This is a genomic window from Brevundimonas sp. (assembly GCF_041919755.1).
In the GTDB taxonomy this organism is placed as follows: domain Bacteria; phylum Pseudomonadota; class Alphaproteobacteria; order Caulobacterales; family Caulobacteraceae; genus Brevundimonas.
Window position 1 is genome coordinate 1 of record NZ_JAYRTD010000006.1, and the last position, 52,135, is coordinate 52,135.

Annotated in this window: 66 protein-coding genes, 1 tRNA gene and 1 pseudogene (1 of these 68 cut by a window edge); 42 read left to right on the forward strand and 26 right to left on the reverse strand. The window is 65.7% G+C overall.

All coding sequences use genetic code 11. The features are described 5' to 3' along the window. Positions 1-208: 208 nt before the first annotated feature. Positions 209-508: a 50S ribosomal protein L28 gene (gene rpmB, locus ACE3TH_RS08930; RefSeq protein ID WP_296167295.1), complete on the reverse strand. Its 300-nt coding sequence runs from the start codon at positions 506-508 to the stop codon at positions 209-211. A 204-nt stretch (positions 509-712) separates the two neighbouring features. On the opposite strand from rpmB, the gene ACE3TH_RS08935 reads away from it, so the two are divergent. Then, positions 713-1,213, forward strand: a complete 501-nt coding sequence (locus ACE3TH_RS08935; RefSeq protein WP_374599351.1) for a DUF3617 domain-containing protein — start codon at positions 713-715, stop codon at positions 1,211-1,213. A 77-nt stretch (positions 1,214-1,290) separates the two neighbouring features. Beyond that, a complete protein-coding gene (locus ACE3TH_RS08940; protein WP_374599353.1) occupies positions 1,291-1,617 on the forward strand; it encodes a hypothetical protein in 327 nt (108 codons plus the stop codon). Here the strand turns inward: ACE3TH_RS08940 and lepB are convergent. The 5 genes from lepB to fdxA all read right to left on the reverse strand — a co-directional run bounded on the left by lepB (position 1,614) and on the right by fdxA (position 5,414). Next, complete coding sequence (gene lepB / locus ACE3TH_RS08945) at positions 1,614-2,363, reverse strand: signal peptidase I (protein ID WP_374599355.1); 750 nt, start codon at positions 2,361-2,363, stop codon at positions 1,614-1,616. The two genes, ACE3TH_RS08940 and lepB, sit on opposite strands and share 4 nt — an antisense overlap. Before the next feature lie 88 nt (positions 2,364-2,451). Beyond that, a complete protein-coding gene (locus ACE3TH_RS08950; RefSeq protein WP_374599357.1) occupies positions 2,452-2,910 on the reverse strand; it encodes a response regulator in 459 nt (152 codons plus the stop codon). A gap of 1 nt (position 2,911) precedes the next feature. After that, positions 2,912-4,006 carry a PAS domain-containing protein gene (locus ACE3TH_RS08955; RefSeq protein ID WP_374599359.1) on the reverse strand — a complete coding sequence of 365 codons (1,095 nt, stop codon included), beginning with the start codon at positions 4,004-4,006 and terminating at the stop codon, positions 2,912-2,914. Between the two features lie 201 nt (positions 4,007-4,207). Then, on the reverse strand, positions 4,208-4,771 hold the full coding sequence (locus ACE3TH_RS08960; protein ID WP_374599361.1) for a CarD family transcriptional regulator: 564 nt from the start codon (positions 4,769-4,771) through the stop codon (positions 4,208-4,210). 301 nt (positions 4,772-5,072) lie between these two features. Continuing rightward, positions 5,073-5,414, reverse strand: a complete 342-nt coding sequence (gene fdxA, locus ACE3TH_RS08965) for a ferredoxin FdxA (RefSeq protein WP_292170967.1) — start codon at positions 5,412-5,414, stop codon at positions 5,073-5,075. A gap of 183 nt (positions 5,415-5,597) precedes the next feature. Between fdxA and ACE3TH_RS08970 the strand changes: the two genes are divergently transcribed. Beyond that, positions 5,598-6,224 carry a YceI family protein gene (locus ACE3TH_RS08970; protein WP_374599363.1) on the forward strand — a complete coding sequence of 209 codons (627 nt, stop codon included), beginning with the start codon at positions 5,598-5,600 and terminating at the stop codon, positions 6,222-6,224. Positions 6,225-6,228: 4 nt separating this feature from the next. Here the strand turns inward: ACE3TH_RS08970 and ACE3TH_RS08975 are convergent, their stop codons facing one another. From ACE3TH_RS08975 to ACE3TH_RS08985, 3 genes are read right to left on the reverse strand one after another with little or no spacing between them, the layout of a single operon-like run. Continuing rightward, the gene (locus tag ACE3TH_RS08975) at positions 6,229-6,507 is read right to left on the reverse strand and encodes an RNA-binding S4 domain-containing protein (RefSeq protein ID WP_374599588.1); all 279 of its coding nucleotides are present in this window, start codon (positions 6,505-6,507) and stop codon (positions 6,229-6,231) included. 12 nt (positions 6,508-6,519) lie between these two features. Further along, positions 6,520-9,009, reverse strand: coding sequence for a helicase-related protein (locus ACE3TH_RS08980; RefSeq protein ID WP_374599365.1), 2,490 nt, complete (start codon positions 9,007-9,009; stop codon positions 6,520-6,522). Between the two features lie 34 nt (positions 9,010-9,043). Further along, positions 9,044-9,481, reverse strand: a complete 438-nt coding sequence (locus ACE3TH_RS08985; RefSeq protein ID WP_374599367.1) for an ABA4-like family protein — start codon at positions 9,479-9,481, stop codon at positions 9,044-9,046. A 255-nt stretch (positions 9,482-9,736) separates the two neighbouring features. Here ACE3TH_RS08985 and ACE3TH_RS08990 point away from each other — a divergent pair. Further along, positions 9,737-9,813, forward strand: a tRNA-Arg gene (locus ACE3TH_RS08990). A gap of 255 nt (positions 9,814-10,068) precedes the next feature. Here ACE3TH_RS08990 and ACE3TH_RS08995 read toward each other — a convergent pair. Next, positions 10,069-10,650: an ATP-binding cassette domain-containing protein gene (locus ACE3TH_RS08995; RefSeq protein ID WP_374599589.1), complete on the reverse strand. Its 582-nt coding sequence runs from the start codon at positions 10,648-10,650 to the stop codon at positions 10,069-10,071. 37 nt (positions 10,651-10,687) lie between these two features. Here ACE3TH_RS08995 and ACE3TH_RS09000 point away from each other — a divergent pair. The 7 genes and pseudogenes from ACE3TH_RS09000 to ACE3TH_RS09030 all read left to right on the forward strand — a co-directional run. Continuing rightward, positions 10,688-11,074, forward strand: a pseudogene (locus ACE3TH_RS09000) (CheB methylesterase domain-containing protein); the annotation flags it as partial. Beyond that, entirely contained in the window at positions 11,074-11,463 is a 390-nt protein-coding gene (locus ACE3TH_RS09005) for a response regulator (protein ID WP_374599369.1), read from the forward strand. The pseudogene ACE3TH_RS09000 and the gene ACE3TH_RS09005, both read left to right, overlap by 1 nt. Continuing rightward, a complete protein-coding gene (locus ACE3TH_RS09010; RefSeq protein ID WP_374599371.1) occupies positions 11,460-12,002 on the forward strand; it encodes a chemotaxis protein CheD in 543 nt (180 codons plus the stop codon). The genes ACE3TH_RS09005 and ACE3TH_RS09010 overlap by 4 nt, the downstream gene beginning before the upstream one ends. After that, positions 12,002-12,352: a hypothetical protein gene (locus ACE3TH_RS09015; RefSeq protein ID WP_374599373.1), complete on the forward strand. Its 351-nt coding sequence runs from the start codon at positions 12,002-12,004 to the stop codon at positions 12,350-12,352. Before ACE3TH_RS09010 ends, ACE3TH_RS09015 begins: the two co-directional genes overlap by 1 nt. Then, positions 12,346-12,957 (forward strand): PleD family two-component system response regulator, encoded by a 612-nt coding sequence (locus ACE3TH_RS09020; protein WP_374599375.1) that lies wholly within the window; start codon positions 12,346-12,348, stop codon positions 12,955-12,957. Before ACE3TH_RS09015 ends, ACE3TH_RS09020 begins: the two co-directional genes overlap by 7 nt. Beyond that, positions 12,954-13,451, forward strand: a complete 498-nt coding sequence (locus tag ACE3TH_RS09025) for a hypothetical protein (RefSeq protein WP_374599377.1) — start codon at positions 12,954-12,956, stop codon at positions 13,449-13,451. The genes ACE3TH_RS09020 and ACE3TH_RS09025 overlap by 4 nt, the downstream gene beginning before the upstream one ends. Positions 13,452-13,528: 77 nt before the next feature. Further along, complete coding sequence (locus ACE3TH_RS09030; protein WP_374599379.1) at positions 13,529-14,044, forward strand: MarR family winged helix-turn-helix transcriptional regulator; 516 nt, start codon at positions 13,529-13,531, stop codon at positions 14,042-14,044. On the opposite strand, the gene ACE3TH_RS09035 is transcribed toward ACE3TH_RS09030, so the two are convergent. Genes ACE3TH_RS09035 through ACE3TH_RS09045 form a run of 3 tightly spaced genes read right to left on the reverse strand, consistent with a single transcriptional unit; the run spans position 14,019 to position 15,135 of the window. Beyond that, the gene (locus tag ACE3TH_RS09035; protein WP_374599381.1) at positions 14,019-14,339 is read right to left on the reverse strand and encodes a deoxyribodipyrimidine photo-lyase; all 321 of its coding nucleotides are present in this window, start codon (positions 14,337-14,339) and stop codon (positions 14,019-14,021) included. The genes ACE3TH_RS09030 and ACE3TH_RS09035 overlap by 26 nt on opposite strands. After that, positions 14,294-14,701: a DUF983 domain-containing protein gene (locus ACE3TH_RS09040; protein WP_374599383.1), complete on the reverse strand. Its 408-nt coding sequence runs from the start codon at positions 14,699-14,701 to the stop codon at positions 14,294-14,296. The genes ACE3TH_RS09035 and ACE3TH_RS09040 overlap by 46 nt, the downstream gene beginning before the upstream one ends. A gap of 59 nt (positions 14,702-14,760) precedes the next feature. Beyond that, entirely contained in the window at positions 14,761-15,135 is a 375-nt protein-coding gene (locus tag ACE3TH_RS09045; RefSeq protein ID WP_374599385.1) for a hypothetical protein, read from the reverse strand. 117 nt (positions 15,136-15,252) lie between these two features. On the opposite strand from ACE3TH_RS09045, the gene ACE3TH_RS09050 reads away from it, so the two are divergent. Beyond that, positions 15,253-18,144: a hypothetical protein gene (locus tag ACE3TH_RS09050; RefSeq protein ID WP_374599387.1), complete on the forward strand. Its 2,892-nt coding sequence runs from the start codon at positions 15,253-15,255 to the stop codon at positions 18,142-18,144. A gap of 3 nt (positions 18,145-18,147) precedes the next feature. Here the strand turns inward: ACE3TH_RS09050 and ACE3TH_RS09055 are convergent, their stop codons facing one another. The 3 genes from ACE3TH_RS09055 to ACE3TH_RS09065 all read right to left on the reverse strand — a co-directional run bounded on the left by ACE3TH_RS09055 (position 18,148) and on the right by ACE3TH_RS09065 (position 19,629). Continuing rightward, on the reverse strand, positions 18,148-18,426 hold the full coding sequence (locus tag ACE3TH_RS09055) for an HU family DNA-binding protein (RefSeq protein ID WP_292170926.1): 279 nt from the start codon (positions 18,424-18,426) through the stop codon (positions 18,148-18,150). Positions 18,427-18,544: 118 nt separating this feature from the next. Continuing rightward, the gene (fliP, locus tag ACE3TH_RS09060) at positions 18,545-19,273 is read right to left on the reverse strand and encodes a flagellar type III secretion system pore protein FliP (RefSeq protein WP_292171026.1); all 729 of its coding nucleotides are present in this window, start codon (positions 19,271-19,273) and stop codon (positions 18,545-18,547) included. A gap of 83 nt (positions 19,274-19,356) precedes the next feature. Beyond that, complete coding sequence (locus ACE3TH_RS09065) at positions 19,357-19,629, reverse strand: FliO/MopB family protein (protein WP_374599388.1); 273 nt, start codon at positions 19,627-19,629, stop codon at positions 19,357-19,359. A gap of 147 nt (positions 19,630-19,776) precedes the next feature. Between ACE3TH_RS09065 and flgB the strand changes: the two genes are divergently transcribed. Genes flgB through ACE3TH_RS09080 form a run of 3 tightly spaced genes read left to right on the forward strand, consistent with a single transcriptional unit; the run spans position 19,777 to position 20,931 of the window. Next, entirely contained in the window at positions 19,777-20,184 is a 408-nt protein-coding gene (gene flgB, locus ACE3TH_RS09070) for a flagellar basal body rod protein FlgB (protein ID WP_374599390.1), read from the forward strand. Positions 20,185-20,234: 50 nt separating this feature from the next. Beyond that, positions 20,235-20,621, forward strand: a complete 387-nt coding sequence (gene flgC / locus ACE3TH_RS09075; RefSeq protein ID WP_374599590.1) for a flagellar basal body rod protein FlgC — start codon at positions 20,235-20,237, stop codon at positions 20,619-20,621. 10 nt (positions 20,622-20,631) lie between these two features. Then, entirely contained in the window at positions 20,632-20,931 is a 300-nt protein-coding gene (locus ACE3TH_RS09080; RefSeq protein ID WP_374599392.1) for a flagellar hook-basal body complex protein FliE, read from the forward strand. Positions 20,932-20,935: 4 nt separating this feature from the next. Here ACE3TH_RS09080 and ACE3TH_RS09085 read toward each other — a convergent pair whose 3' ends face one another. After that, positions 20,936-21,694 (reverse strand): prolyl hydroxylase family protein, encoded by a 759-nt coding sequence (locus tag ACE3TH_RS09085; protein ID WP_374599394.1) that lies wholly within the window; start codon positions 21,692-21,694, stop codon positions 20,936-20,938. Positions 21,695-21,825: 131 nt separating this feature from the next. Next, positions 21,826-22,974, reverse strand: coding sequence for an acyltransferase family protein (locus ACE3TH_RS09090; RefSeq protein ID WP_374599396.1), 1,149 nt, complete (start codon positions 22,972-22,974; stop codon positions 21,826-21,828). A 98-nt stretch (positions 22,975-23,072) separates the two neighbouring features. Between ACE3TH_RS09090 and ACE3TH_RS09095 the strand changes: the two genes are divergently transcribed. From ACE3TH_RS09095 to ACE3TH_RS09170, 16 genes are all read left to right on the forward strand, one after another. Then, a complete protein-coding gene (locus ACE3TH_RS09095) occupies positions 23,073-23,126 on the forward strand; it encodes a hypothetical protein (RefSeq protein WP_366465554.1) in 54 nt (17 codons plus the stop codon). Then, a complete protein-coding gene (gene fliQ, locus ACE3TH_RS09100) occupies positions 23,123-23,386 on the forward strand; it encodes a flagellar biosynthesis protein FliQ (RefSeq protein ID WP_292170759.1) in 264 nt (87 codons plus the stop codon). Before ACE3TH_RS09095 ends, fliQ begins: the two co-directional genes overlap by 4 nt. After that, positions 23,386-24,156 (forward strand): flagellar biosynthetic protein FliR, encoded by a 771-nt coding sequence (gene fliR / locus ACE3TH_RS09105; RefSeq protein WP_374599398.1) that lies wholly within the window; start codon positions 23,386-23,388, stop codon positions 24,154-24,156. Before fliQ ends, fliR begins: the two co-directional genes overlap by 1 nt. Beyond that, positions 24,149-25,219, forward strand: coding sequence for a flagellar biosynthesis protein FlhB (gene flhB, locus ACE3TH_RS09110; RefSeq protein ID WP_374599400.1), 1,071 nt, complete (start codon positions 24,149-24,151; stop codon positions 25,217-25,219). The genes fliR and flhB overlap by 8 nt, the downstream gene beginning before the upstream one ends. Positions 25,220-25,326: 107 nt before the next feature. After that, entirely contained in the window at positions 25,327-26,964 is a 1,638-nt protein-coding gene (fliF, locus tag ACE3TH_RS09115) for a flagellar basal-body MS-ring/collar protein FliF (protein WP_374599402.1), read from the forward strand. After that, complete coding sequence (fliG, locus tag ACE3TH_RS09120; RefSeq protein ID WP_374599404.1) at positions 26,964-28,001, forward strand: flagellar motor switch protein FliG; 1,038 nt, start codon at positions 26,964-26,966, stop codon at positions 27,999-28,001. The genes fliF and fliG overlap by 1 nt, the downstream gene beginning before the upstream one ends. A gap of 1 nt (position 28,002) precedes the next feature. Further along, the gene (locus ACE3TH_RS09125) at positions 28,003-28,671 is read left to right on the forward strand and encodes a flagellar assembly protein FlbE (RefSeq protein WP_374599406.1); all 669 of its coding nucleotides are present in this window, start codon (positions 28,003-28,005) and stop codon (positions 28,669-28,671) included. Continuing rightward, entirely contained in the window at positions 28,672-29,004 is a 333-nt protein-coding gene (fliN, locus tag ACE3TH_RS09130) for a flagellar motor switch protein FliN (RefSeq protein ID WP_296167242.1), read from the forward strand. Positions 29,005-29,065: 61 nt separating this feature from the next. Further along, positions 29,066-30,460, forward strand: coding sequence for a sigma 54-interacting transcriptional regulator (locus ACE3TH_RS09135; RefSeq protein ID WP_374599408.1), 1,395 nt, complete (start codon positions 29,066-29,068; stop codon positions 30,458-30,460). A gap of 16 nt (positions 30,461-30,476) precedes the next feature. Continuing rightward, a complete protein-coding gene (gene bla, locus ACE3TH_RS09140) occupies positions 30,477-31,388 on the forward strand; it encodes a class A beta-lactamase (RefSeq protein WP_374599410.1) in 912 nt (303 codons plus the stop codon). Beyond that, positions 31,385-33,505: a flagellar biosynthesis protein FlhA gene (gene flhA / locus ACE3TH_RS09145; protein WP_374599412.1), complete on the forward strand. Its 2,121-nt coding sequence runs from the start codon at positions 31,385-31,387 to the stop codon at positions 33,503-33,505. The genes bla and flhA overlap by 4 nt, the downstream gene beginning before the upstream one ends. Positions 33,506-33,574: 69 nt before the next feature. Then, entirely contained in the window at positions 33,575-35,104 is a 1,530-nt protein-coding gene (locus tag ACE3TH_RS09150) for a CHASE3 domain-containing protein (RefSeq protein WP_374599414.1), read from the forward strand. After that, positions 35,101-35,526 carry a response regulator gene (locus ACE3TH_RS09155; RefSeq protein ID WP_374599416.1) on the forward strand — a complete coding sequence of 142 codons (426 nt, stop codon included), beginning with the start codon at positions 35,101-35,103 and terminating at the stop codon, positions 35,524-35,526. Before ACE3TH_RS09150 ends, ACE3TH_RS09155 begins: the two co-directional genes overlap by 4 nt. A gap of 8 nt (positions 35,527-35,534) precedes the next feature. After that, positions 35,535-36,578, forward strand: coding sequence for a sensor histidine kinase (locus tag ACE3TH_RS09160; RefSeq protein WP_374599418.1), 1,044 nt, complete (start codon positions 35,535-35,537; stop codon positions 36,576-36,578). Positions 36,579-36,580: 2 nt separating this feature from the next. Continuing rightward, a complete protein-coding gene (locus tag ACE3TH_RS09165) occupies positions 36,581-37,033 on the forward strand; it encodes an NUDIX domain-containing protein (RefSeq protein WP_374599420.1) in 453 nt (150 codons plus the stop codon). Between the two features lie 107 nt (positions 37,034-37,140). Further along, positions 37,141-37,314, forward strand: a complete 174-nt coding sequence (locus tag ACE3TH_RS09170) for a CsbD family protein (protein WP_292170729.1) — start codon at positions 37,141-37,143, stop codon at positions 37,312-37,314. Positions 37,315-37,379: 65 nt separating this feature from the next. Here the strand turns inward: ACE3TH_RS09170 and ACE3TH_RS09175 are convergent, their stop codons facing one another. From ACE3TH_RS09175 to ACE3TH_RS09185, 3 genes are read right to left on the reverse strand one after another with little or no spacing between them, the layout of a single operon-like run. Further along, complete coding sequence (locus ACE3TH_RS09175) at positions 37,380-37,895, reverse strand: hypothetical protein (RefSeq protein WP_374599422.1); 516 nt, start codon at positions 37,893-37,895, stop codon at positions 37,380-37,382. Positions 37,896-37,952: 57 nt separating this feature from the next. Beyond that, a complete protein-coding gene (locus tag ACE3TH_RS09180; protein WP_374599424.1) occupies positions 37,953-39,131 on the reverse strand; it encodes a VWA domain-containing protein in 1,179 nt (392 codons plus the stop codon). A gap of 20 nt (positions 39,132-39,151) precedes the next feature. Further along, positions 39,152-39,682 (reverse strand): N-acetyltransferase family protein, encoded by a 531-nt coding sequence (locus ACE3TH_RS09185; protein WP_374599426.1) that lies wholly within the window; start codon positions 39,680-39,682, stop codon positions 39,152-39,154. A gap of 64 nt (positions 39,683-39,746) precedes the next feature. On the opposite strand from ACE3TH_RS09185, the gene ACE3TH_RS09190 reads away from it, so the two are divergent. The 6 genes from ACE3TH_RS09190 to dxs all read left to right on the forward strand — a co-directional run bounded on the left by ACE3TH_RS09190 (position 39,747) and on the right by dxs (position 44,891). Then, positions 39,747-40,667, forward strand: coding sequence for a histone deacetylase family protein (locus tag ACE3TH_RS09190; protein WP_374599428.1), 921 nt, complete (start codon positions 39,747-39,749; stop codon positions 40,665-40,667). A 36-nt stretch (positions 40,668-40,703) separates the two neighbouring features. Then, positions 40,704-41,336, forward strand: a complete 633-nt coding sequence (locus ACE3TH_RS09195; RefSeq protein WP_374599430.1) for a histidine phosphatase family protein — start codon at positions 40,704-40,706, stop codon at positions 41,334-41,336. Positions 41,337-41,399: 63 nt separating this feature from the next. Then, complete coding sequence (locus ACE3TH_RS09200) at positions 41,400-41,648, forward strand: exodeoxyribonuclease VII small subunit (RefSeq protein ID WP_374599432.1); 249 nt, start codon at positions 41,400-41,402, stop codon at positions 41,646-41,648. Beyond that, entirely contained in the window at positions 41,648-41,998 is a 351-nt protein-coding gene (locus tag ACE3TH_RS09205; RefSeq protein ID WP_374599434.1) for a tRNA-binding protein, read from the forward strand. The genes ACE3TH_RS09200 and ACE3TH_RS09205 overlap by 1 nt, the downstream gene beginning before the upstream one ends. Further along, complete coding sequence (locus tag ACE3TH_RS09210; RefSeq protein ID WP_374599436.1) at positions 41,998-42,918, forward strand: polyprenyl synthetase family protein; 921 nt, start codon at positions 41,998-42,000, stop codon at positions 42,916-42,918. The genes ACE3TH_RS09205 and ACE3TH_RS09210 overlap by 1 nt, the downstream gene beginning before the upstream one ends. A gap of 59 nt (positions 42,919-42,977) precedes the next feature. Beyond that, positions 42,978-44,891, forward strand: a complete 1,914-nt coding sequence (gene dxs, locus ACE3TH_RS09215) for a 1-deoxy-D-xylulose-5-phosphate synthase (RefSeq protein WP_374599438.1) — start codon at positions 42,978-42,980, stop codon at positions 44,889-44,891. Here dxs and ACE3TH_RS09220 read toward each other — a convergent pair. Continuing rightward, a complete protein-coding gene (locus ACE3TH_RS09220; protein WP_374599440.1) occupies positions 44,881-45,501 on the reverse strand; it encodes a hypothetical protein in 621 nt (206 codons plus the stop codon). The genes dxs and ACE3TH_RS09220 overlap by 11 nt on opposite strands. 312 nt (positions 45,502-45,813) lie before the next feature. Between ACE3TH_RS09220 and ACE3TH_RS09225 the strand changes: the two genes are divergently transcribed. From ACE3TH_RS09225 to ACE3TH_RS09245, 5 genes are all read left to right on the forward strand, one after another. Next, complete coding sequence (locus ACE3TH_RS09225) at positions 45,814-46,176, forward strand: AtpZ/AtpI family protein (RefSeq protein WP_296167537.1); 363 nt, start codon at positions 45,814-45,816, stop codon at positions 46,174-46,176. Between the two features lie 3 nt (positions 46,177-46,179). Then, the gene (locus ACE3TH_RS09230) at positions 46,180-46,971 is read left to right on the forward strand and encodes a F0F1 ATP synthase subunit A (RefSeq protein ID WP_374599442.1); all 792 of its coding nucleotides are present in this window, start codon (positions 46,180-46,182) and stop codon (positions 46,969-46,971) included. Between the two features lie 59 nt (positions 46,972-47,030). Then, positions 47,031-47,255: a F0F1 ATP synthase subunit C gene (locus ACE3TH_RS09235; RefSeq protein WP_292170694.1), complete on the forward strand. Its 225-nt coding sequence runs from the start codon at positions 47,031-47,033 to the stop codon at positions 47,253-47,255. An 84-nt stretch (positions 47,256-47,339) separates the two neighbouring features. Then, positions 47,340-47,903, forward strand: coding sequence for a hypothetical protein (locus ACE3TH_RS09240; protein ID WP_374599444.1), 564 nt, complete (start codon positions 47,340-47,342; stop codon positions 47,901-47,903). Between the two features lies 1 nt (position 47,904). Beyond that, entirely contained in the window at positions 47,905-48,420 is a 516-nt protein-coding gene (locus ACE3TH_RS09245) for a F0F1 ATP synthase subunit B (RefSeq protein WP_374599446.1), read from the forward strand. A 60-nt stretch (positions 48,421-48,480) separates the two neighbouring features. Here ACE3TH_RS09245 and ACE3TH_RS09250 read toward each other — a convergent pair whose 3' ends face one another. From ACE3TH_RS09250 to gcvPA, 4 genes are all read right to left on the reverse strand, one after another. Next, on the reverse strand, positions 48,481-48,948 hold the full coding sequence (locus ACE3TH_RS09250) for a DUF6789 family protein (RefSeq protein ID WP_374599448.1): 468 nt from the start codon (positions 48,946-48,948) through the stop codon (positions 48,481-48,483). A gap of 107 nt (positions 48,949-49,055) precedes the next feature. Then, the gene (locus ACE3TH_RS09255) at positions 49,056-49,991 is read right to left on the reverse strand and encodes an SDR family oxidoreductase (protein ID WP_374599450.1); all 936 of its coding nucleotides are present in this window, start codon (positions 49,989-49,991) and stop codon (positions 49,056-49,058) included. A gap of 46 nt (positions 49,992-50,037) precedes the next feature. Beyond that, positions 50,038-51,609 carry an aminomethyl-transferring glycine dehydrogenase subunit GcvPB gene (gene gcvPB / locus ACE3TH_RS09260; protein WP_374599452.1) on the reverse strand — a complete coding sequence of 524 codons (1,572 nt, stop codon included), beginning with the start codon at positions 51,607-51,609 and terminating at the stop codon, positions 50,038-50,040. Positions 51,610-51,612: 3 nt separating this feature from the next. Beyond that, a protein-coding gene (gene gcvPA / locus ACE3TH_RS09265) for an aminomethyl-transferring glycine dehydrogenase subunit GcvPA (protein WP_374599454.1) crosses the window boundary here: on the reverse strand, positions 51,613-52,135 show its final stretch. It continues 836 nt past the right edge of the window; 523 of the gene's 1,359 nt are visible here — the last part of the coding sequence; its start codon lies beyond the right edge, outside the window — the gene reads right to left on this strand; its stop codon occupies positions 51,613-51,615.

The window sequence follows — 52,135 nt, forward strand, 5'->3', positions numbered from 1 at the left end:
CGGCCTCGTTCTCCCGCAGGATCCCGATGATCTGCTCTTCCGTGAATCTCGCTCGTTTCATTCCGTCCGTCCTTTCAAGGGCCGGACTCTAGCTCCACGTGGAGGAAATTCTCAGGGGCACGTCACCAGCAACTCCCGTTCCCCATCCGCCCAAAGAAAAAGGCCGGTGTGTCCACCGGCCTTCTTCAAATCTCGATGTCGTCGCCGATCAGGCGGCGGTGGCTTGTTCGGCCAGCTTGGCCTTGACCTGGCGCTTGATGCGCTGGGCGGCCATCGACAGTTGCTCGTCGCGGGCCTTGACGATGTAGGCGTCCAGGCCACCCTTGTAGTCCAGGGTGCGCAGGGCGGCGTTGGAGATGCGCAGGGAGAAGGTCTGGCCCAGGGCTTCCGAGGCGACCTTGACCGTCTTCAGCGACGGCAGGAAGCGGCGCTTGGTCTTGACGTTCGAGTGGCTCACGCTGTGGCCGACCATGGGGCCGATACCGGTGAGTTCGCAGCGACGCGACATGGGACTATCCTTGGGCAGAGGCGTCCACGAAACGAGCGAACGCATGAAATGATTGCGCGCAGGAACGAGGCTCCTGCGCGAGAGGGGGCCGTATAGAGGAGAGCGCCCCGCCGCGTCAAGGGTTTGAAGCCCGTTCAGGCGTCGTTCAATTGCCACCCTATATCCGCTCTAATGATGAAACGCCCCTCTGTCGAAAGACCCGCCATGTTTCCGAAGCCCAGCCGTGTCTTCAGCCGCGTCCTGGCCACCGCCGCGCCCGTGATCGCCGGGGCCCTGTTCCTGGCCGCACCGGCCGCCGCGCCGATGGCCGGGCCGTCCTATCAGGCCGCCAGTGCGACGCCGCCGGTCCTGCCCGGCTACTGGGAATACACCACCAGCGCTCTGGGTCAGCGGGATACCGAAACGAAGTGCGTGCGCCCCAGCGAGATCAACCGGTTCTTTGGCGGCCTGTCGACGCGGCATTATCAGTGCACCTACCCGGTGCGTCAGGTCGGCAACGGCAATGCCCGGTTCGAGGGCAACTGCGTCTCGCGCAGCGGACGCCAGGCCCGGGTGCGCCTGAACGGGACCTATCAGGCCGAGCAGTTCAGCTTCCGCGGCGGGGCCTCGGTGAAGGCGGCGGGCATCTGGAGCCCCTTCATCCCCGCGACCATCACCGCCCGGCGACTGGCGGCGCAGTGCCCGGCCAATGCCGAGTATTTCTGATCGCATGACGCAAGTTTCACTGGCGGTCGGGCGCTAAAGGCGGCTTCATCCCGGGGCTTGCCAACCGGATGCCTGCCATGACCCGCCCGTCGTCGCCCAAGAAGAGCGAAACCCTGGAAATCCGCCTGCCGTTCTCGACCAAGGAACGGTTCATGGCGCGGTGCCGCGACGACGGTCGATCGGCCAGCGAGGCGGTGCGCGGCTTCATCGAGGATCAGATCGAAGGTCGGACCCGGTCGATGCGTTCGCGGGCCTGGCAGTTTGCCGTGGCGGCCGCTGCCGGTTTGGCGCTGGGGGCCGTGGCGGCCCCGTCCCTAGCCAAGGCGTCGGGCCAGACGGCGTTCGAACAGTTGGATGCCAATGGCGACGGGGTGCTGACGCCGGCGGAGTATGGGCGGCGTTAGTTCACCCGCCTGAAGAAGCGGTCCGTCTGCAGCCTGACCCAGGTCCACGGCTTGAACAGGCTGGCCCCCGGTTCCCATGACGCCGCCACGATCTCGGCGCGGCCCAGGATGTTTTCTTCCGGCAGCAGGCCGACGCCCACATCCGCCGGCCAGCGGCTGTCCAGCGAGTTGTCGCGGTTGTCGCCCATCATGAAATACTGGCCTGCCGGCACGACATAGGCGCCGGTGTCGTCGCCGGGCTGTCCGGGGCCACCGTCATAGGTCAGGTGCTTCTTCTGACCCGTGGTTTCGCGCACCAGGACGACGGTGCGCTCAGGCATGTCGTGGTCCTGGATCAGGCCGAGCGGCGTCTGGCGCATGGGCTGGCCGTTGACGAAGACCGTGCCGCCCGTGACCTGCACCGTGTCGCCGGGCAGGCCGATCAGTCGCTTGATCCAGACCTCGTTCGGGGCACTGGGTCGCCGGAAGACGACGACGTCGCCGCGTTGCGGATCGCGTCCGAACAGCCGCCCGTCCGGCAGTGGCGGATTGAAGGGTAGGGACGCCCGGCTCCAGCCATAGGCGTATTTGGACACCACGATATAGTCGCCGGTCACCAGCCCGGGCTCCATCGAGGACGAGGGGATGGTGAAGGGCTGAAACAGCACGGTCTGGAAGGCCGTGGCGGCGACGAGGGCGACGGCCACGGTCTTGATCAGCTCAAGGGTTTCGTGAAGCGGGCGTTTGGGGGCAGAGGCTTGGGTCATGGCCCCAGCACAGCGGATCGGAGGTGCGGAGCAAGTCAATGTGTGTCCGGACAACTGAAAACCGTGTCCGGACAGCACTCAGGGACTGTCAGGCGGCGGTCGGTGCCGACCAGTCCCGAGCTACGCGCGGAGAGGGAATGAAGCTGGGCGGCGCATCGATGGTCGGCGGGGGATCGAGGATGCCCTCTTCCAGAAACCGCATGGCGGACAGCAGCCCGGCCCTTGAAAAAGGTTTGGGAATGACGCCGAAGGCCCCCAGGAAGTCGTCGGGCAGCATTTTCGGATTGGCCGTGACGAAGACCACGGCCGTCCGGGGCCAGTGCTCGCCCAGATACCGACAGACGTCCAGACCGCTGCTGCCCTGCGCCAGTTGGACGTCGACGAAGGCGAGGTCCGGTGCGCGCTCGAACGTCATCTCCGTGACCTCCTGATAGGAGGCGGCGTCGCCGATCACGTCATGGCCCAGATCCTCGACCATGGCTTCGATGTCCATCACCAGGATGGCCTCGTCCTCCACGATGAGCACGCTGAGGGTACCGCCGGACATTTCAGTCCGGGGTCTGGAAGGTGAGGGTGACGCGCGTGCCGGGATGGGCGGGCTCCCAGGTCACCTTGCCCCCGACCTGTTTGGACAGGCGCGCGATCAAGGTGCGGCCCAGGCCGGAGACGGCATCGGGTGCCAGACCATGGCCGTCGTCCTCGATGACAATCTGCGCCGTGTTGCCGTCCTGCGATGCCGTGACCTTCAGGACGCCGGCGCGGTTGTCGGCAAAGCCGTGCTTGATGGCATTGGTGATCGCCTCGTTCAGGATCAGCCCCAGCGCCGAGCCCTGACCCGAAGGAACGAGGATGGACGTGACGTCCAGATCCAGCCGGATGTTGTCGCGACCCGAGGCCCCGAGCACATCCCGCGACATGGTCTCGACCAAAGCCCCCACGTCGAAACGGGTGATGTCATCGGACTGATAGAGGCGCCGATGCACGGTCGCCAGGGCATCCACCCGCTCCAGCATGGAGGTCAGAGTCTCGACCAGGGCCGGATCTTGAAGCGCCTTGGACTGCAGCCTCAGCAGTGAACCGATCATGGTGAGGTTGTTCTTCACGCGGTGGTCGACTTCGTGCAGCAGCAGGGTCTTGGTTTCCAGCGTGGCCTGGAGGTCGGCGGTGCGCAGCGCGACTTCACGCTCGACGATGGCCTTCTGCTTTTCGACGACCGCCTTGGCCTCGACCCGCTCGGTCACGTCCAGCTGGGAGGCGAAGAAGAATTCGATTTCGCCCTTGTCGTTGCGCACGGGGCTGAGGAAGAGTGCGTTCCAGAACTGAGAGCCGTCCTTGCGATAGTTCAGGATGTCGATCTGGATGTCTGTGCCGGCGCGGATGGCCTCGCCGATCTGACGCACGGCATCGGGCGAGGTGTCCGGGCCCTGCAGGAAGCGACAGTTCCGGCCGATGATCTCGCTGCGCTCATAGCCCGTCAGCGCTTGGAAGGCGGCGTTGACGAAGACGATGGGATTGTCATCCAGGCGAGGGTCGGTGATGACCATCGGCATGCGGGTGCCGCGAATGGCGGCCGCGAACGGGTCGCCGCGCCCCTGCTCGTGTTCGACAATCTCGGTAAGGTGCCAGTCGTCCTGCTGCTTCATGGGTCCCAAGGCGTGTGAATGGATGTGACGCGTCGCGTGCTGCGCGTCACGGGGTGGCCCTGTGACTCTTGCCTGCCGGCAAGATACGTGTGCGGGAGGGTTTGGTTTCAGGGTTTCCGGTGACGGCGTGGCCCTGGGGTCGAAAAAGGCCCGGTGTCACCACCGGGCCTTCCCATAGTCAGTCGATCAGATGCGATCGGATTATGCGGCTTCGGCCTCGTCCGCATCCTCGGCGGCGGCTTCGGCGGCGGCGATGACGGCCTTCTTGGCGCTGAGCGACTTGGCCAGCAGTTCGACGGCGGCGTCCTTGTCGATCTTGTTGGCGGCGGCGACCTCGCGGGCCATGCGATCCAGGGCCGACTCATAGAGCTGACGCTCGGAATAGGACTGCTCCGGCTGGCTGTCGGCACGGTGCAGGTCGCGCACGACCTCGGCGATGCAGACCAGATCGCCCGAGTTGATCTTGGCTTCGTATTCCTGGGCGCGACGGCTCCACATGGTGCGCTTGATGCGGGCGCGGCCCTTCAGCGTGGTCAGGGCGCGGGTCACGACGTCGTCGGCGGCCAGCGAGCGCAGGCCGGCCGTCTTGGCCTTTTTGGTGGGGACGCGCAGGGTCATCTTCTCGTGGTCGAAGGTCACGACATAGACCTCCAGCGACATGCCGGCGACTTCCTGGGTCTCGACCGCCGCGACCTTGCCGACGCCGTGCGCCGGATAGACGACCGCGTCGCCAACCTTGAATTCCAGACCACTCTTGTTTGTCATGTCATTCCTTTCACGGCGCAGGTGAAGGGCGAGACGTCGTCACACAGTCGAAAGCACAGCAACCCCCGGCGGAGAACCTCCGAGGGCCAATCACACAGTCGTCAGACGCGAAAACGGATCACCGAACCTCTGGCCGACTTCACCTTCGTGGGTGAAGTTCTGTCGCAAACGCGGGCGGCGCGAGAAAATCGCAGACCGCCCGTCCCAATAGGGTGAACCTATCACAAATCTGCGGAATTTCAAAACGTCCGGGGACGAAGCGTCGCCTTGGGGCATGCGGCGACCCCGAAGAGCGGGACTTTCAGGAACCCGTGCCCGGCTTGGGCGAGAAGTATTTCTCGAACTTGCCCGTCTCGCGCTCGAACTGTTCGCGGTCTTCCGGGGGTGTGCCCTTGACCGTGATGTTGGGCCAGACCTTGGCGTATTCGGCATTGACCTGCAGCCACTTGCCGTCCGGCTCGTCCTCGGTGTCGGGCACGATGGCGTCGACGGGGCATTCCGGCTCGCACACGCCGCAGTCGATGCATTCGTCGGGCGCGATGACCAGGAAGTTTTCGCCCTCATAGAAGCAGTCGACCGGGCACACCTCGACGCAGTCCATGAACTTGCACTTCACGCAGGCGTCGGTGACGATATAGGTCATGGGCGAACGGGATCGGTCTGGCTGGAACGGCGGGACGGGTTGCGCAGATGACCCCGCAGGCGCGGACTGTCAACCGAATGGCGCTGAATGCGGCGTCACGACCCTTGCCAAGCCAGCCACCGCTTCTATCTGTTACAGTTCTGATTGCAGTTCGTAACTTCAGGCTTTGACAGGAGCACTTCCATGAACCGTCTCGTCCGCTATTCCCTCGCCGGTGTCGCCGCCGCCGCCCTGATGACCTCCGGAGCGGTGGTCGCCCGTACCCAGGCGACGAAGGTGCCCGCCGAGGTTCGCGCAGGGACCTATGCGCTGGACGCTGCTCACGGCAAGATCACTTGGTCGGTCGATCACCTGGGCTTTTCCACCTACTACGGCCAGTTCGTGAACGTGCAGGCCGAGCTGAGGCTGGACCCGGCCAATCCGTCGGCCTCGACCCTGACAGCGACCATTCCCCTGACGGATGTGGATTCCAACTCCGATGGTCTGGATGTGCATCTGCAGACCGCAGACTTCTTCGACACGGCCAACCATCCGACTGCGACCTTCGTCTCGCGCTCGATCACCATCGACAGTGACGATCCGACCGAGGCCGATGTCCTGGGCTACCTGACCATCCGTGGCGTCACCCGTCCGGTGACCATGGAGGTCGAGTTCAACCAGGCCGGTCCGTCGATGGGCAACACCTACAAGGTCGGCTTCGACGGCGAGGCGACCATCAAGCGCTCCGAGTTCGGCGTAAACTATGCGCTGCCAGCCGTGTCGGACGAGGTGAAGCTGCACCTCGAGGGCGAGTTCGTCCTGCAGCAATAGGCGATCAGTCCGCCTCGATCAGGGCATACAGGGCGCGGGCCTCCTCCGCCGGTCCGCGCCGCTCGCCCAGACCCTGCACGGTCAGATCGATCAGCCGGGGCCCGACCATGAAGGTCAGGCTGTCGCCGACGTGAACGCAGCGGCTGGGCTTGTCCAGTCGCACCTGACGCCCCGCATGGGTGATCCGAACAGCGCCCCGCTCTACCAGGGCCGCCGCCAGCGACCGGGTCTTCACGAACCGCGCGCGCCATAGCCAGACATCGATGCGGCAGGCCTGCTCCATTCTAGCGCGCACTCATCCTGCAGCCTTCTTGCGCCTGGGCCGACGACGTTTGGCGCGGTCGGCTACCGGTGCAGGCTGGGTCAGGCTCGAAAGGGCCGCAAAGGGCGAGTCCTTGACGGGACCGATCTTGCGGATGTCGGTTGCTGCCTGCTGAGCCCGCGCGGATTTCAGCGCCGCGAGCAGGGCCTGCGCTTGCTCGCGCGTCAGGCCAAGCGCGGTCAGATCTGCGTCTGGCACTGTGCCCTTGCCCCTGGCGCGCGCTTCGCCCAGCGCCTCCAGCGTCTCGACCGGCACAGCCCAGCGCCCGGCGGCACGAAGGCCGAAGGCCGACAGCAGGCGAGGCGAGGGGGCGGGGTCGGGCAACAGGGTCAGGGGGGCCTGCAAAGGGCGGAACGGCTCGCGCGCCACGAAGGCCTGCGCCACCGCGCGCGGGCGATCCTTCAACAGAGCGGGCATCCAGACGGAGTGTGCGCCGATCCGGACGCCGAAGGTCTTCAGCGTGCGGCGCTCGATCTGGCTGAGGGCTGAAAGGTCGCGCTCCACGTCGCGACGATCGAGGATGCCGCCGGTCTCCAGCAGGCGAAAGGCCAACCCGCGCGGCAGGCCTTTCAGCGCCCCGGTCTCGACAGCGGTTCTTAGCCGACGCAGGGGGCGCAGGGCCCGCCCCGCCTCCGCAGCCAGCCATGCCTCCAGCCGCCGCTGGGCCCGCTCGCGCGCCGCGACGGGGCCCAGTTCGCCCAGCAGGCGGACCTTGGGCGCGAACCAGTCGCCGCCCGCGACCTGACCGGCCTGGGCTCCACGCCACAGGATCGCCCCGTCGGGAAGGACCGCAAAGACGTCGTCCGTATCGGCGGCGAGACGACCGAGCCGCCGTGCGATCTCGGGCGTGACAGCCTGGCGCGCGGCATGGCGCAGGGCGCGATCTTCCAGAGCGCCGCCACCCTTTTCGATCTGGAAGTGGATGCCGGTCAGCTGGCCGACGGCATGACCCTCGACGATCACGGCTCCATCGCTGCCGACATCGGCGACGGTGTCCTCGGTCACGTTCAGCGCCCGCATCAGGGCCGTGGTGCGCCGGTCCACGAACCGCGCCGTCAGCCGCTCGTGCAACACGTCGCTGAGCCGCTCCTCCAATGCCTTGGTCCTGTCGCGCCAACCCTGGGCCTGATCCAGCCAGTCGGGCCGGTTGGCGATGTAGGACAGGGTCCGCACCCCGCTAAGACGCGCCGACAACTGGTCGATCTGGCCGTCGTCGCGGTCCAGTTCGGCGAAGCGCGGCGCGATCCAGTCCTGGGTCAAACGCCCGTGCCGTCCGGTCAGGGCCTGGAAGATATCCTTGGACAGTCGCGCATGCTCATCCAGCGTCGTCTTCTGGAAGTCGGGCAGCTGGCACGCTTCCCATAGGCGCATGATGGCCCCGCGCGAGCGACTGATGCGGGCCACATCCTCGTCCTTGATCGCCCGCCGCAGCAGGGTCTCGTCCAGCGCCGGCTGGGTCAGGTTCAGGCCCCGAAAGCCGGAGGTCATTGTCAATGACCGCAACAGGTCGGGCAGAGTGTCGAAGTCCAGCCGCGCATTGCGCCACTCCGCCGCCTCGACCGGATCGAAGCGGTGCTCGATCACCTGTTCGACGATATCCTGATCCAGTTCGGTCGCCTCGGCCGTGACGCCGAAGGTGCCGTCGCGCAGGTGCCGTCCGGCCCGTCCGGCGATCTGGCCGATCTCATGCGCGTACAGCCAGCGGGTGCGCCGTCCGTCGAATTTTCGCAAACCCGCGAAGGCGACATGATCCACGTCCATGTTCAGACCCATGCCGATGGCATCGGTGGCGACCAGAAAGTCTACCTCGCCCGACTGGAATAGCTCGACCTGGGCATTGCGGGTGCGGGGCGACAGACTGCCCATGACCACGGCCGCGCCGCCGCGCTGACGTCGGATCAGCTCCGCGATGGCATAGACCTGGTCGGTGGAGAAGGCGACGATGGCGCTGCGTGGCGGCAGGCGGGTCAGCTTCTTGGACCCCGCATAGCTCAGGGTCGACAGCCGCTCGCGCGTGACGATCTCCACGTCCGGGATCAGCGATCGGATCAAGGGGGCCATGGTGCCGGCGCCCAGGAACATGGTCTCGAACCGACCGCGCGCATGCAGCAGCCGCTGGGTGAAGACGTGGCCTCGTTCAGGGTCCGCGACCAGCTGGATCTCGTCGATGGCCAGGAACTCGACCTGCCGCTCCAGGGGCATGGCCTCGACGGTACAGACGAAGAACTGGGCCCGCGGCGGGACGATCTTCTCCTCGCCGGTGACCAGGGCGACCGAGGACACTCCGCGTCGTTTGACGATCCGGTCGTAGATCTCGCGTGCCAGCAAACGCAGCGGCAGGCCGATCATGCCCGAGGCGTGACCCAGCATCCGCTCGACCGCCAGATGGGTCTTGCCGGTATTGGTGGGCCCCAGAACCGCGACGACGCGAGAAGGAGCCTGGCCGGTCGAACGGTCGCTCATGATACCGATAAGGTGGCGACTTGCTGGCGGTTCCTCAAGCGGGGCGTTGCGTCCGCGACAATCCCGCCCGTACCGCTAGATAGACCAGCAGGCCTATCGGACCGGCCATCAGCGTCAGAAACAGCACCGGAACCATGGCCCAATGCGGCACGCCGCGCCTGCCCGCATCCTCGATGGCCCAGGCCCCGACCCACAGGTCGAACGCCAGATAATGGACCCAGCCGACCAGCACCGCCTCTGGCCGGGAAAACAGGGCCGCTACGCCTGCCAGCGAGGTGAACCCGCCACCCTCGCTCATGCCGCCACCCACGATCGAGCCGATCAGCAGCCCCGCATAAGTCAGAGCCAGCGCCACCCCGATCACGCGGGCCACCAGCACCAGCCGGTCCCTCGCCAGCGGGGCGAAGGCCAGGGCGATCCAGCCTAGAAGCGCGAAGAGATTGGCGACGTCGAACAGGCGATCGGCGGTCATGGCGGCGGGTCTCCTTCGACCGATTAATGCGCGTAAACACCTCGGCGGAACAGGGACGAAACGAATCAGGACCGAATCAGTGACACCGCCCGATTCAGTCTTTGTTCCCTACAACATATTGTATCTTAACAGAGATTAACCACAACTGTGTTCCGGCAAGATCTGACGCGGGTGGTTGCGCTGCAAGGCCGATGACGGTTTTGATTGTCTGCCCGCTTCCCCCGCGCTGCTTCTGACGCTAGTTCACGCTTGCGTGGTCCCGTAGCTCAGCCGGATAGAGCAAGGCTTTCCTAAAGCAGAGGTCGGGGGTTCGAGTCCCTCCGGGATCGCCACGCATTTTCTCGCCACCAGCTAAGCCTGTCATGTTTTCCAGCTAAGGCTGTCGAAAAGGTAGACAGTCGACGCGGTATCGACCTGATACAGCTTACAGATCAGTGGCTTGATCAGCTGTCTTGGACCAGTCTCTCCATGACAGCTTTAACCTGTGAAACACGGTCCCGGACGTTCTGATCCTAGGCGCGATCAACGTCCGTCCTGCGCCAAGACCGGACATTCTGATCGACGCAACAAGGCGACGTTGCAGGAACCTATCCAAGCTGGTGGATGAGCGCCTTGCTCAGAGACTTGATCGTCAAATAGGTCTCGCCATCAACTTCATAGCCCTCCGTCGAGTGGCGGATGACGACGTCGGCTTCTGCTTGGGAGCCGCTTACACCAAAGTCCATCCGTTTGACGGCGCGTCCCAGCCACACGGCCGCAAGACCATCGGCTTCGATGCAAACCATTCCACGGTTAGTCCCACGTGTTTCGAACCGTCCGCTCTGAAGCGAGAATGCCAGATTGGCTTGGTCGAACGCCTCGCCGATAGCACCTGACAGGGCAACATCCTCGGGCGCGCCATCGATAAAACGGCCTTCGCCCGGCAGTAGCCAAATCCGGTCGGCGGCATTGAGCGATAGCTCCAGATCATGGCTGGACAGGATGATTGAGACACCTGTCTCGCGGGCGATCCTCCGTAGGGTCGCCGTGATGGTCACGCGACTGGGCAGATCCAGGAAGGCGGTGATCTCATCCAGCAACATGACCTGAGGACGTTGGGCCAAAGCTCTCGCGATCATGACCCGCTGCCGCTCACCGTCCGACAGACTGTCGACATAGCGGTCACGCAGATGTCAGCCTCGTCGGACAGACAGGTGAGGCGCTGACGGCCACATCTACCTCGCCCCAGGCGGATTGCGTCACCTCACAGTCAACCGCCTCGGCAGCCAGCTCGTCGCCCGGCTGATCGAAGGCGATCTGGTCAGTGGGCATCGCCCCTCGGTAGACGCTCTGTTCCGCTCGGTGGCACTAGCGGCCGGTGGTAACAGCGTGGGTGTGATCCTGACCGGAATGGGCAGCGACGGTGCGGCGGGACTGTTGTCGATTCGCCAGGCTGGGGGAGCCACGATCGGGCAGGACGAGGCGACTTCGGTCGTGTTCGGCATGCCCCGCGTGGCCGACGAAATGGGTGCTGTCCTGCGTCAGTTGCCTTTGCATCGCATCGCCACGGCCGCGCTGTCGGCCAGCCGCAATCACGTGAAAGGGACTGCGTAATGCCGGCCGCCGCCTCGGTAAAAGTTATGGTGATCGACGACCAGCAGACGATGCGTTCGCTCGTGCGTAACGGTCTTCGCGAAATCGGCATGACCGATATCCGTGAAGCGTCGGACGGTGAAGACGGGTTGCGCCAGTTGCTGGGTAGCCCGGTCAACCTGGTGATCTCCGACTACAACATGCCCAAGCTCGATGGATTGAATTTGCTACGAGCCGTGCGCGCCGCGCCTCAGCTCAAGTCTGTCGGCTTCATCATGCTGACCGGTCGTGCGGATGGCGATCTGGTCAAGCGCGCCGTTCAGTTCGGCGTCAACAACTACCTGGTGAAGCCTTTCACCGTGGCCACGCTGCGTCAGAAGATCGAAGACGTTTACGGGCCCCTGACATGATGACGGGCGGAGTGGCTGGCGAGCGCCGCATACACGTCGTTCAGGGGCACCATGAGGTCAGCGCTGATCCTGCTGTTTGCCTGACGACGATTCTCGGCAGTTGCGTCTCGGCCTGCCTTTGGGATCCCGTGGCTGGCGTAGGGGGGATGAACCATTTCCTGCTCCCGGAAGCACCGGATGGAGCAAGCGGCGATCGGCGCTATGGCGTGCAGGCCATGGAGTTGCTGATCAACGGCCTGCTGAAGCAGGGTGCGCGGCGCGACCGCGTCCAGGCCAAGGTGTTTGGCGGCGCACGAATGGCGGTGGGCGTGACGGACATCGGGGCGAAGAACGGTGTCTTTGCCCGCAAGTTTTTGGCGGATGAAGGTATTCCCGTGATCGGCGTGAGCCTTGGTGGCGAGGCGGCGCGACGCATTCAATTTTGGCCGGTCTCCGGTCGCGCCCGTCAGCACGTCGTAGATCGTACGGCCATCAAGGCTCCCGAGCGTTCTGTTCCTGTGGCTGCGCCGGCAGATGCTGGCGAGTTGGAGTTGTTCTGATGGCCGCCTCCCCGGAGATGTCCCGGTTGCTGACCGCCATGCGGGACGAGCTTGGAGACTGGGCGGAGGCTTCGGAGAGGCTCGAGCACGTGATCGGCGACGTGCTGTTGGGGCGCAGTCTGACCGAGGGTGAAATCGAGGCCGTGCAGGCTCTGGATGGACTGAGCCAGCATTTGCGTCAGCTGTCTCAGCTTTGTGGTGATCTCAGCGGAGTTTCCGCTGACCATCAGGAAGCTGCCGACCATATTCAGGCTGCGGTCGGAAGGCTTAATCTGGGGGGTCTCGGCCGTCGTTTGGCCGGCCTGCCGGTTGTTGTCACGCTCGGCTCAGGGGATGCCGAACTATGGTGACAGAGGCGGAAGCCAACCTTGACGGTAACGCAAAGCTCGACTTTCGAGAGGCGCGGATTCTGTGTGCAGACGCCAGTTCCCAAGGGCTCGATATCCTGGGCCAGATGCTGATCGGCTTTGGGATTCAACAGATCACGCGCGTTCAGACGGGTGACGAGTTCAAGAAGTGTCTGGCACGAACCAAGTTCGATCTGATCCTGCTTGAAGGCGGTCTGAACGGAAACGGCTATGAGCTCGTCAACTGGCTCCGGCGCAGTAATCTTGAGCCAAATCGCTATGCGCCGATCATCGTGCTGTCGGGCCACACGCCCCGTGCCCAGGTCGAGCAAGCTCGTGATTGCGGAGCAAGCTTCGTCGTTGTGAAGCCGATCAGTGCGACCACCCTGCTGGCGCGCATTATGTGGGTTGGTAAGAATTCACGGCTATTTGTCGAGGCTGACGCCTATGTAGGGCCTGACCGACGCTTCAAGAACGAAGGCGTGCCTGCAGGGCAGGTCGGACGCCGGCGCAGTGATCTGTCGGGTGAAGTTGGGGAAGCGGTGGATCCAAACATGTCTCAGTCCGAAATCGACAGCCTTCTCAAACCTCAGAAGTTGGCCCTATGACGTCGGTCATAATCCGTCGGGTTACCACCAGTCTTGAAAAGATGGTGCGGGCCCATGAGGGTGTGCGGGTCAGCGAAGCCCTGGCGGCGGCGCAAGCCAATCTGGACTCGATTGAGGACATCTGTCTCGAAGAGCTGGACCTTCGTCTCCTACCGCTGACCGAGTTCGCACGTGACTATCCGGTCGTCCGTCCGCCAGACGCTGTGCTTCAGCAGGTCGGGCGGAATGCCAACGCCGCCTTGACGGCTTGCAGCGGCCTGAACAAGCCATTGTTGGGTCGCACGCTGCTGATGTTGTGCGCGATGATCGATGCTCTGTCACACACGCGCTATTGGCCGGACGGAGCTCTCAACCCAGCCATCGCCATGCTCGGGTTGTTGCGGTCTGGTCAGGTACCCGACACACTGGCTGAGGACTTGATTACCGAACTGCAGCGCTGCCTGGTTCAGTATGTGGAACATGCGGATGCTGCGCTCGATCAGTTGAGAGCGTAGGGGCGCAGACGCAGCGCGATTGACCCGTTCTCTCGCGACGGTTTAACGTAAGGTTGAACCAGTACCGGAGCGCTGCAGTGGCCATCCGTGGCATCATCCCACCCGTCGACAGCCCTGATCGCCCGTTCGAGCGCCGAGAGGCTGAGCTTGAAGCCGTAAGAGCAATCTACGGGTTGGCGATGCATATCAACGAAAGTGTGATCAATGCCTTGGGGCAAAAGCTCGACCAGTTCGACATTTATGCCATCAGCGCCCTGGCGCGAAGGGGCGCAATAAGTCAAGGCGAACTGGCCCAGGCCATCGGCAAGTCTTCAGTCTTTGTCACTCGGCTGGTTGATGACCTGGAAAAGGCTGGATTGGTCGAGCGTGTTGCCCACCGGTTTGACCGCAGGATTAACGTTGTCCAGTTGACGCTTTCCGGCCGGGAGGCTTACGAGCGCATGAGAACGCGTGCCGAGGAGTTGGCAGAGAACCTCTTTCGCGAAACGTCTGACGACTATTTGCGGGCGCTACTCGAACACATGCGCCGAATGAGCTCTAGAACAGGCTTTTCCTTGAGCAATGGGCTCAGCCCAGCTGAACAGGGCGCATAGCGTTTGAGATTGTCGGCATCAGATCGTGAGTACGACGTTCAGCCGACGTCGTATGTCGGTCTTTCCCCTGTCGCCATCCTGGCCCCATCGGATGAACCCTCAAGCGTGTCGCCACCTGCTCCTCGTCGTCGACGACGTACACCGGCACCGGGGTCCGTGATCTGACACAGGCTCGACTGAAGCCGGGATTGTCGGTCAGGCGCAGGTCGTGGCGGAACCAGTAGAGGGCACAGTCCATCGCAGACGACGCTATTTCCACTTTGACCCGTCGCCGTGCTTGCCGATGCTGGCCCATTCCGGCGGGGCAGCCTTGTGGACGTACTGCTCGGAGACTAGCCAGCCCTTGATCGGCCGCAGTACGGCCAGACAGGCCAGGATCAGGAGCGGCATGGTCACGACCAGATGCACCCAGATCGGGGGCTGAACCGTGAACTCGAACCACATGAACAGGCCCAGACCCACCGTTCCGACGCCGGTCATGCCAAAGAAGGCCGGGCCGTCGGCGGGGTCTGCAAAGCTGTAGTCCAGGCCGCAGGCCGGGCAGGCGTCGCGGATCTTCAGATAGCCCCGCAACAACGGTCCCTTGCCGCAGCGGGGGCATCGGCAGCGCAAGCCGGTCGAAAGCGTGTTGAGGCGAGGGTAGGAGGGATCGGTCATGGCATGGATGTCGGCCTCATCCCTGCATATGGCAAGCGTCAGGGCGTCGCGGGAGCGCTTCAGGACCCCGACGAACTCCGTGCGGCATTCCATACGAAGACGAAGTTGCGGTGCTCTGCCCAAGTCTGTCCTTGAATGTGGTTCCCGACGAGGCAGGCGGCACTGTGGTAGGGGCCGGTGCCATCTGTTGTGCGGAAGGAAACGCACACTCTACCGTTCTGAGCCTTCCACCGCCCGGCCTCGATCGTACTTTCGTAGAAGTCGCCACTGACTGTGCCGTCGGCAGCCAGTGTCAGATTCATCGGCTTCAGATACGGTTGCGACGGGTCCGCCGACAGATCGACATTCCAGCGGCCTTCCATGGCATCAGGCTCAGCCGTGGCGACCGGCGCGGACTGCAACAGCGCGGCCATCAGCAATACAGCAAATGTCATAGCGAGTTGTCCTTCAGCAACGGTGCGCGTGAACGATCTCACTGGCTTCGGTCACTGTCCAGCGATCACCGATTGTTAACTGCGTTGAAAGGCCGAGCCACCTAACCATACGGGCCTATGTCCGGGGCCTCCGTCAGCAAGCGCGTCCTTCGCACCACCGTGGCCGCCGCCGCGGCGGGCGCGGTCGCCTTCTCGCCGCTGGCTCCGTTGGCGCAGGAAGGGTCAGGGGCGCTGGACCCCGTTACCATCCGCATTGGGTCGAACAGCGAGTTCACCCGGGTCGAGTTCGCCGGCGTCATCGGTTCGCGCTCTCGTGTCCGGCGCGAGGGCCGCAACATCATCGTGCGGATCGGCACGACGGCCGCGCCCGACGTCTCGCGCCTGAAGGTCGATCCGCCACCGGGGGTCGAGAAGGTCGGGACCCGCGCCGTCACCGGCGGCACCGAACTGGTCCTGACCCTGGCCGAAGGCGGCGACGCCCGCTCGGGCAGCGCGGACGGGGCGGTCTATCTGAACCTCTATGCCCAGGCGGCCGAGGCTCCGGCCCCCGCTGCCGGAAGTGCCGCCGCCACCGTGCCGGTTACGACCCGCGCCGAGGCCGGGCGTGTCACGCTCGATTTCGGCTGGACCACGCCGGTTGGGGCCGCCGTTTTCCGCCGGGGCGAGGCGGTCTGGATCGTCTTCGACAGCCGCGCCCGGCTGGACATGGCCGGGGCCAAGTCTTTGGGACCCGCCACCGAGGCCAAGTGGACGGCCGGGGCCGACCATGTCGCGGTGCGTATTGCAGCACCCCAGGCCCTGGCGGTGTCCGCCGTCGCGGACGGCACGACCTGGCGCGTCATCATCGGCGGCTCGCCGACCGCCGTCGAAGGCGTGCAGATCGCGCGAGACGACACCGGCGATGCGGCCCTGGTGGCACGCATGGCCGGGGCGACCAAGGCGGTCTGGCTGACCGACCCGATAGCGGGCGACCGGTTCGCCGCCGTCACGGCGCTGGCCCCCGGCAAGGGGTTCGGGGCGCGTCGCAAGACCATGGACCTGGCCCTGCTGCCGACGGCGCACGGCCTGGCGGTCGAGACCACGGCCCCCGACCTGGCCATCCTGGCCCAGGGCGATCTGGTGACGCTGAGCCGTCCTGGCGGACTGATCCTGTCGCCGCCGTCGGCCGAACTGGAAATCGGCGCGAGCCAGGCGGATGCGCCGCAACGCGCCCAGCACCCCGGGCTGATACTCGCTCAATGGGCCGATGCGGGCGAGGGCGGCTTTTCGACCCGCTACCGCACCCTTCAGGATGCCGCCGCGCTGGAGGCCCAGAGCGCCGGCGACGATCCCCGCGCACCGGCCGAGGCCCGGTTCGCCTTCGCCCGGTTCCTGATCGGCTCGGGCCTGAGCTATGAGGCGATCGGCGTTCTGAACGCCATCGTGGCCAAACAGCCGAACATGATCGGCGAGCCGGAGCTGCGCGGCCTTCGCGGTGCCGCTCGTGCCTCTATCGGCCGCATGGAGGAGGCCCAGGGCGACTTCGCCTCAGCCGCCGTGGCGGGTGACCCCGCGTCCTCGGTCTGGCGCGGCTATATCGCCTCGACCCAGGGCGACTACACCACCGCGCGTCAGGCCTTCACCGCAGGGGCCTCGGTCATCGACCAGTTCCCGGCCGAGTGGCGCGCGCGCTTCGGGGCGGCCCATGCTTTGGCCGCGCTGGAGACCGGGGATCTGGACGCGACCCGCGCGCTTCTGGCTTATGCCTTCAGCCAGGAAGCGCCGGCCGCCGACGAATTGGCGGCGCGTCTGGTTCAAGCCAGGCTGTTCGAGATCGACGGCCAGTCGGACAAGGCCCTGGCCGTCTATACCGCCGTCGGGCGGGCGCCGATGGACGCCATCGCCGTACCCGCCAAGCTGGGGGCGGTGCGCCTGTCGATGGCCAAGGGCACGCTGACGCCCGCCGCGGCCGCCGCCCAGATGGAGAGCCTGCGCTGGCGCTGGCGCGGCGATGCCACCGAACTGGCCGTGATCCGCCAGCTGGGGCAGCTGTATCTGTCGCAGGGGCTGTATCGCGAGGCGCTGACGGCGCTGAAGGCGGCGGGGCCGCGCATGGCGCGCCTGCCGGGAGCGCCCGAAATCCAGACCGATCTGAACAACGCCTTCCGCGCCCTGTTCCTGGAGGGCGGGGCAGACGGGCTGCAGCCGATCCAGGCACTGGGCCTGTTCTACGATTTCCGTGAGTTGACGCCGATCGGGGCCGATGGCGACGAGATGGTGCGCCGCCTGGCCCGTCGTCTGGTCGACGTCGATCTGCTGCCGCAGGCGGCGGAGCTGCTGAAATATCAGGTCGAGAACCGGCTGGAGGGCGTGGCCAAGGCCCAGGTCGCGACTGATCTGGCCACCGTCTATCTGATGGACCGTCAGGCCGAGGCGGCCTTGCAGGCCCTGTGGTCCTCGCGTTCGACCCTGCTGCCGACGGCGATGAACGCCGAGCGCCGCGCGCTGGAGGCTCGCGCCCTGACGCAACTGGGCCGTTACGACCATGCGCTGGAAATCCTGGGCACGGATAGCGGGCCAGAGGCGCGGGCGGTGAAGGCCGAAATCCTCTGGAAACAGCAGCAATGGCCCCAAGCCGCGGCCCTTTACGAAGCCGGGCTGGGCGAGCGCTACAAGGCAGGCGGCGCCCTGACCGCGGACGAGGAGGCGCGGCTGCTGCGCGCCGGGATCGGCTATTCCCTGGGTCGGGACGGCGCGTCGTTGAACCGCCTGTCGCGCAACTATCGGCCCTATGTGGCGGGGGCCCGCAACAAGCCGGCCCTGTCGATCGCGCTGGATGGTCTGGACGGGACGGATGGCGAGACGTCGGCCGCCGACTTCGCCGGACTGGCCGCGTCCGCCGACACCTTCGCCGGCTGGGTCACGGCCATGAAGACCGAGCTCAGAACGAAAACGGGCGGCGGCCCTGCGGCCCCCGCCCGTTCGCAAGCTGCGACAGCAGCACCGGCCCAATCGAGACCGGCGGCTTAAGTCTTACTTGTTGACCGCGTCTTTCAGCGGCTTGGAGACGCGGAAGCGCACGGCCTTGGAGGCGGCGATCTTGATGGTCGCGCCGGTGGCGGGGTTGCGGCCTTCGCGAGCGGCGCGGGCGGCGGTGTCGAAAACGCCCAGGTTCGAAATGCGGACATCGCCACCGGCGGTCAGCGAGGCGTGGATGTTCTTGACGATGGCTTCCAGCACGCGGCCGGCATCGGCTTGGCTGACACCCGCGTCCTTGGCGACGGCGGAGATGAGTTCGGCTTGAGTAGTCATAAGGGTCGTTTCCCGATGTAAGCTCGCTCCGATTCCAGAGCGATGACCGGGGGATGAGGGCGACTTTTTTCCGACAATGCAAGCGTCATCGCCGCTGTAGTGCCCGCAGGGTGGGGATTTATCCCGCGCCGGACGCCCTCTGGAAGCTCTCGACCAGGCTTCCGCAGACCAGTCTCCAGCCGTCTACCAGCACGAAAAAGATCAGCTTGAACGGCAGGGAGATCACGACCGGCGGCAGCATCATCATGCCCATCGACATAAGCACGCTGGCGACCACCAGATCGATCACAAGGAACGGAACGAAAAGGAGAAATCCGATCGTGAAGGCGGTCTTCAGCTCGCTGATCATGAAGGCCGGCGTGACCACCCGTAGCGGCAGTTCGGCCGGTGGCGTGGAAGCCTCGACGGCCGACAGCCGGGTGAACAGGGACAGGTCGTCCGGGTCCACTTGGGAGAGCATGAAAGTCTTCACAGGTTCAGCAGCCGCATCGAAGGCCTGGGGCAGCTCCATCTGCTGATCCATCAGGGGGCGGATGCCCGAATCATAGGCGTCCTGCCAGGTCGGAGCCATGACGACGGCGCTCAGGAACAGGGCCAGGGACACGATCACGGCGTTGGGCGGCGACTGCTGCATGCCCAGGGCGGTCCGCAAGAGCGACAGCACCACGACGATCCGCACGAAGCTGGTGGTCATGATGACGATGGACGGGGCCAGCGACAGTACGGTCATCAGACCGACCAGCTGCACCACCCGCTCGGTCAGGCCTGCGCCTGTGCCCAGGTCGACATTGATCGCCGCTCCGCCCGAGGCGACGTCCTGGGCAAACGCCCCCAGCGGCCACAGCATGCACAGCAGGGTCGCGATCAGCGACAGCTTGGCCGCCCTGGCCAGCTCCGCGCGGGTGGGGAAGACGAAGAGGCCAGACAATTTCACTGGTCCGATCCCCTGGGCTCGATCAGTTCGCGGCCTTCGCCCAGCACCAGGAGGCGTTCTTCATTGTCGATCCGCACCAGCACCAGCCGCCGTGCGGGGTCCAGCACCAGGGTCTCGACCACCTGCATCCGACGCGGCCCGCGATCGGCGCTCAGCCGGGCCAGCAGCTGCGGCGCATAGCGGCGCGCGGCCCAGGCGGCCAGGCCGATGATGCCCAGGGTGAAGGCGAGGGCGAACAATGCCCGCAACAGATTGAAAAAAGTGTCCATGCGCCGTCGGTCCCGCCGGCATAGGTCGTCCGGCCCGCCAGATGTCGGCCATCGTGGTTAACGGCGCGTATAGATAACGTCCCATTAACCATGCACGCGGCATTTTCTGCCCATCTTCAGGGGCGATCCGCGCCCGGAGGGATGTCCGTGGGCCTCACCGACCTGCCATTGTTGAGCCAGATCAAGGGCCGCCTGTCCTGGCTGGACGAGCGCCAGCGGGTCGTCGCCCAGAACGTCGCCAACTCCGACACCCCCGGCTATGTCGCCCGCGACCTGCAGCAACCGACCGACTTCGCCGCCGCCATTGCGCGAGGGCAGGGTGTGCAGATGATGCGCACCAGCGCCATGCACATCGCGCCCCAGGGTCAGGTCGCGCGCTTCGAAAGCAAGGCCGCGCCCGATTCCGAGACCACGCTGGACGGCAACTCGGTCGTGGTCGAAGAACAGATGCTCAAGATGGCCGAGAGCCGCATGGCCTATGACGCCGCCATCGGCTTCTACCAGAAATCCATGCAGATGCTGCGGATGGCGGCGCGCAAGCCCGGCGCGGCCTAGGGCCAGGAGACTGATCGATGACCGACGCCGTACCGCCCAGAAACAGCGCCATGGCCGTGGCCGCCAGCGCCCTGAAGGCCCAGCAGTCGCGCATGCGGGTGATCGCCGAGAACATCGCCAATGCCCAGTCGACGGCGGCGACCGCTGGCGGCGAACCCTATCGGCGTCAGGTCCCGGTCTTTCAGGCGCGCGAGATCGACGGCGCGACCGGCGTGACCCTGGCCGAGGTCCGGCCCGACATGGGCGACTTCCGCAGCGAATACGATCCCTCCCATCCAGCGGCGAATGCCGAGGGCTATGTCCTGCGACCCAATGTCGACACCCTGGTCGAGGCGATGGACATGCGTGAGGCGCAGCGCGCCTATGAGGCCAATCTGAATGTCATCGAGACGGCGCGGTCGATGGAGACCCGCACCCTCGACCTGCTCAAGCGATAGAGGCTAGCCGATGAACCCGATGATGGCGGCCAAGGCCTATGCCTCGATCCAGGGCGGGGCCATGCCCACGGCCCCCGTGCAGGGACCCGCGCAATCGGGCTTTGCCGAAATGCTGACCAGCGTCATGGGTGACATGACCCAGACGTCAAAGGCCGCCGAAACCCAGATGGCCGCCTCGGTTCGGGGCCAGGGCAGCCTGATCGACGTCGTGACTGCCGTCTCGTCGGCCGAGGCGTCGCTGGAAACGGTGATGGCCGTGCGCGATCAGGTGATCCAGGCTTATCAAGAAATCATGCGGATGCCGATCTGATGGATCAGAACTGGGCTCGATCCCGCATCCATTGCGAGAACACCCATTTCTGACCTGCGGTCGGCGGCAGTCCTGCGTGAACTGTGCGTGGGTCGATCTCTCCGTCCGCCAGGGTGTTGGCCCACATGATGGCGTCGCCTGCGCGCCCACGATGACGACGGTCCTCGTGGGTAAAGGCAGTCTCGCCGCCCTCGAAATCATCATTCAGATAGACCAGACAGGTCGCAATCCTCTGGCCCCGCCGCGCGATGTCCTGCGCAAAGCCAGGTACGGCGGGGTCCAGATAGTCGACATGCCAGTCGAACGTCTGGCCTACTTCGTAAAGTAACACCTGGCTCCATTCCAAACTGATCAACGGCATGCCGGCGGCATTGGCTATGCGCTGCCTGACCAGTGTGGTGATGACGTCCATCGTATCGACATCAAACTGGGCGGCACTGTTGGTTCGGCCAGCCGATAGTTGTGCTTGCCCGATATTGGCGTCGAAGACAGAGGCTGGATTGAGTAGCCCACGCGCTCGAGACTGGAGCCAATCGCAAATCGGCGTAGTCACGAATCCCGGCATCAGGACGATCGCCGGACTGTCGGCCACAGTCTGAAGAGGGGGAGGGGCCAGCCACTCTTGAAGTTGGAAGTGATGCTCATCGAGTCCGAGCAACCGGACCTGATCGACTGCTAGCGGATATCCCTGACGCGCCGACAGCGCCAGCAACGCGAGAGCGTTCTGCCAGTCATGGGGTATGCCAAAGCCGCTCGCTGCCATGACAGCGAGGCGATGGCTGGCTTCTCCAGCGCCCGCCCGACTGGCCGTTTGGATGTCATGAAGGGTTAGTCCGGATAGCACGGGTGGACGTTAAGCCTATTCAGGGCGATCGCCAACCTGCTCCGTCAGTCTCAGCCCTCCAGCGACACCACCGGCTGGCGCGTCTCCAGCCGCCGCCCGGTCCGCCGCTTCAGCCATTGCCGGATGCGCGTCTGGATCGGCATATCGATGACGAAGTGGAACAGAAAGGCAAAGGCAAACGCCGCCGCCACGCCCGCGACCCACAGCCCCCACTGCACCGCGACGGGCAGGGCGAAACGCGCGATCAGCACATTGGCCACGCCGAACCAGGCGATCCGCACCACCTCATTGGTGATGAACATGGAAAACGAGACCTGGGCCGCCGTCTCCACCCATTTCGACGGACGCGGCGTCGGAATGGCCCCCGCAGCCAGAATGATCAGCGAGATGCAGACCAGCGACACCAGGGCGTGCTTGTCGAAATACTGCACGAAGGCCAGGGCCAACGCGGCCCCCACCCCGACCCACCCCGCCAGACGCGGCGCGATCCAGACCTTCTGCGCGAACCAGGCCAGGGCCATGCCCAGAAAGAACAGCGGCAGGGCGCGGATGAAGCCATAGCCCATCGGCATCTGATAGACGGGATAGCCCAGCAGGCTCCAGGTCATCTGGTTGACCACCAGATAAAGCCCGACCCCCAATGCCAGCGTGCTCCACGGCCCCAGCTTCGTCAGGCCGCGCAGAATCCACGGAAAGCACAGATAGCAGCCGATCAGGGCCGAGATGGACCAGCTGGGCGCGTTCCAGCCCAGGCCGCCGGGCACGCCGAACGCCTGGGTCAGCGTCAGCTGGGCCGGCAGCTGGTCCCAGCGAAACCACTCCGGTGCGCGCGGCGCGATGCCCATCGCCCCGCTGATCAGGATCAGCGCGACCAGCCCCAGCCCCATCATCAGATGCGCCGGATAGACCCGCAGAAACCGCTTCAGAAAGAAGTCGGTCGCCGACAGTGACCCCCGTGCCACCGACGCGCCGTAAACCCGCATCAGCACATAGCCGCTGTCGATCAGAAAGAAGTTGGTCAGCAGGAACCCGCCCCGCTCGAACACGGGATGCACGCTGTCTGCCAGATGCACGGACCCCGCGCCCTGGAAATGATGCAGGATGATCAGGCTGGCCACAATGAAACGCAACGCATCCAGCCACCCGCCGCGCACGATGGCCGGTGTCTCATTTCGGGTCGAAATCGCGGTCCAGGCCATGGCCGAAGCCTCCTTGCACCCGGGCGGCGCAAGGTGCGGGCCAGTCCATGCGATATCGCTAACGCCGCATTAACCATGGACCCGGCATTCCTTGCCCAGTGCGGGGCCGCTTCGGCGGATGTCCCGGCGCGTGTTTGTGGAGCGTAGGATGAACGGGGCGGAAGTTCTGGATGTGGGGCGCGATGCCCTGTGGCTGACGATCCAGCTGTGCGCGCCCGTGCTGCTGGTCGGCCTGGTGGTCGGCGTGGTCATCGGCCTGGTCCAGGCCCTGACCCAGATCCAGGAACAGACCCTGATCTATGCGCCCAAGATCATTGCTATCTTCGTCTCCCTGCTGCTGTTCTTGCCGTTGATGGGCGCGCTGCTGGGCGGCTTCATGCGCACCATCGCCGTGCGCATCGCCGGGATGTAGTGGAGCCCTACGCCACATCGGACCAGGTCTGGCAGGGCGCGCTGATCTTTGCACGGATCGGCGCGGTCCTGCTGATGATGCCGGGCATCGGGGAATCCTATGTGCCGCCGCGCATCCGCCTGTCGCTGGCCCTGGTCGTCACCCTGTGCCTGTGGCCGGTGGTGTCTGGCAGCCTGCCGGCCCTGCCGACCAGCCTGGGGGCCACCGTCGGCTGGATGCTGCGCGAGGTGCTGGTGGGGCTGGCGATCGGGACCATGCTGCGCATCTTCCTGACGTCCCTTTCCACGGCGGGGGAGGTGGTGTCGCTGCAGACCACGCTCAGCTTCGCCCAGACCGCCAACCCCTTGCAGGCCCAGCCGGGCACGACGATCTCGGCCTTTTTGCTGCTGCTGGGCACGACCTTGGTGTTTGCCACCAATACCCATCACCTGTTCATCGCCGGACTAGTGGGGTCCTACCGGCTGATCGCCCCGGTCCAGCCGCTGGCGACCGGCGACTTCGCCACCCTGGCGGTGCGGACCCTGGGTGAGAGCTTTCTGCTAGGCGTGCAGCTGGCTGCGCCGGTCATGGTCTTTGCCCTGATCTTCAACCTGGCGTCCGGCCTGGTCGGGCGGGTTATGCCCCAGTTCCAGGTCTTCTTTGCCGCGGCCCCGCTCAGCATCATCCTGGGGCTGTCCGTCTTCGCCTTGAGCCTGGGGGTGGTGGGCACGATCTTCATCGATCGCTACCGCGCCCTGGCCGGACAGTTCACGGGAGGCGCCAGTGGCTGAAGGCGCCGATCCCGAGTCCAAGACAGAAGACGCCACCCCACGAAAACTTGAGGAGGCGCGCAAGAAGGGGGATGTCGCCAAGTCCCCCGATGTCGCCTCCGCCCTGTCTCTGGCCGGTGCCGCCGCCGTCATCCTGATGGCCGGGGGCTGGTTTGCCACCTCCATGGCCGAGCAGCTTCTGCCCTTCATCGCCGCGCCCCACACCATGATGGGCGGGCTGGAGGCGGGGGCGGGCGTGGAGATCGGCGGCATCGCCCTGTGGGCCATCACCCCCTTCATGGGCGCGGTCATGCTGGCCACCATCCTGGGCGGGGTCGGCGGCAACCTGGCCCAGTCCGGTATCCTGTTCACGGGCGAGAAGCTGAAGCCCGACTGGTCCAAGGTGAACCCCTTGGCCGGGTTCAAGCGCATCTTCGGCCCCGACGGCCTGGTCCAGTTCGTCAAGACCTTCCTCAAGCTGCTGGCCGTCTGCGTGGTCTGCTGGATGGTGCTCAAACCCCACGCCAATGAGCTGGCGAACATGGCCGCCATGTCGCCGGCGATGATCCTGCCGTTCACGCGTGATCTGGCGATCAGCCTGATGGTGGCGACCCTGGTCTTTCTGGGCCTGTCCGCCGGCATGGACTTTCTCTGGCAGAAGTACCGCTTCGCTGAGCGGATGAAGATGACCAAGGAGGAACTGAAGGAGGACTTCAAACAGTCCGAAGGCGACCCCCACATCAAGGCCAAGCTGAAGCAGATCCGGGCCCAGCGCAGCCGTCAGCGCATGATGCAGGCGGTGCCCACCGCCACCGTCATCGTCACCAACCCGACCCACTATTCGGTCGCCCTGCGTTACGAGGCGGGCGACGCGGCACCGGTCTGCGTCGCCAAGGGCGTGGACGCCGTCGCCCTGCGCATCCGCGAGGTCGCGCGCGAACACGCCGTGCCGATCGTCGAGAACGTGCCTCTTGCCCGCGCCCTCTATGCCGCCGTGGACGTGGACGAAACCATCCCGCGCGAGCATTTCGAAGCGGCCGCCAAGGTCATCGGCTTCGTCATGAACAGGCGCAAGAAACGCTGATCGTAACGAAACTTAACTCCCCGTTTACCACGCAGGCGGCAGTTTCTGCCTAGCGACCTGTCTGGTTCGTGCGTCGGGGTGGGCCCGTTTTAACTTAGGCGGTTTGAGTGGGCGGCTTTTCGTCGGCATTGCAGAGGTTCGGGGTCGGCAAGCTGGCCGTGCTGCTGGGCGTCGGTGCCGGCGTCGCGGTCGCGTTGGTCTATCTGATGATGCGCGTGGGCCAGGCTCCCGACGCGCTGCTGTATTCCAACCTCGACCTGCGCGAAGCCTCGGAAATCACGACGGCGCTGGACAGTGCGGGGATCAAGTACTCCTCGCGCGGCGACGGCTCGACCATCTTCGTCAGCCGCGATCAGGTCGGTGAGGCCCGCATGCTGGTGGCCGGCAAGGGTCTGGTGACCTCCGGCAGCGTCGGCTACGAAATATTCGACGATCAGTCGGTCCTGGGCCAGACCGAGTTCCAGCAGAACCTCAACGAAAAGCGCGCGCTGGAAGGCGAGCTGGCACGCACGATCATGAGCCTGCGCGGCATCACCTCGGCCCGCGTCATGATCGCCCTGCCGCCGCGTCAGCTGTTCCAGGCCTCGACGGCAGAGCCCACCGCCTCGGTGGTCGTGGGCGTGACGGGCGGCCAGCTGTCCGGGGCCCAGGTTCAGGCCATACGCAACGTCGTGGCCTCCTCGGTCACCAATATGAAGCCCGAGCGGGTCACTCTGACTGACACCTCCAACCGCACCCTCGCGGCCGGCGCCGATGACGCGGGCTTCAGCGCCGCCTCCGCCGAAGAAGCCAAGAGTTCGACCGAGGCCCAGCTTCAGGCCCGCATCAAGGACATTGTCGAGGGTGTCGTCGGCGTGGGTGCCGCCCGCGTCCAGGTCACCGCCGACATCGATCACAGCCGATCGACCACCCAGCAGCAGGTCTACGACCCCGACGGCCAGGTCGTTCGCTCGACCTCGACCAACGGCTCCGAGAGCCAGGACACGACCGGTCAGGCCGACGGCGGCGCGACCGCGACCAACAACATCCCCGGCGGTCAGGCCCCGAACGTGACGCCGATCGGCTCGCGCGACACCCAGAACACCGAGACGACCAACTACGAAATCTCCAACACCACTACCACGACGGTGAAAGAGGCTGGCGAGGTCAAGAAGCTGGCTGTGGCCGTGGCCGTCGACGGCAAATACACGCCCCCCGCCAGCGGCGACGGCGAGCCGACCTACACGCCTGTGTCCGAAGAGGATCGCGCCAAGATCGAGGCCCTGGTCAAGGCGGCGGTAGGCTTCAATGCCGACCGTGGCGACATCGTCCAGGTGACGGCCGTCCGTTTCAACCGCGACACGGCGACGGTCGGCGGCGAGGAGGCGGGCTCCTCGCTGTTCAACTTCACCAAGGACGACATCATGCGCGGTGTCGAGTTGCTGGTGCTGCTGATCACGGGTTTGCTGCTGATCTTCTTCGTCCTGCGTCCGCTGTTGAAGACAGCGACGGGCGCTGGAGCGGGTGCGCCGCAGCTTGCGGGGGCCGGAGGCGTGCCGGTGACCAGCCTGCAGACCTCCATCGTGAACGGGGCCGCCGATCCGGCCCAGCAGTTCCTGCCGCGCTCCGAGATGGACGACCGGCTCGACATCGCCCGTATCGAGGGTCAGGTGAAGGCGTCCTCGATCAAGAAGGTCGCCGAGTTCGTGGAGAAGCATCCGGAGGAATCGACCTCCATCCTGCGCTCCTGGGTGCATGAAGGCTGATGGCGGCCCGGCTGGTCAACAAGAAGCCTGTGGTCGAGGACGCCAGGAAGCTGACGGGGCCTGAAAAGGCCGCTGTCATCCTGCTGTCGCTGGGCGAAGACCATACCCGCCTGTGGCAGAGCCTCGACGATGATGAGATCAAGGAGATCTCCCAGGCCATGGCCGGTCTGGGCACCGTCACGGCCACAGTTGTCGAAGAGCTGCTGATCGAGTTCGTCGCAGGCATGAGCGGCTCGGGTGCCGTCATGGGCAGTTTCGAACAGACGCAGAAGTTGCTCTCATCCTTCATGCCGGGTGACCGCGTAGAAGGCCTGATGGAGGAAATCCGCGGTCCCGCCGGTCGGACCATGTGGGACAAGTTGGGCAATGTGAACGAGGCGGTCCTCGCCAACTATCTGAAGAACGAATACCCCCAGACGGTCGCCGTCGTCCTGTCCAAGATCAAGCCGGACCATGCCGCACGGGTCCTGACCAGCCTGCCCGAGGACTTCGCTCTGGAATGCGTCCAGCGGATGCTGCGCATGGAGCCGGTGCAGCGCGAAATCCTGGACAAGATCGAACAGACCCTGCGCAACGAATTCATGTCCAACCTGGCGCGCACCTCCAAGCGCGACAGCCACGAGATGATGGCCGACATCTTCAACAGCTTCGACCGCCAGACCGAGGCGCGCTTTATCGGCGCGCTGGAGGAACGCAACCGTGAGGCGGCCGAGCGTATCCGCGCCCTGATGTTCGTGTTCGAAGACCTGTCCAAGCTGGACCCCGGCGGCGTCCAGACCCTTCTGCGAGCTGTGGAGAAGGATTCGCTCGGTCTGGCGCTGAAGGGGGCGTCGGAAAGCCTGCGCGAAATGTTCTTCTCCAACATGTCAGAGCGCGCCGCCAAGATCATGCGCGAGGACATGGAATCGATGGGGCCGGTCCGTCTGAAGGATGTCGACAACGCCCAGATGGCCATGGTCCAGGTGGCCAAGGACCTGGCGGCCAAGGGCGACATCATGCTGGTCGGCCAGGGCGGCGACGACGAGTTGATCTACTGACATGACTGCTCAGCCCCTCAGCACTCCATTCGTCTTCGACACCGAGTTCGACTCGCTGGGCGACGTCGTGCGCGCCTCCTCCTATCGCCCGGCCAAGCGTGCCTGGACGGCCGCCGAGGTCGAGGCCCTCGTGGCGCAGGCGCGCGCCGAGGCCCGCCAGACCGCAATGGACGAGATAGAGAGCCTGCAGGCCATGGCCCTGTCCACCATCGGCCAGGCGCTGGCGGCCTCGGCACCGGCCTTGACACAGGTGGCCCAGACGCATCGCGAGCAGTCCGTGGCTCTGGCGATGGCGGCGGCACGCGTCGTTTGTGCCTCGGCGCTGGATCGCTATCCTGCCGGTCCGATCCAGGCCGCGCTGGAAGCCCTGGGGCAGGAGATCGACGCCTCGCCGCGCCTGGTCATCCGCGCCAGCGACCTGACCGACCAGACCCGTGCCCGGATCGAACAGCTGTGCGCCGATGCGGGCTTTTCCGGCGTGGTCGCCTTCCGTGACGAGCCGGGCATGGCCCCCGCCGCCTTTCAGCTGGAATGGGCCGACGGCCGGGCGGAGTTCGACGTCGACGCCACTTTCGCGCGCATGACCGAGGCCCTGAACTCGGCGCTCGCCGCCGATGCGGGCCATGCCGACATCCTGATCCCCGACACCTCAGCGGAAGGGAGGCCCTAGATGGCATCCGACACCATGGCTCTGGAGGAGTTTGGCGACTCCACCGCGATCACCGTCGCCGACGACGCGACGGACAAGACGGCCCATGACCTGGCTCCGGTCTTCGACGTTCCGGTCAATATTTCGGCGGTTCTGGGCAAGGCGCACATGACGGTGGCGCAGCTTCTCAAGCTCAATCGCGGCTCGGTGCTGGAGCTCGATCGCAAGGTCGGCGAGGCCATCGACATCTTCGTTAACAACCGGTTGGTCGCGCGCGGCGAGGTCGTGGTGGTCGAGGATCGTCTGGGCGTGACCATGACGGAAATCATCAAGGTTGAAGACAGCAACGCCTGACGGCGTTGAACCCCGGCCCTGTACACGGGCCATCGTGCGTTGGATGTGAAGGAGAAGACCCATGCGGCTTCTGGTGGTTGGCAGGCTCAGCGGACAGCTGGCGACGGCGGTGAAGATGGCCATGGCACACGGGGCCAAGGTCAGCCACGTCGAACGCGGCGACCAGGCGACCGAGCAGCTGCGTCGCGGCCAGGGGGCGGACCTTCTGATGGTCGACTATCGCGTCGACATCGCCGCGCTTATCGCCGCCAACGAGAATGAGCGGATCCATGTGCCGGTCGTGGCCTGCGGCGTCGATGCCGACGCGAAGGAAGCGGCCGATGCGATCCGCGCGGGCGCCAAGGAGTTCATCCCCCTGCCACCGGATGCGGAGCTGATCGCGGCCGTCCTGTCCGCCGTGGCCGACGACGACCGGCCCCTGATTTCCGCCGATCCGGCGATGAAGGCGGTCATCGGCCTGGCCGATCAGGTCGCGCGTTCCGAAGCCAGCATCCTGATCACCGGCGAAAGCGGCGTCGGCAAGGAAGTCATGGCGCGCTACATGCACGTCAACTCCCGACGCGCCGACAAGCCGTTCATCAGCGTCAACTGCGCCGCAATCCCCGACAATCTGCTGGAATCCGAACTGTTCGGGCACGAGAAGGGGGCCTTCACCGGTGCCATGGCCCGCCGCATCGGCAAGTTCGAGGAGGCCGACGGCGGCACCCTTCTGCTGGACGAAATCTCCGAGATGGACGTCCGCCTCCAGGCCAAGCTGCTGCGCGCCATTCAGGAGCGGGTGATCGACCGTGTCGGTGGCACCAAGCCGGTGCCCGTCAACATCCGCATCATCGCCACTTCCAACCGCGACCTGGCCAAGTCGGTGGCCGAGGGCAGCTTCCGCGAGGACCTGCTTTATCGCCTGAACGTCGTGAACCTGCGCCTGCCTGCCCTGCGTGAGCGTCCGGGCGACATCGCCGTTCTGGCCGACCATTTCGTCAAGAAATACGCCGCCGCCAACGGCGTGCCGGTGCGTCCGGTCTCCGCCGAGGCCCGTCGCGCCTTGGTCTCGCACCGCTGGAACGGCAATGTGCGCGAGCTGGAAAACGCCATGCACCGCGCCGTGCTGCTGGCGGTCGGACCCGAGATCGACGTCGATGCCATCCGCCTGCCGGACGGCCAGCCGCTGAGCGCCGGCGCACATGGCGCGGCCCCGGATGCGGGCTTTGCCGGACGTGCGGCCCAGGTCGCCGACACCGTCACTCGCGCCCATGTCGGCCAGACGGTGGCGCAGATGGAGAAGACGCTGATCCTTGACACCCTGTCACACTGTCTGGGCAATCGAACCCATGCCGCGACCATTCTGGGTATCTCGATCCGCACCCTGCGCAACAAGCTGAACGAATATGCCGACGAGGGCACCAGCATACCCGCGCCCCAGTCCGGCATCGCCGCCGGCGGCTACGCGGCGGCCTGATCCGATGACCTCTTCGATGGACCGCAGAAGCGTCCTGACCGGCCTGAGCGCGCTGGGCGTCATGGGCTGTGCGCAAGCACCAGCGACGCCGCTTGCGCCGCAGGATCAGCCAGTGCCCCCGGCCGTGGCGATGCAGCCCATCGATTTGTCGGCTCTCGAGCGTCATAACGGCGGACGACTGGGCTATGTGGCTGTCGATGCCGGCACTGGCCGCAGCCTGGGCTGGCGTGGCGACGAGCGGTTCGTCTACTGCTCGACCTTCAAGATGTATTTGGCCGCCGCCATCCTGATGCGGGTGCAAGCGGGTCAGGAGCGGTTGGATCGCGCCATCCCGATCAACTCCGCTGACATGGTCAGCCACGCGCCGGTCACTGAACCCGCCATTGGCAGTAGCTTGACGGTCGAGCAACTGATGAAGGGGACGGTCGAGGTCAGCGACAACCCGGCCGCCAATATTCTGCTGAAAGCCATGGGCGGCATGGAGCCCATGCAGGCCTTCTATCGCAGCCTCGGCGACACCAGCACGCGGGCCGACCGGTTCGAACCCGAGATGAACCGTCTGGACGGCGACAAGGACACAATCACGCCGGCCCAGTCGGTGGCGAACATGCAGCGGCTGTTCCTCGACCCGGCTACCCCCCTGACAGCAGAGTCGCAGACACGACTGCTGCGCTGGATGACCGACACTCCGTCCGGCATGGACCGACTGAAGGGCGGCGTTCCCTCCGGCTGGCGCGTGGCGCACAAGACGGGCACGGGCGGCTATGGTCCGACCAATGACATCGGCCTGATCTATCCGCCCAACGGCAAACCCATTGTGGTCGCGGCCTACTACCACGCCACGCCTGAGACCTCCAACGCCCAGAACGCCGCCGTGATCGCAGAGGCGACCCGGATGGCCCTGAGCGCGCTGGGCCACACCGCATGACGGACGTCCCTGCCTCCAATGGCATGATGAAGGACGGCATGGCCCGGCCGACCGGCAAGGACATGCTGGGCTGGGTCGCGCGGGGCGAGGTCGGCATGGCGGTTGGCGTCATCGGCGTCATCCTGCTGCTGATCCTGCCGGTGCCGAAGTTCCTGTTGGACCTACTGCTGGCGATCTCGCTCGTCTCGTCCGTGCTGATCCTGATGACGGCCGTGATGATGAAGCGGCCGCTGGACTTCGCCATCTTCCCGACGGTGCTGCTGGTCTCGACCCTGTTCCGCCTGGGCCTGAACCTGGCCTCGACCCGGCTGGTCCTGACCCACGGGCACGAGGGGCACGGCTCGGCCGGTCAGGTGATCCAGGCTTTCGGGGCCCTGATGATGGGCGGCAGCTTCATCATCGGCATCATCATCTTCGCCATTATCCTGGTGGTGAACTTCGTCGTCATCACCAAGGGCTCGACCCGGATCGCCGAGGTCTCGGCCCGCTTTACCCTGGACTCCATGCCGGGCAAGCAGATGGCCATCGACGCGGACCTGTCCAGCGGCCTGATCGACGAGGAGACGGCCAAGCTGCGCCGCAAGGAGCTGGAGCAGGAATCGACCTTCTTCGGGGCCATGGACGGTGCGTCCAAATTTGTGCGCGGCGATGCCGTCGCGGGCCTGATCATCGTCTTCATCAACGCCATCGGCGGCATTCTGATCGGCACCATCCAGCATGGCCTGCCGATCGGCGAGGCGGCCAATACCTATGTGTCGCTGACCGTCGGCGACGGTCTGGTGACCCAGGTCCCGGCCATCATTATCTCCATCGCCGCAGGCTTTCTGGTGTCCAAGGCGGGCGTCGAGGGCACGGCGGACAAGGCCCTGGTCCGGCAACTGGCCACCAACCCGGTCAGCCTGGGCGTCGTGGCCGCGGCCTCGGCCCTGATCGGGGTCATCCCCGGCATGCCGATCATCCCCTTCTTCGCCCTGGCCGCCGGGACCGGCTTCATGGCCTGGAAGCTGGGCCGCGATCGGCTGAAACCCAAACCCACCGAGGCCGAGCTCGCCGCCGCCACCGCCAAGCCCAAGGAGGACGTCGAGGAGCCTATCGGCACCGCCCTGACCATCGACGAGGTCAAAATCGAACTGGGCTACTCGCTTCTGTCGCTGATCAACGATCTGGAGGGGCGTCGCCTGACCGATCAGGTCAAGGCCCTGCGCCGCTCCCTGGCGCAGGAGTACGGCTTCGTCATGCCGTCGGTGCGCATTCTCGACAACATGCGGCTGGGCACCCAGTCCTATGCCATCCGCATCAAGGAGATGGAGGCCGGCACCGGCGAGGTGCGTCTGGGCTCGCTGATGGCCATGGACCCGGCGGGCCGTCAGGTCGAACTGCCCGGCGATCACACGCGCGAGCCCGCCTTCGGCCTGCCCGCCACCTGGATCGACGAGAGCCTGCGCGAAGAGGCGACGTTCCGGGGCTATACCATCGTCGATCCGTCGACGGTGCTGACGACCCACCTGACCGAAATCCTCAAGGAGAACATGGCCGACCTGCTCTCCTATGCGGAGGTGCAGAAGCTGCTGAAGGAGCTGGGTCCGGAGGAGAAGAAGCTGGTCGACGAGCTGATCCCCTCAGTCGTCACCGTCACCACCCTGCAACGCGTGCTCCAGTCGCTGCTGCGGGAAAAGGTTTCGATCCGCGATCTGGGGGCCATTCTGGAAGGCTTGGCCGAGGCGGCCCCGCACACCAGTTCGGTGACCACCCTGGTCGAACATGTGCGCGGGCGGCTCGCCCGTCAGCTGTGCTGGCAGCACAAGGGCGACGACGGGGCCCTGCCCATCGTCACTCTGTCGCCGGAATGGGAAGCCGCCTTTGCCGAGGCGCTGGTCGGGCAGGGCGAGGACAAGCAACTGGCCATGGCCCCGTCGCGGCTGCAGGACTTCATCCGCGCCGTCCGCGACGTCTTCGAGCGCGCCGCCATGTCGGGCGAAAGCGCCGTCCTCCTGACCGGGCCGCAGGTCCGGCCCTATGTCCGCTCCATCATCGAGCGTTTCCGCGGACAGACGGTGGTGATGAGCCAGAACGAGGTCCATCCGCGCGCCCGCCTGCGCACCATCGGCAGCGTTTGAAGCCTCACGGCCAAGCCTGTGTCGGCAACCCGACTGGACACGACGCCGCACCACGCTAAAGCTGTGCCGATGGCTCCCGCGTTCCGACCCAGACTTTCGGCCCTGAGCCAATTCCTGCGCACGCCCTCGGTGGGTCGCACGGTCGTGGCCCTGCTGTCGTTCGCCTTGATTCTGCTGCTGCTGGTCAATCTGACGGTCTTCGTGATGACCCGTCGGACGGCGGAGTTCAACGAAACGGTGGACCATGCCCAGCAGGCGCGGCTGGTGTCGCAGCAGGTTCTGAACCGACTGGTCGATGCCGAAACCGGCCAGCGCGGTTTCATGCTGACGGCTCAGCCCAGCTATCTGGCCATTCACGACGAGGCGATCGCCGCCCTGCCGGATCTGTTCAGCACCCTGTCCGGCCTGACCGTGGCCGATCCGGAACTGGCTCCCCGCGTGGAGCGTATCCGCGACCTGTCCGACCAGCGGCTGGGCGTGATGGAGCGCAGCATCACCCTGGCGCGAACCGGGCGGATCGGCGAGGCCGTGTCCGTCGTGCGCGGCGGCGAGGGCAAAATCCTGATGGACCAGATGCGGGTCGAGATCGCTGCCATCGACAGGCTGCAGGACAGCCGTATCGAACGCCTGACACGCGAGTCCGAGGCCGCGGCCAACTTCACCCTGGCCATCAATGTTTTCGCCGGTCTGCTGATCCTGATCCTGGCCGGCATCGTGGGCTGGATCGTGCGCCGTTACTTGATGGACATGCGCGACGCCCAGATGGCTATGGATCGTCTGAATGCGGGGCTGGAAAACCAGGTCCGCGACCGCACCGCCGCCCTGTCGCGCGCCAACGACGAGATCCAGCGCTTCGCCTATATCGTCAGCCACGACCTGCGGGCCCCGCTGGTCAATGTCATGGGCTATACGTCGGAGCTGGAACAGGCAGGCAAGGTCATCGATCGCCAGATGACGGCGGTTGAGACCAAGGTTCCCGAGATCGTCGAAAAGGACGCCCTGGTCGCCGTGCGCGAGGACGTGCCGGAAGCCATCGGCTTCATCCGCGCCTCGACGGCCAAGATGGACCGGCTGATCAACGCCATCCTGAAGCTGTCGCGTGAGGGTCGTCGAACACCCGTGTCCGAAGCCTTGCCGATGACCGAAATCGTCCAGGCCATCGCCGACAGCGTCCGCCATCAGACCGACGCCGCCGATGCCGAAATCTTGGTCGAGGACCTGCCATCCATTCAGAGCGACCGCCTGTCGATCGAGCAGATCTTCGGCAATCTGGTCGATAACGCCGTGAAATATCTGGAGCCGACGCGGCCAGGCCGGATCGTCGTGTCTGGCGAAGAGGCTGGCGACGAGGTGATCTATCGCGTCGCCGACAACGGGCGCGGCGTGTCCGACCGCGACCACGAGCGCATCTTCGAGCTGTTCCGCCGGTCCGGAAAGCAGGATCGACCGGGCGAGGGCCTGGGTCTGGCCTTCGTCCGCAACAGCGTGCGCCGCCTCGGCGGCACCATCGATCTGGAGTCGGAACTGGGCAAAGGCTCGACTTTCGTGCTGAAATTCCCCAAACGCCTCGTCCTTTCGGAAACCGGAGACCTGTCATGAGCAGCGCAGTCAAGATCGTCATGGTCGAGGACGACCACGGCCACGCCCGGCTGATCGAAAAAAACATCCGTCGCGCCAACATCTCCAACGAGATCGTCCACTTCGACGCGGGCGGCGCGGCCCTCGAATATCTGTTCAGCGAGGAGGTGCGGGCCAATGGCCCCATGCTGATCCTGCTGGACCTGAACCTGCCGGACATGTCGGGCACCGACATTCTGGCGCGGGTCAAGGGCGACGACCGCCTGCGCCGCGCGCCGGTCGTCGTGCTCACGACCACGGACGACAAGGTCGAGATCCAGCGCTGCTACGATTTGGGCTGCAACGTCTACATCACCAAGCCGGTGGATTATGAAAGCTTCGCCGACGCCATCCGTCAGCTGGGCCTGTTTCTGTCGGTGATGCAGTCGCCGGACATCGAGTAGCCGCCCCCTTGCCCAATAACGGTCAGCCCATCCGCCTGCTCTACATCGACGACGACCGCGGCCTGTCGCGGCTGGTCGAGAAAGAGTTCGGCCGCCACAACTATATCGTGACCTGCGCGGCCGACGGCGACGCGGGGCTGGAGCGGCTGCGCGCGAGCGAGGCCTTCGATGTGTGCGCTCTGGACCACTATATGCCGGGCCGCGACGGGCTGGACGTGCTGCCGGACATCCTGGCGCTGGAGGCTCCGCCGCCGGTCGTCTACGTCACCGGGGCCCAGGACGGGCGCATCGCCGTGGCCGCGCTGAGGGCCGGGGCGGCCGACTATGTCATCAAGGACGTGTCGGAGGACTTTACCGCGTTGCTGCGCAATGCGGTTGAGGATGCCGTTCGCCGTCGTCGTCTGCAGCGCGAGAATCTGGAGGCCCAGGAGCAGGTGCGCCTGGCACGCGACCGCGCCGAAGCCATGCTGCACGAGGTCAATCACCGCGTCGGCAACTCGCTGCAACTGGTGTCCAGCTTCATGTCACTGCAGCTGCGCCACATGGTCGATGAGGGCGCACGGGCGGCGCTCAAGGAGGCGCAGGCCCGCATCGAGGCGGTCGCCCATGTGCACCGGCGGCTCTATACGTCCGGCGATCTGTCGTCCGTGGCCATGGACGAATATCTGGAAGGCCTGATCGACGAATTGGGCAAGTCGCTGGGTCCGGACGACGGCTCGCCGAATCTGGTGCTGGACGCGGCCCCCATGCGGGTAACCACCGATCAGGCCGTGTCGCTGGGGGTGGTGGTCACCGAACTGGTCACCAACGCCGTGAAATACGCTTATGGGCCCGGCCAGGCTGGCGAAATCCGCATCATCCTCAAGCCCGACGGAGAGGGTCGCGCCCTGCTGACCGTAGAGGACGACGGGCCCGGTCTGGGTGACGGCAAGCCCAAGGGCACGGGTCTGGGTGGCAAGATCGTCTCGGCCATGGCGTCGGGCCTGCGCTCGGCCATCGAGTTCGACGGCGCCCATAACGGCGTGCGGGCCCGCCTGGCCTTCGATCTCTGACCATGGGCGTCGCCCTGCAATTCGGTCAGGCTGGGCCGGGCGTGGATTACCTGTGGCGGCCCACGGCGTTCGGGCTGGTGGTCCATGACGGCAGGCTGGCCTGCGTTCGCGTAGATCGGGGGGAAGCCAGCTATTTTGACCTGCCCGGCGGCGCCGTAGATGGCGACGAGACTGAAGAACAGGCCCTGGTTCGCGAGTTCGTCGAGGAGACGGGCATGACGATCCGTCCGGTAACGCGGATCGTGGCGGCCGGCCAGTTCTTCCTGAAAACCGATGGTGCGCCGATCAACAACGTCGGCGGCTTCTGGATCGCCGAACAGGTTTCGCTTGACCCGGCGTCCAAGGTCGAGGCGGATCATGAACTGGTCTGGCTTGATCCGCATCAGGCCCTGGTTGCCCTGCGGCACCAGGCCCACGCCTGGGCCGTGGCGGTCTGGCTGCGACAAACCGACTAGGCCAGACCCTCGTGGTTTCGCAGTTTTGGCGGAACCTGATGCCAGCCGAAGGGTTCATTGATCATCGCGATGCCGCAACGGTGTCCTTTTGAATCAAGGAGTTAGTCATGGCTGATCAAGATCAATTCAAGGGTGCCGCCAAGGAAGTCGGCGGCAGCATCAAGGAAGGTCTCGGCAAGATGACCGGCAACGAGCGTCTCGAAGCCGAAGGCAAGGCCGACAAGATGGAAGGCCAGGTCCAGAAAAAGGTCGGCGATGTAAAATCGGACCTGAAGTCCTAAAACCCTCTACCTCGTGATGTCGAAGGCGCCGCCCGCTCCCCTCGGGCGGCGTTTTTGCGTCTGGATCAGTCGTCACCGCCCAGCCTGATCCGGAGACCTTGGCTCTCCTCTTCGCCCGGCCGCGTCGAGGTGCAGTTTTCGGTATAGGCGACCCCGCCCTGGGGAAGGCGTGTAGGCCGGGTTTCGCAGCGTCGCTCCGTCAGGTCGGGACCCGCCGGTACGGACCGGGCGGCGTTGCAGTTCAGCGCGAAACCCCCGGTCTGCGGGTCTGGCCGACACTGCTCCCGATCGGTGGCGGGTTTCAGCCCATCGGGCAGACCGTCACCCAGATCGGCAGCCAGCGCGCTGCGGATGCGGAACTGACAGGCCTCCAGCGTCTCGCTCGACGGGCGGACATAGGGGCTGCATTCGGCACGCTCGTAGCCGTAAGGGTCGGTGCGGGCCCCCTCGGGCAGCGCAGGTCGTGGGACAGTCGGAGCCTGCACAGGTGGTGCGATCGGTGTCGTCCACTGGACCTGACCCGGTGCCGAGGCATTGGGGGAGGCCTGCTGCAGGAGGATGGCGAAGACGACGGCGATCATGGTCGGGCTCTCCGAGGACGCGGCCGCTCACATTACGCCGAGGCCCCGCGTCGGGGCCTACCGTGTCAGGGCGCGCATGGCCTTGTCCAGCCCGTCGATGGTCAGCGGATACATCCGCTGGTCCATCACCTCGCGGATCAGGCCGACCGAGGCGGAATAGCTCCAGTATTTTTCGGGCGAGGGGTTCAGCCAGGCCGACTTGTCCCATTGCTGGCGGGCGCGCTTCAACCAGACGGCCCCCGCCTCCTCGTTCCAGTGCTCGACCGAACCGCCCGGCATGGTGATCTCGTAGGGGGACATGGTCGCGTCGCCGACGAAGATGGCCCGCCAGTCGCCGCCGTATTTGTTCAGCACCTCCCAGGTCGGGATCTTCTCGTTGTGCCGACGCCGGTTGTCCTTCCACACGCCCTCGTAAAGGCAGTTGTGGAAGTAGAAGAACTCCAGATGCTTGAACTCGGTCCTGGCCGCCGAAAACAGCTCCTCGCACAGCTTCACATGGGCATCCATCGAGCCGCCGATGTCCAGAAACAGCACCACCTTGATCGTATTGCGCCGCTCGGGCCGCATCTGGATGTCCAGCCAACCCTGGCGCGCCGTCCCATCGATGGTCCCGTCGATGTCCAGCTCGTCCGCCGCGCCCTGCCGCGCAAAGCGGCGCAAACGGCGCAGGGCGATCTTGATGTTGCGGGTGCCCAGTTCGACGCTGTCGTCCAGATTGCGGTATTCGCGCTTTTCCCAGACCTTGACCGCGCGCCCCTGCTTGGCCGGCCCGCCGATGCGCACGCCCTCGGGGTTGTAGCCGCCGTGGCCGAACGGGCTGGTGCCGCCCGTCCCGACCCATTTGTTGCCGCCCTCGTGGCGACCTTTCTGCTCCTCCAGTCGCTGTTTCAGCGTCTCCATCAGCTTGTCGAAGCCGCCCAGCGCCTCGATCTGGGCCTTCTCCTCGTCGGTCAGAAATTTCTCGTTCAGCAGCCGCAGCCAGTCCTCAGGCACATCAATGGTCGGCTCATCGCCCGCGCCGACGGTCTCGACCCCTTTGAACACCTTGCCGAAGACCTGATCGAACCGGTCGTAGTGCTTCTCGTCCTTGACCAGCACCGCCCGCGACAGGTGGTAGAAGTCCTCGACCCGACCGCCGGCCACATCCCGGTCCATGGCCTCCATCAGATGCAGCCATTCCTTGGTCGAAACCGGAACCTTGGCCTCGCGCAGGGCGGTGAAGAAGGGGAGAAGCATGGGATGAAACTGGACTCTGCTCAGTCGCGCCGCAAGATGAACTCGTGGTCCACCCAGCGACCGACGGGATAGTCGTACTCCCCGGCCTTCTCGAACCCATAGGCCGCATACAGCTTCTGCGCCTTCTCATTGCCGCTCCAGACGCCGATCCAGAGGGGCCCATCGGTGTGGGTCTGCATCCAGTCCAGCGCCAATTCCAACAGGCGCGTGCCGAGACCCATCCCCTGCGCGTCCTTCGACACATACAGGCGGCGCAGCTCGGCATGGCTGGCGCGGCCGTCCGGGTGGGGCAGGGTGTTGGGGCCGGTGTTGGCGAAGGCCAGCAGCCGACCGTCCGGGCCTTCCGCCACCCACCAGCCGCTGCCGGGTTCCTGCATCTTCTTGGCGGTCGCTTCCGGGCTGAAGCTGGCGTCCAGAAAGGCCTCCAGGTCCTCGACCGGGTAGGGGATGCCGAAGCCGGTGACGAAGGTGTCGACAAAGGTCTGGCGGCCCAGCGCGCCCAGGGCGGCGGCGTCGTCGAGGCGGGCGGGGCGGATCACAGCGTCGGTCATTCTCCGGCGATAAGGCTTGCGCAGACAGGCGACAAGGGCGCGGCTGGGCCCTATCCTACTGCTTATGAGCGTGCCCCTGTTCACCCACCCCGACATGATCGAGCACCGGCCGGGCGTCGGTCATCCCGAGCGGCCCGAGCGGCTGGCGGCAGTTCTGGACGCCCTGGCCGACGCCGGGCTGGACCGCGACACGCGGGCGGCGACGGAAGCCTCGGTCGAGGATCTGGAGCGGCTGCACCCGACCGACTATGTCGCGCGCCTGATCGGGGCCTTGCCCGCAAGCGGTCTGGCCCAGCTGGACGCCGATACCCTCCTGTCGCCGGGCAGCATCCGCGCCGCCCGCCTGTCCGCCGGGGCCATCGTCGACGCCGTTCGCGCCATTGCGCGGGGCGAGACGAACCGCGCCTTCGCTGCCGTACGTCCGCCGGGTCACCATGCCGAGCCGGATCGCGCTATGGGCTTCTGCCTGTTCTCCAACGTCGCAGTCGCCGCGCGGGTGGCCCAGAACGAGGGTCTGGCCCGGGTCGCCGTCATCGATTTCGACGTCCATCACGGCAATGGCACCCAGGCCGCGTTCGAAAACGACGACAGCCTGTTCCTGGGTTCGATCCACCAGATGCCGCTCTATCCCGGCACAGGGGCGGCGGCGGAAACCGGTGTCGGCAATATCGTCAATGTTCCGGTCCCGCCCCATTCGGCGCGAGAAGCCTGGCGCGCCAGTTTCTCCGGCGGGCTGATGCCGGCGCTGGACGCCTTCCGCCCCGACCTGATCCTGATCTCGGCCGGATTCGATGCCCATCGCCGCGATCCGCTTGCGCATCAGTCGCTGGAGGCCGAGGATTTCGCCTGGGCCACGCGGGCCGTCATCGAGGTCGCACGCGCGCGATGCGGCGGAAAGGTTGCGGCCTCGCTCGAGGGCGGTTACGACCTAGAAGGGCTCGGCCGTTCGGCCCAGGCCCACGTCCAGGCGCTGGGGGAGGACTAAGGGTAGGATCGCGTTCGCTTTATCCGCCTGTTGCTCATGTCGAACCCCGCCGTTGATTCTCTTCCCACCGAGAGGGCGTCCGCTGTCGCTCCGGTGCGACCCGGTGCAATTACGCTTGCCCGTCACGGCGAACCGGCCTTGTCGCGCCAATGCCTGCTGACCTCTGACCAGTATCGCGACTGGTGGGCGAAATATGAGATCGGCGGGCTGAAGGAAGGCCAGACCCCGCCGCCCGAACTGCTGGCGACGGCCCAGGGCGCGGGCATCATCTATGCCTCGACCCGCCGCCGGGCCCAAGAAACCGCCACCGCCGTTTCCGCCGGGCGAGAGGTCGTGTCCGATGTGCTGTTCATCGAGGCCCCCCTGCCGCCGCCACATTTTCCCAGCTGGTTCAAGCTGCCGCCCAAATACTGGGGCGGCGTCGCGCGCTTCTGGTGGCATGCCTTCAACCACCACGAGGGCCAGGAAACGCGCCTTCAGGCCGAGGCCCGGGCCGAGACCGCCGCGCGCACACTGATCGCGCGGGCAGAGACCGGCGAGGATGTGCTGGTCCTGGCGCACGGCTATTTCAACCACATGGTCGGTAAGCGGCTGAAGGCCGACGGCTGGTCGCTGGTCCACAACCAAGGCTTCCGCTACTGGTCCCAGCGGCGCTACGAGAAAAATTGATTGCCGCCGTATGGTGGAAATCCCCGTTGAAGCGAAACCACACCGCCTCTAGGGTCGCCGCCAATGACCGACGTGACCCCTCTTTCCGCCGACCTTAGCTTCGAGGACGCCTTGCAGCGTCTGGAGCAGATCGTGTCCAAGCTCGAATCCGGCCAGGCCCCGCTGGAGGAGTCCATCGCCCTGTATGAAGAGGGTGCACGGCTGAAGGCCCATTGCGAAACCCGCCTGAAAGCAGCCCAGCTGCGGGTCGAGAAGATCGTCGTTGGCCCTGACGGTCAGGCGAAGGGCGTCGAACCGGCCGAGTTCGGCTGATGGCTTCCGCCGCGCCCCAGATCTCCTTCGACGACTTCATGAAAGTCGATATCCGCATCGGCCAGGTCGTCACGGCGGAGGCGTTCCCGGAGGCGCGCAAGCCCGCCTACAAGCTGAACATCGACTTCGGCTCCGAAATCGGGGTCAAGCGGTCCTCGGCCCAGATCACCGTACACTACACCCTTGACGAACTGGTCGGTCGAAAGGTCGCCGCCGTTGTCAACTTCCCGCCGCGACAGATCGGGCCGGTCATGTCCGAGGTGCTGACTTTGGGCTTCCCAGATGCCGATGGAGAGGTCGTGCTGGTCGGGGTTGATCGTGACGCCGTGGTCGGAGGGCGGTTGTTCTGATGTCCACGCCCGCTGCCCTTCACGCCGCCAACTCGCCCGAGCAGGGCGTGATCGACCGCGTCGCCCAGATCGCCGATCTGGTCACCGTGGCTCTCGACCAGCTGTTGCCGCGCGCCAGCGGTCCCGAATCCCGTCTGACCGAGGCCATGCGTTATGCGGCGCTGGGGCCCGGCAAGCGGCTGCGCCCCTTCTTCGCCATCGAGGCGGCGACGCTGTTCGACATCGACGAGCAACCCGTCCTGCGCGCGGCCTGCGCCCTGGAATGCGTCCATGCCTACAGCCTGGTCCATGACGACCTGCCGGCCATGGACAATGACGACATGCGGCGCGGTCGGCCGACGCTGCACAAGGCCTATGACGAGGCCACGGCGATCTTGGCCGGCGATGCGCTTCAGACCGCTGCCTTCGACATCCTGCTACATCCCGACACGCATGAGGACGCCGAAATCCGCTGCGATCTGGCCGCGCGTCTGTCGCTGGCCTCGGGCGCGCGCGGCATGGCCGGGGGGCAGATGATCGACCTGCTGGGCGTGCGCGACGACCTGGGCGGGGTGGCGCGCATGCAGCGGCTCAAGACCGGGGCCCTGTTCACCTATGCGTTCGAGATCCCACTGATCATCGCCCGGGCCCGCGACAGCCATGTCCAGGCCCTGACCAGCTTCGCCCACGACATCGGCCTGGCCTATCAGATCGTCGACGACCTGCTGGACGTCGAGGGCGACGAGGACATTCTGGGCAAGGCCGCCAACAAGGATGCGGCCCAGGGCAAGACCAATTTCGTCACCCTGCTGGGCGTCGAGGCGGCGCGACAGAGGGTCGCGCATCTGGCTGATCAGGCCCGGTCTCACCTGAATGTATTCGGCTCCGATGCCGAAATCCTCAAGGCGAGTGTGGACTTCGTGCTAAAGCGCAGGTCCTGATAGGAAACGTCCCGTTCGTCCGCGGGTTAGAAGTCCGTGCCGTCGCCCAAGGTTTTTGAATGCCCGTTACCCCGCTGCTCGACCAGGTCACCTATCCCGCCGACACGCGCGGGTTCGACATTCCACAGCTGCGTCAGCTGGCCGACGAGGTCCGGGCCGAAACGATCGACGCCGTTTCCGTCACCGGCGGGCACCTGGGCGCGGGTCTGGGCGTCGTCGAACTGACCGTTGCCCTGCACCATGTGTTCGAGACGCCCAGGGACATTCTGATCTGGGACGTCGGGCACCAGTGCTATCCGCACAAGATCCTGACCGGACGTCGCGACCGCATCCGCACCCTGCGCCAGCCCGGCGGCCTGTCCGGCTTCACCAAGCGCAGCGAGAGCGAATACGACCCGTTCGGCGCGGCCCATGCCTCGACCTCGATCAGCGCCGCGCTCGGCTTCGCCGCCGCCCGCGATCAGAAGGGCGAGACCAATCGCGTCGTGGCCGTCATCGGCGACGGCTCCATGTCCGCCGGCATGGCCTATGAGGCCATGAACAACGCCGCCGAGACGACCAATGGCCAGCTCATGGTCATCCTGAACGACAACGACATGTCGATCGCGCCTCCGGTCGGTGGCATGAGCGCCTATCTGGCCAAACAGGTGTCGGGCGGGGCCTATCAGAACTTCCGCCGCTTGGGCAAAAGGGTCGCCGAGCACATGCCGCGCCCGTTCCGCAATGCGGCGCGCAAAGCCGAGGAATATGCCCGCGGCATGATCACCGGCGGCACCTTCTTCGAGGAGCTGGGCTTCTACTACATCGGGCCGGTCGACGGCCACGACATGGACAATCTGGTCCCGATCCTGAAGAACGCCGCCGCCATCACCGACCGTCCGGTGGTCGTTCACGTGGTGACGCAAAAGGGCAAGGGCTATGCGCCGGCTGAAAGCAGCGCCGACAAGCTGCATGCCGTGGTCAAGTTCGACGTCGTCTCCGGCAAACAGTCCAAGAGCGTCTCCAACGCCCCCAGCTACACCAAGGTGTTCGGCACAGAGCTGATCAAGCGGGCGAAGATCGACCCGTCCATCGTCGCCATCACCGCTGCCATGCCGTCGGGCACGGGCCTGGATCTGTTCGGCCAGGCGTTTCCGGAACGCACCTATGATGTCGGCATCGCCGAACAGCACGCCGTGACCTTCGCGGCCGGTCTGGCCGCCGACGGGATGAAGCCGGTCTGCGCCATCTATTCCACCTTCCTTCAGCGCGGCTATGACCAGGTCGTCCACGACGTGGCGATCCAGTCTCTGCCCGTGCGGTTCGCCATGGATCGCGCGGGCCTTGTGGGTGCCGACGGCTGCACCCACGCAGGCTCGTTCGACATCGGCTATATGGGGGCCCTGCCCGGCATGGTCCTGATGGCCGCGGCCGACGAGGCCGATCTGGCCGCCATGATCGCCACCAGTCTGGAGATCGACGACCGCCCGTCGGCCTTCCGCTACCCGCGCGGCGACGGCGTGGGGGTGGAGATTCCCGAATTGGCCGCCCCGCTGGAAATCGGCAAGGGCCGGATCGTGCGCGAAGGCACCTCCGTCGCCATCCTGTCGCTGGGCACCCGCTTGCAGCAATCGCTCAAGGCCGCCGATCTGCTGGCGGCCCGCGGCGTTTCGGCCACTGTCGCCGACGCCCGCTTTGCCAAGCCTCTGGACGCCGACCTGATCCTGCGCCTGGCCCGCGAGCACGAATGCCTGATCACGGTGGAGGAGGGGGCCATGGGCGGCTTCGGCGCCTTCGTGCTGCAGCTGCTGGCCGAGAAGGGTGCACTGGATACGGGTCTGAAGATCCGCACCCTGCACCTGCCCGACATCTTCCAGGACCAGGATAATCCCGCCGCCATGTATGCGACGGCGGGGCTGAACGCGGATCACATCGCTGCTGCGGCTATGCAGGCCATGGGCGTCGGCACCGACCGGGGTGCGGTCAGGGCCTGACGTAAGGTGCGTTACAGAAGGCCATGAAGGTCGCAATCTTCTGACGCGCTTTGGATGACGGCTGGGCGGCCATGTCGATGGTGTGATCCTCGACCGTCATGCGCAGCCAGCCGCTGTCCCGGAAGGCTTCCAGGGTTGGATCGTTTCCAGCCAGTTCGACGGTAACATACTGGCCGCCGCCCAGCTCGTCGGCCACCGCCTCCTTGACCGGATAGGTTCTGCCGATCCCCTCGGAAGCCAGGGTGACGGACCGCACATCCGTGCCGGACGTCTGAGTGCCCGCAAAGATGCGGCGACCGCCTTCTTCGCACGACAGGTTTAAGGGCTGATCGTCGGTATCGGGCACTTCGTAGGCCAGGACCATTGAGCGCGCGCGCCCTTCGGCGTTCAGCCGCGTATCCCAGTCGTAGCCTTCATTGGGCAGGGGGCGAGACGCTGTCTGCGGGGCCGGGGCGTCCGCGACCGTCTCGACAGGTGCGGCCTCGACGGCTTCGGCGACTGGGGCTGTCGGGGCCGGCGCGTCGGGCGCGTCATTGCTGGCTGCCGGGCCGCAGGCGGCCAGAAGGCCGGCCACGAAGGTGGCCGAGGTCAGTGGTGATCGAATGCTCATGACGGCTCCTTCGGTATGGAGATTTTGATAATCGGGTTTGGGGATGGCGTCATCCGCACCGGACTGAATGTCAGAATGCGTCAGCCAGCGCGGCCGCGGCGATCCGGCAGGTCCTGACCCGATGCAGCCGCCCAAACGCAGCGACTGTTCGCCACGTCCCGGTGCGCGCGCAACAAACGACCGCTTTTTCAACGAGATATCAAATCTTGCGCCGTCTTGACCGATGGCGGTCCCGCCTATAGGTTCCGCGCCGAATTCAGACCCCGTTCCAGAGTGGTTTTGCCACCTCAGGGACCCTGATCCAGCAGGCCCATGTCAACCCAACCGGAATCGCGCGAAGAGGCAGTCGCACGCCTCAACCGAAGCGCATCCGATCTGGAGGCGCGGACCACGTCCGACAAGACCGCCGACGCGGTCGCTCAGGCGGTGGCGGGCAAGGCGTATCGGATCGTCGCCGAGCTGATCGGTGGCGTGCTGGTGGGTCTGGGGCTGGGCTTCGTCGTCGACCTGCTGGTCGGGTCGTCGCCCTGGGGACTGATCGGCGGGACTCTGTTCGGGTTCGCCGTGTCGATATGGATGGCGTGGCGGACGACGAAACGTCTGCAGGCCGAAGCTGATGCGGCCGGGGTGGTTCCGAAATCCATCCCGTTCGATGACGAAGACGAGGAGCGATAGGCCTTGGCCGATCCGATCAAACAGTTCGAAGTGCACCCCCTGCCGGGCATGAGTTTCGGCGAGGTGACGCTGCCTGTGCTGGGCACCCAGCAGATCGCGATCACCAATTCGCACCTGGCCATGACGGCTGCGTTTGGCCTGGTCGTCCTGTTCCTGTTTCTGGTGACCTCGAACGCCAAGGTCGTTCCGGGACGCCTCCAGTCGGCGGGCGAGACCCTGTTCGGCATGATCGACGGCGTGACCGATTCGATCATCGGCCACGAAGGCCGCAAATACTTCCCCTTCGTCTTCACCCTGTTCACCTTGGTGCTGGGTATGAACCTGCTGGGGATGTTCCTGACATTTACGGCGACGTCGCAGCTGGCGGTGACCCTGACCCTGGCCCTGGTCACCATCCTGCTGGTGATCGGCATCGGTTTCGTGAAGCACGGCTTGGGCTTCTTCCTGCTGTTCTGGCCGACCAGCGCGCCGCTGGCGATCCGTCCGGTCGTGGGTCTGATCGAGTTCCTGTCCTTCCTCCTGCGTCCCGTCACCCTGGCGCTGCGTCTGTTCGGCAACATGCTGGGCGGTCACATCGCGCTGAAAATCTTCGCCGGTTTCGTCGTCTCTATGGGTGGCCTAGCGGCCGCCGGTGGCCTGGGCCTGCTGGGTCTGCCGGTCGCCGCCCTGTCGATGGGCATGGTCGTCGGACTGACCGCGCTCGAGTTTCTGGTGGCCTTCCTGCAGGCCTTCGTCTTCGCCGTTCTGGCCAGCATCTATCTGAACGATGTGGTCAACCTGGGCCACGGGCATTAAGCCTCCGGTCCAGCCTTCATCCTTTCTCTTTCCAACCCTGACTGAATAGGAAACCCGTCATGGAAGCTGAATCCTTCAAATACTTCGGTATCGGCCTGGCCACCCTGGGCATGCTCGGCGCCGGCATCGGCGTGGGCAACATCTTCGGCAACTTCCTTGCCGGTGCCCTGCGCAACCCGTCGGCCGCCGCTTCGCAAGTCGGCAACCTGTTCGTGGGCGCCGCCCTGGTCGAAGCCCTGGGCATCCTGGCCTTCGTGCTCGGCATCCTGGCCTGGCTGGGCTGAGGCACGCGCCTCGGTGATTTCGGGCGACGCAAGGGCTCCGGGCCGTTGCGTCGCCTTTGCCTTTTGAACAGCTGACAGACACTCATGGCTACTGACCCCCATAGCGAAAGCGCCGCGCACGGCACTGCCACGACCGAAGCCGCCCACGGTGGCGGTGAGGCGGGCGGCCTGCCACAGTTCGACACCTCGGTCTGGGGCGGACAGATCGTCTATCTGCTGTTCCTGTTCGTCGTACTGTATCTGCTGATCGCCAAGGTCTTCGCGCCGCGTCTGCGCAAGGTCATGGACGAGCGGGCCACCACCATTTCCACCGCCATCGCAACGGCTCGCCAGGTCCAGGCCGAGGCCGCCGAACAGGCCGCCGTCGCCAAGGCCGAGGTCGAGCAGGCCCGTGCCAGCGCCCGCGCCACCGCCGTCGCCGCCCGCGCCCGCGTGACCGAAGAGGCCAACGCTCGCGCCGCCGCCCAAGAAGAGATCGTCAACGCCCGCATCGCGGAGGCCGAGACCGCCATCGGCAAGACCCGCGACGCCGCCATGGTCCATGTCGGCACCATCGCCTCAGACACCGTGGTCTCCATCGTCGACCGCCTGACGGGCAAGGCCCCCACGGCCGCCGAGGCCGCCGCCGCCGTCAAGGGAGCCGCCTGATATGAACATCTTTCTCGAAGAAGGCGTCCTGAGCTGGGGCAATGCCGAGCTGTGGGTCGGCATCGGCCTGCTGCTGTTCTTCGCCATTCTTCTGTGGGCTGGCGTTCACAAGCTGGTCGCACAGCAGCTGGACGCCAAGGCGGCCAAGATTCAGACCGAACTGGACGAGGCCGCGCGCCTGCGCGCAGAGGCCGAGGCCCTGCTGGCCCAGATCCGCGCCGAAAAAGCAGAGGCCGAGGCCCAGGCCGCCGAGATGATGCGTGCCGCAGAAGCCGATGCCCGCACCATGGAGGCCGAGGCCAAGGTCAAGCTGGAAGAAACCCTGGCGCGCCGTCAGGCCCTGGCCGAACGCCGCATCGCCCAGGCCGAGGCCCAGGCCACGGCCGAGGTCAAACAGGCCGCCGCCGACCTGGCCATCAAGGCCGCCGAACAAATGCTGACGGCCCGTGCCGCCGGCCAGAAGAGCGACCCTCTGCTGGATGCCGCCATCGCCCAGATCGGCACGCGCCTGAACTAGGCCAATCCGCAGCGTGAAAAGATCAAGGCCCACCGGTTCGCCCGGCGGGCCTTTTTCACATCAGTGGACCGGCTGAGCGCCGACCACGGCATGGCCACGTTTCTCACGCTCCACCAGCCGCGAATAGACCGTGCCCAGCACGATGCCGAAGACGATGTGCGTCACCAGCATCCACCCCAGGGTCGCCATATTGGACCCCAGGACCTGGGAATCCCCGATGAAGAAGACGCCCAGCATCATCACGACCCAGGCCCCGACGGCGAAGACGATGCCCTTGGTTTCGGCCGTATCGGTCGGCAGGCGCGGACACAGCACCCCGAACAGCGCCCCCAGGATGAAGGTCCCGGAGAACAGGTGGATGGCCCAGCCGGCCGCCAGATTACCATCCATGCCCAGCAGGCTGGCGACCATTCCGGGGAATGGCTGGAACATGGAATTGAGGGCGAAGATATTGATCGCCTCCAGTACGGAGATGACCAGTGTCGCGACAAAGCCGGCGACGATTCCCTTTTTTACGCGTGACATCATGACCTTGGCGCCTCCCAACGCTCGTTCTGGTGCTTGATAACGCGAGAGGGAGCATACGCCTGTTGCGCGCGCCGGAATTCACATTCCCGTGCTTCGCGCGTGCGAGATCAGGCGAAGCGGACGCCGGTCATCTGTTCCGAAGCGGCCCAGAGCCGCGCGGCGACATCGCGATCCAACGCCTGTGGCTCGGCCTTGGCCGGGCCGGGCGGTCCCTTCAGTTCGTTCATCCGTGTCGCGCCAAGATAGGCCCCGCCGCGAACGGTCGGATCGGTGGCCGCCATCAGGATGGGCAGGGCTCCATCCGCGGCGGAGTGACTGATCAGCGGCTCGATCAGGGGCCGGACGATGTAGCGCAGGCCCGCGCGCGCGATCGGCGAGCGGACCAAGGGACCGTTCTCGATCAGGCCCGTGCGGGCATAACCCGGATGGGCCACCACACTGGTCAGGCCCCAGCCGTTGGCCGCGCTGCGCCGATCCAGCTCCAGACCGAACATCAGCATCGCCAGCTTGGACTGCCCATAGACCGGCCAGGGCTTGTAGCCGTGGGTCCAGTTCAGATCGTCCAGCCGAATCTGGCCGCGTCGGTGCGCGATGCTGGACAGCTGGACCACCCGCGCATTGCCGGCGCGCAGTAGTGGCAGGAGCCGCGCCGTCAGGGCGAAATGACCCAGATAGTTGGTGGCCAGCTGCATCTCGAAGCCGTCTTCGGTCACCTCTCGCGTCGGCAGCATCATGACACCGGCGTTGTTGACCAGAATGTCGATGGGCCGTCCGTCAGCCAGCATCCGCTCGGCGAAGTCTGTCACAGACGCCTGACGCGCCAGGTCGAGCGCTTCGAATCTCACATCGGCGCTCGGTGTCTCGCGCGCGATGGCAGCGATGGCGGCCTGGGCCTTGTCGGCATTGCGCACCGCCATGATGACGGAGCCGCCCCTAGCCGCGATGGCCTTTGCAGTTTCGAAGCCTGTTCCGCTGTTGGAGCCGGTGATGATCACCCGCTTGCCGGTCAGATCAGGGATGTCGTCAGTCGTGAAAGAGGCCATGCCGAGCATGTCGGCATGGCCCCCGGACTTCACAAGTGCGGCAAGGCTATTCCGCCGCGATGTTCGAGCCTTGCGGCGCGGTCCAGCGCAGGACGGGCGCGCGGGCGGCGCGGGTTTCGTCCAAGCGCTTCATCGGCGCATGGAAGGGCGCGCCCTTGAAGCGGTCGACGTCACCGGCCTTGGCGGCCCCGGCCAAGGCTCGCATCGCGTCGATGAAGCGATCCAGTTCCTGCTTCGATTCCGTTTCGGTCGGCTCGATCAGCATGGCCCCGTGCACGACCAGGGGGAAATACATGGTCATGGGGTGGAAGCCCTCGTCGATCATCGCCTTGGCGAAGTCGAGCGTGGTGATGTCCGTGCCCTTCAGCCATTCGTCGTCGAACAGAGCCTCGTGCATGCACGGTCCCTCGGGGAAGGCGGCGCTCATCACGTCGGACAGGCGGGCCTTGATGTAGTTGGCGTTCAGCACCGCGTCCTCGGCTACTTGACGCAGGCCGTCGGCCCCGTGGCTCATCATGTAGCTGAGGGCGCGCGTATACATGCCCATCTGGCCCTGAAAGGCGCACAGGCGACCGAAGGCTTGGGCCGCCTCGTCTTCCTCCCGCTCGATCAGACGATAGCCGTTCTGATCGTGGACGACCCAGGGTGCAGGCGCAAAGGGTGCCAACGCCTCGGACAGCACCACCGGACCTGCGCCCGGACCGCCGCCGCCGTGGGGCGTGGAGAAGGTCTTGTGCAGGTTGATGTGCATCGCATCCACGCCCAGGTCGCCAGGACGAACCCGGCCGACGATGGCGTTGAAGTTCGCTCCATCGCAGTAGAAATAGGCGCCGGCCTCATGCGTCAGGCGGCTGATCTCCAGGATGTCGCGCTCGAACAGGCCGCAGGTGTTGGGGTTGGTCACCATGATGGCGGCGACGTCGTCACCCAGCTTGGACGCCAGATCGGCGACATCCACGCGGCCGTCCTGGGTCTGCGCCACTTCCACGACCGTGTAGCCGACGAAGGCCGCGGTCGCCGGGTTGGTCCCGTGGGCGGATGTCGGCACCAGCACTTTGCGGCGCTTCTCATGCTCGCCCGAGGCCTCGTGCGCCGCGCGGATCGCCATCAGGCCGCACAGCTCGCCATGCGCGCCCGCCTTGGGCGACAGGGCCACCGCCGGCATCCCCGTCAGGGTCGTCAGCCAGTGTGATAGCGTATCCATCAGCTCCAGCGCGCCCTGCACCGTCGAGATCGGCTGCAGCGGGTGAATGTCGGAGAAGCCGGGCAGGCGCGCCATCTTCTCGTTCAGGCGCGGATTGTGCTTCATCGTGCACGAGCCCAGCGGATAGATGGCCAGGTCGATGGCGTGGTTCTTCTGGCTCAGGCGCACATAGTGGCGCATGGTCTCGGGCTCGCTCAGGCCCGGCAGGCCGATCGGATCCTTGCGAACCAGATCGCCCAGGTCCGACCCATCCGTCTTCGGCTCCGGCAGATCGACGCCCGTCTTGCCCCAGCCGTCGCTCTCGAAGATCAGATGCTCGTTCTGCAACAAGCCGCGCCCACCGGTCAGGGTGGCGGGCTTGGAGGTCACGGCATTCGGGGTGGTCGGCCGGCCAATGGTGTTCATGGTGCTCATGGTTCAGCCCTCCGATCCGGCGGTGAGGAATTTGGTCAGCGCCTTGGCCAGTATCTGGATATCGACATCGCGCGTCGTCTCGGTCGCGGCGACCAGCAGGACATCGTCCATCCCGGCACCAGGCGCCAGGCGGCTGTAGGGCACGCCGGCCAGCAGATGATGCGAGGCCAGCTGATCGACCACTTCGGCGGCGGGCTTCGGCAGGCGCACGGCAAACTCGTTGAAGAAGCGCGGGGTCAGGATTTCGACGCCCGGAATGGCCGCCAGGGCATCGCGGGTCGCCAAGGCCTTCTCGTGGTTCAGCAGGGCCAGTTTGCGCAGACCCGTCTCGCCCAGCAGGCTCATGTGGATGGTGAAGGCCAGGGTGCAGAGACCCGAGTTGGTGCAGATGTTCGACGTCGCCTTGTCGCGGCGGATGTGCTGCTCGCGCGTCGACAGGGTCAGGACAAAGCCCCGCTCGCCATCGGCATCCACCGTCTCGCCGCACAGGCGACCGGGCATCTGGCGCACCAGCTTGTCGCGCGTG

What these genes read in the sequence shown, in the direction of transcription:
- ACE3TH_RS09200 (WP_374599432.1), top strand. Translation starts at nt 41,400, where the DNA reads ATGACCGACGTGACCCCTCTTTCCGCCGACCTTAGCTTCGAGGACGCC.
- ACE3TH_RS09035 (WP_374599381.1), bottom strand. Translation starts at nt 14,339, where the DNA reads ATGGGCCAGCATCGGCAAGCACGGCGACGGGTCAAAGTGGAAATAGCG.
- rpmB (WP_296167295.1), bottom strand. Translation starts at nt 508, where the DNA reads ATGTCGCGTCGCTGCGAACTCACCGGTATCGGCCCCATGGTCGGCCAC.
- ACE3TH_RS09015 (WP_374599373.1), top strand. Translation starts at nt 12,002, where the DNA reads ATGGCCGCCTCCCCGGAGATGTCCCGGTTGCTGACCGCCATGCGGGAC.
- flgC (WP_374599590.1), top strand. Translation starts at nt 20,235, where the DNA reads ATGGCCGTGGCCGCCAGCGCCCTGAAGGCCCAGCAGTCGCGCATGCGG.
- ACE3TH_RS09085 (WP_374599394.1), bottom strand. Translation starts at nt 21,694, where the DNA reads ATGGCAGCGAGCGGCTTTGGCATACCCCATGACTGGCAGAACGCTCTC.
- ACE3TH_RS09165 (WP_374599420.1), top strand. Translation starts at nt 36,581, where the DNA reads ATGGGCGTCGCCCTGCAATTCGGTCAGGCTGGGCCGGGCGTGGATTAC.
- ACE3TH_RS08980 (WP_374599365.1), bottom strand. Translation starts at nt 9,009, where the DNA reads ATGAGCGACCGTTCGACCGGCCAGGCTCCTTCTCGCGTCGTCGCGGTT.
- ACE3TH_RS09255 (WP_374599450.1), bottom strand. Translation starts at nt 49,991, where the DNA reads ATGGCCTCTTTCACGACTGACGACATCCCTGATCTGACCGGCAAGCGG.
- fliG (WP_374599404.1), top strand. Translation starts at nt 26,964, where the DNA reads ATGGCGGCCCGGCTGGTCAACAAGAAGCCTGTGGTCGAGGACGCCAGG.
- ACE3TH_RS08955 (WP_374599359.1), bottom strand. Translation starts at nt 4,006, where the DNA reads ATGAAGCAGCAGGACGACTGGCACCTTACCGAGATTGTCGAACACGAG.
- ACE3TH_RS09185 (WP_374599426.1), bottom strand. Translation starts at nt 39,682, where the DNA reads ATGACCGACGCTGTGATCCGCCCCGCCCGCCTCGACGACGCCGCCGCC.
- ACE3TH_RS08985 (WP_374599367.1), bottom strand. Translation starts at nt 9,481, where the DNA reads ATGACCGCCGATCGCCTGTTCGACGTCGCCAATCTCTTCGCGCTTCTA.
- ACE3TH_RS08935 (WP_374599351.1), top strand. Translation starts at nt 713, where the DNA reads ATGTTTCCGAAGCCCAGCCGTGTCTTCAGCCGCGTCCTGGCCACCGCC.
- ACE3TH_RS09175 (WP_374599422.1), bottom strand. Translation starts at nt 37,895, where the DNA reads ATGATCGCCGTCGTCTTCGCCATCCTCCTGCAGCAGGCCTCCCCCAAT.
- ACE3TH_RS09040 (WP_374599383.1), bottom strand. Translation starts at nt 14,701, where the DNA reads ATGACCGATCCCTCCTACCCTCGCCTCAACACGCTTTCGACCGGCTTG.
- ACE3TH_RS08970 (WP_374599363.1), top strand. Translation starts at nt 5,598, where the DNA reads ATGAACCGTCTCGTCCGCTATTCCCTCGCCGGTGTCGCCGCCGCCGCC.
- lepB (WP_374599355.1), bottom strand. Translation starts at nt 2,363, where the DNA reads ATGACCCAAGCCTCTGCCCCCAAACGCCCGCTTCACGAAACCCTTGAG.
- ACE3TH_RS09150 (WP_374599414.1), top strand. Translation starts at nt 33,575, where the DNA reads ATGGCTCCCGCGTTCCGACCCAGACTTTCGGCCCTGAGCCAATTCCTG.
- ACE3TH_RS09205 (WP_374599434.1), top strand. Translation starts at nt 41,648, where the DNA reads ATGGCTTCCGCCGCGCCCCAGATCTCCTTCGACGACTTCATGAAAGTC.
- ACE3TH_RS09020 (WP_374599375.1), top strand. Translation starts at nt 12,346, where the DNA reads ATGGTGACAGAGGCGGAAGCCAACCTTGACGGTAACGCAAAGCTCGAC.
- ACE3TH_RS09045 (WP_374599385.1), bottom strand. Translation starts at nt 15,135, where the DNA reads ATGACATTTGCTGTATTGCTGATGGCCGCGCTGTTGCAGTCCGCGCCG.
- fliP (WP_292171026.1), bottom strand. Translation starts at nt 19,273, where the DNA reads ATGCTGTGGCCGCTGGGGGCGTTTGCCCAGGACGTCGCCTCGGGCGGA.
- flhA (WP_374599412.1), top strand. Translation starts at nt 31,385, where the DNA reads ATGACGGACGTCCCTGCCTCCAATGGCATGATGAAGGACGGCATGGCC.
- ACE3TH_RS09125 (WP_374599406.1), top strand. Translation starts at nt 28,003, where the DNA reads ATGACTGCTCAGCCCCTCAGCACTCCATTCGTCTTCGACACCGAGTTC.
- ACE3TH_RS09005 (WP_374599369.1), top strand. Translation starts at nt 11,074, where the DNA reads ATGCCGGCCGCCGCCTCGGTAAAAGTTATGGTGATCGACGACCAGCAG.
- ACE3TH_RS08940 (WP_374599353.1), top strand. Translation starts at nt 1,291, where the DNA reads ATGACCCGCCCGTCGTCGCCCAAGAAGAGCGAAACCCTGGAAATCCGC.
- ACE3TH_RS09055 (WP_292170926.1), bottom strand. Translation starts at nt 18,426, where the DNA reads ATGACTACTCAAGCCGAACTCATCTCCGCCGTCGCCAAGGACGCGGGT.
- gcvPB (WP_374599452.1), bottom strand. Translation starts at nt 51,609, where the DNA reads ATGAGCACCATGAACACCATTGGCCGGCCGACCACCCCGAATGCCGTG.
- ACE3TH_RS09235 (WP_292170694.1), top strand. Translation starts at nt 47,031, where the DNA reads ATGGAAGCTGAATCCTTCAAATACTTCGGTATCGGCCTGGCCACCCTG.
- ACE3TH_RS09155 (WP_374599416.1), top strand. Translation starts at nt 35,101, where the DNA reads ATGAGCAGCGCAGTCAAGATCGTCATGGTCGAGGACGACCACGGCCAC.
- ACE3TH_RS09225 (WP_296167537.1), top strand. Translation starts at nt 45,814, where the DNA reads ATGTCAACCCAACCGGAATCGCGCGAAGAGGCAGTCGCACGCCTCAAC.
- ACE3TH_RS09210 (WP_374599436.1), top strand. Translation starts at nt 41,998, where the DNA reads ATGTCCACGCCCGCTGCCCTTCACGCCGCCAACTCGCCCGAGCAGGGC.
- ACE3TH_RS09170 (WP_292170729.1), top strand. Translation starts at nt 37,141, where the DNA reads ATGGCTGATCAAGATCAATTCAAGGGTGCCGCCAAGGAAGTCGGCGGC.
- ACE3TH_RS08950 (WP_374599357.1), bottom strand. Translation starts at nt 2,910, where the DNA reads ATGTCCGGCGGTACCCTCAGCGTGCTCATCGTGGAGGACGAGGCCATC.
- ACE3TH_RS09080 (WP_374599392.1), top strand. Translation starts at nt 20,632, where the DNA reads ATGAACCCGATGATGGCGGCCAAGGCCTATGCCTCGATCCAGGGCGGG.
- ACE3TH_RS09010 (WP_374599371.1), top strand. Translation starts at nt 11,460, where the DNA reads ATGATGACGGGCGGAGTGGCTGGCGAGCGCCGCATACACGTCGTTCAG.
- ACE3TH_RS08960 (WP_374599361.1), bottom strand. Translation starts at nt 4,771, where the DNA reads ATGACAAACAAGAGTGGTCTGGAATTCAAGGTTGGCGACGCGGTCGTC.
- ACE3TH_RS09135 (WP_374599408.1), top strand. Translation starts at nt 29,066, where the DNA reads ATGCGGCTTCTGGTGGTTGGCAGGCTCAGCGGACAGCTGGCGACGGCG.
- ACE3TH_RS08975 (WP_374599588.1), bottom strand. Translation starts at nt 6,507, where the DNA reads ATGGAGCAGGCCTGCCGCATCGATGTCTGGCTATGGCGCGCGCGGTTC.
- ACE3TH_RS09050 (WP_374599387.1), top strand. Translation starts at nt 15,253, where the DNA reads ATGTCCGGGGCCTCCGTCAGCAAGCGCGTCCTTCGCACCACCGTGGCC.
- fdxA (WP_292170967.1), bottom strand. Translation starts at nt 5,414, where the DNA reads ATGACCTATATCGTCACCGACGCCTGCGTGAAGTGCAAGTTCATGGAC.
- ACE3TH_RS09180 (WP_374599424.1), bottom strand. Translation starts at nt 39,131, where the DNA reads ATGCTTCTCCCCTTCTTCACCGCCCTGCGCGAGGCCAAGGTTCCGGTT.
- ACE3TH_RS09065 (WP_374599388.1), bottom strand. Translation starts at nt 19,629, where the DNA reads ATGGACACTTTTTTCAATCTGTTGCGGGCATTGTTCGCCCTCGCCTTC.
- ACE3TH_RS09025 (WP_374599377.1), top strand. Translation starts at nt 12,954, where the DNA reads ATGACGTCGGTCATAATCCGTCGGGTTACCACCAGTCTTGAAAAGATG.
- ACE3TH_RS09190 (WP_374599428.1), top strand. Translation starts at nt 39,747, where the DNA reads ATGAGCGTGCCCCTGTTCACCCACCCCGACATGATCGAGCACCGGCCG.
- ACE3TH_RS09090 (WP_374599396.1), bottom strand. Translation starts at nt 22,974, where the DNA reads ATGGCCTGGACCGCGATTTCGACCCGAAATGAGACACCGGCCATCGTG.
- ACE3TH_RS09220 (WP_374599440.1), bottom strand. Translation starts at nt 45,501, where the DNA reads ATGAGCATTCGATCACCACTGACCTCGGCCACCTTCGTGGCCGGCCTT.
- fliQ (WP_292170759.1), top strand. Translation starts at nt 23,123, where the DNA reads ATGAACGGGGCGGAAGTTCTGGATGTGGGGCGCGATGCCCTGTGGCTG.
- ACE3TH_RS09245 (WP_374599446.1), top strand. Translation starts at nt 47,905, where the DNA reads ATGAACATCTTTCTCGAAGAAGGCGTCCTGAGCTGGGGCAATGCCGAG.
- ACE3TH_RS09240 (WP_374599444.1), top strand. Translation starts at nt 47,340, where the DNA reads ATGGCTACTGACCCCCATAGCGAAAGCGCCGCGCACGGCACTGCCACG.
- bla (WP_374599410.1), top strand. Translation starts at nt 30,477, where the DNA reads ATGGACCGCAGAAGCGTCCTGACCGGCCTGAGCGCGCTGGGCGTCATG.
- dxs (WP_374599438.1), top strand. Translation starts at nt 42,978, where the DNA reads ATGCCCGTTACCCCGCTGCTCGACCAGGTCACCTATCCCGCCGACACG.
- ACE3TH_RS09195 (WP_374599430.1), top strand. Translation starts at nt 40,704, where the DNA reads ATGTCGAACCCCGCCGTTGATTCTCTTCCCACCGAGAGGGCGTCCGCT.
- fliN (WP_296167242.1), top strand. Translation starts at nt 28,672, where the DNA reads ATGGCATCCGACACCATGGCTCTGGAGGAGTTTGGCGACTCCACCGCG.
- ACE3TH_RS09250 (WP_374599448.1), bottom strand. Translation starts at nt 48,948, where the DNA reads ATGATGTCACGCGTAAAAAAGGGAATCGTCGCCGGCTTTGTCGCGACA.